Origin of the sequence: Zavarzinia sp. (assembly GCF_041650655.1) — a bacterium.
Taxonomy (GTDB): Bacteria; Pseudomonadota; Alphaproteobacteria; order Zavarziniales; family Zavarziniaceae; genus Zavarzinia.
The window spans coordinates 1-43,992 of record NZ_JBAZKR010000032.1 but is presented as its reverse complement, the minus strand read 5'-3'; the positions used below and the strand labels follow the sequence as shown (position 1 = coordinate 43,992).

General features: G+C 66.7%; 29 protein-coding genes. 12 read left to right on the top strand and 17 right to left on the bottom strand.

The annotated features are described in order from the left end of the window. The 4 genes from WC493_RS09505 to WC493_RS09490 form a co-directional block, all read right to left on the bottom strand. Nucleotides 1-231, bottom strand: a 231-nt coding sequence (locus WC493_RS09505; RefSeq protein ID WP_373064921.1) for a transposase family protein, incomplete at its 3' end; no start/stop codon positions are given. 118 nt (nt 232-349) lie between these two features. After that, nucleotides 350-2,089 (bottom strand): HAD-IIIC family phosphatase, encoded by a 1,740-nt coding sequence (locus tag WC493_RS09500; RefSeq protein WP_373064919.1) that lies wholly within the window; start codon nt 2,087-2,089, stop codon nt 350-352. A gap of 463 nt (nt 2,090-2,552) precedes the next feature. After that, nucleotides 2,553-3,764 (bottom strand): DUF1501 domain-containing protein, encoded by a 1,212-nt coding sequence (locus WC493_RS09495; RefSeq protein WP_373064917.1) that lies wholly within the window; start codon nt 3,762-3,764, stop codon nt 2,553-2,555. A gap of 115 nt (nt 3,765-3,879) precedes the next feature. After that, on the bottom strand, nt 3,880-5,151 hold the full coding sequence (locus WC493_RS09490; RefSeq protein WP_373064925.1) for a DUF1800 family protein: 1,272 nt from the start codon (nt 5,149-5,151) through the stop codon (nt 3,880-3,882). Here WC493_RS09490 and WC493_RS09485 point away from each other — a divergent pair. Together WC493_RS09485 and WC493_RS09480 are read left to right on the top strand one after the other, a co-directional pair. Then, a complete protein-coding gene (locus WC493_RS09485; protein ID WP_373064927.1) occupies nt 5,048-5,353 on the top strand; it encodes a hypothetical protein in 306 nt (101 codons plus the stop codon). The genes WC493_RS09490 and WC493_RS09485 overlap by 104 nt on opposite strands. An 80-nt stretch (nt 5,354-5,433) precedes the next feature. Beyond that, entirely contained in the window at nt 5,434-7,092 is a 1,659-nt protein-coding gene (locus tag WC493_RS09480; RefSeq protein ID WP_373064915.1) for a tetratricopeptide repeat protein, read from the top strand. A 201-nt stretch (nt 7,093-7,293) separates the two neighbouring features. Here the strand turns inward: WC493_RS09480 and WC493_RS09475 are convergent, their stop codons facing one another. The 4 genes from WC493_RS09475 to WC493_RS09460 all read right to left on the bottom strand — a co-directional run bounded on the left by WC493_RS09475 (nt 7,294) and on the right by WC493_RS09460 (nt 12,470). Then, a complete protein-coding gene (locus WC493_RS09475; protein ID WP_373064913.1) occupies nt 7,294-7,896 on the bottom strand; it encodes a hypothetical protein in 603 nt (200 codons plus the stop codon). Between the two features lie 94 nt (nt 7,897-7,990). Beyond that, nucleotides 7,991-9,775: a hypothetical protein gene (locus WC493_RS09470; RefSeq protein WP_373064911.1), complete on the bottom strand. Its 1,785-nt coding sequence runs from the start codon at nt 9,773-9,775 to the stop codon at nt 7,991-7,993. 31 nt (nt 9,776-9,806) lie between these two features. Further along, nucleotides 9,807-10,646, bottom strand: coding sequence for a 3-deoxy-8-phosphooctulonate synthase (gene kdsA, locus WC493_RS09465; RefSeq protein WP_373064909.1), 840 nt, complete (start codon nt 10,644-10,646; stop codon nt 9,807-9,809). A gap of 114 nt (nt 10,647-10,760) precedes the next feature. Continuing rightward, complete coding sequence (locus tag WC493_RS09460) at nt 10,761-12,470, bottom strand: polysaccharide biosynthesis/export family protein (RefSeq protein ID WP_373064907.1); 1,710 nt, start codon at nt 12,468-12,470, stop codon at nt 10,761-10,763. 220 nt (nt 12,471-12,690) lie between these two features. Between WC493_RS09460 and WC493_RS09455 the strand changes: the two genes are divergently transcribed. Then, entirely contained in the window at nt 12,691-13,026 is a 336-nt protein-coding gene (locus tag WC493_RS09455; protein WP_373064905.1) for a hypothetical protein, read from the top strand. A 76-nt stretch (nt 13,027-13,102) separates the two neighbouring features. On the opposite strand, the gene WC493_RS09450 is transcribed toward WC493_RS09455, so the two are convergent. The 4 genes from WC493_RS09450 to WC493_RS09435 form a co-directional block, all read right to left on the bottom strand. Continuing rightward, complete coding sequence (locus tag WC493_RS09450) at nt 13,103-14,275, bottom strand: hypothetical protein (RefSeq protein WP_373064903.1); 1,173 nt, start codon at nt 14,273-14,275, stop codon at nt 13,103-13,105. A gap of 3 nt (nt 14,276-14,278) precedes the next feature. Continuing rightward, nucleotides 14,279-14,971, bottom strand: coding sequence for an ATP-binding cassette domain-containing protein (locus WC493_RS09445; RefSeq protein WP_373064901.1), 693 nt, complete (start codon nt 14,969-14,971; stop codon nt 14,279-14,281). Further along, nucleotides 14,968-15,750 (bottom strand): ABC transporter permease, encoded by a 783-nt coding sequence (locus WC493_RS09440; RefSeq protein ID WP_373064899.1) that lies wholly within the window; start codon nt 15,748-15,750, stop codon nt 14,968-14,970. Before WC493_RS09440 ends, WC493_RS09445 begins: the two co-directional genes overlap by 4 nt. A 293-nt stretch (nt 15,751-16,043) precedes the next feature. Further along, the gene (locus tag WC493_RS09435; protein ID WP_373064897.1) at nt 16,044-19,502 is read right to left on the bottom strand and encodes a hypothetical protein; all 3,459 of its coding nucleotides are present in this window, start codon (nt 19,500-19,502) and stop codon (nt 16,044-16,046) included. A gap of 361 nt (nt 19,503-19,863) precedes the next feature. On the opposite strand from WC493_RS09435, the gene WC493_RS09430 reads away from it, so the two are divergent. The 3 genes from WC493_RS09430 to WC493_RS09420 all read left to right on the top strand — a co-directional run bounded on the left by WC493_RS09430 (nt 19,864) and on the right by WC493_RS09420 (nt 23,367). Further along, nucleotides 19,864-20,535, top strand: coding sequence for a CatB-related O-acetyltransferase (locus WC493_RS09430; protein ID WP_373064895.1), 672 nt, complete (start codon nt 19,864-19,866; stop codon nt 20,533-20,535). 773 nt (nt 20,536-21,308) lie between these two features. Continuing rightward, nucleotides 21,309-22,364: an SIS domain-containing protein gene (locus WC493_RS09425; protein WP_373064893.1), complete on the top strand. Its 1,056-nt coding sequence runs from the start codon at nt 21,309-21,311 to the stop codon at nt 22,362-22,364. A 199-nt stretch (nt 22,365-22,563) separates the two neighbouring features. Then, a complete protein-coding gene (locus WC493_RS09420) occupies nt 22,564-23,367 on the top strand; it encodes a 3-deoxy-manno-octulosonate cytidylyltransferase (RefSeq protein ID WP_373064891.1) in 804 nt (267 codons plus the stop codon). A gap of 37 nt (nt 23,368-23,404) precedes the next feature. Here the strand turns inward: WC493_RS09420 and WC493_RS09415 are convergent, their stop codons facing one another. Both WC493_RS09415 and WC493_RS09410 read right to left on the bottom strand, forming a co-directional pair. Beyond that, nucleotides 23,405-24,739 (bottom strand): aminotransferase class I/II-fold pyridoxal phosphate-dependent enzyme, encoded by a 1,335-nt coding sequence (locus WC493_RS09415; RefSeq protein ID WP_373064889.1) that lies wholly within the window; start codon nt 24,737-24,739, stop codon nt 23,405-23,407. Beyond that, entirely contained in the window at nt 24,739-32,298 is a 7,560-nt protein-coding gene (locus WC493_RS09410) for an SDR family NAD(P)-dependent oxidoreductase (RefSeq protein WP_373064923.1), read from the bottom strand. The genes WC493_RS09415 and WC493_RS09410 overlap by 1 nt, the downstream gene beginning before the upstream one ends. Before the next feature lie 558 nt (nt 32,299-32,856). Between WC493_RS09410 and WC493_RS09405 the strand changes: the two genes are divergently transcribed. The 5 genes from WC493_RS09405 to msrA all read left to right on the top strand — a co-directional run bounded on the left by WC493_RS09405 (nt 32,857) and on the right by msrA (nt 38,720). Then, nucleotides 32,857-34,503 (top strand): hypothetical protein, encoded by a 1,647-nt coding sequence (locus WC493_RS09405; protein WP_373064887.1) that lies wholly within the window; start codon nt 32,857-32,859, stop codon nt 34,501-34,503. Next, nucleotides 34,503-35,744, top strand: a complete 1,242-nt coding sequence (locus WC493_RS09400) for a capsule biosynthesis protein (RefSeq protein ID WP_373064885.1) — start codon at nt 34,503-34,505, stop codon at nt 35,742-35,744. The genes WC493_RS09405 and WC493_RS09400 overlap by 1 nt, the downstream gene beginning before the upstream one ends. Beyond that, a complete protein-coding gene (locus tag WC493_RS09395) occupies nt 35,741-36,931 on the top strand; it encodes a GNAT family N-acetyltransferase (RefSeq protein WP_373064883.1) in 1,191 nt (396 codons plus the stop codon). Before WC493_RS09400 ends, WC493_RS09395 begins: the two co-directional genes overlap by 4 nt. Before the next feature lie 10 nt (nt 36,932-36,941). Continuing rightward, a complete protein-coding gene (locus tag WC493_RS09390) occupies nt 36,942-37,943 on the top strand; it encodes an NAD-dependent epimerase/dehydratase family protein (RefSeq protein ID WP_373064881.1) in 1,002 nt (333 codons plus the stop codon). A 150-nt stretch (nt 37,944-38,093) separates the two neighbouring features. Then, the gene (msrA, locus tag WC493_RS09385) at nt 38,094-38,720 is read left to right on the top strand and encodes a peptide-methionine (S)-S-oxide reductase MsrA (protein WP_373064879.1); all 627 of its coding nucleotides are present in this window, start codon (nt 38,094-38,096) and stop codon (nt 38,718-38,720) included. Between the two features lie 3 nt (nt 38,721-38,723). Here msrA and WC493_RS09380 read toward each other — a convergent pair whose 3' ends face one another. The 3 genes from WC493_RS09380 to WC493_RS09370 form a co-directional block, all read right to left on the bottom strand. Then, nucleotides 38,724-39,290: a hypothetical protein gene (locus tag WC493_RS09380; protein WP_373064877.1), complete on the bottom strand. Its 567-nt coding sequence runs from the start codon at nt 39,288-39,290 to the stop codon at nt 38,724-38,726. Between the two features lie 238 nt (nt 39,291-39,528). Beyond that, the gene (locus tag WC493_RS09375) at nt 39,529-40,785 is read right to left on the bottom strand and encodes a hypothetical protein (protein WP_373064875.1); all 1,257 of its coding nucleotides are present in this window, start codon (nt 40,783-40,785) and stop codon (nt 39,529-39,531) included. Nucleotides 40,786-40,943: 158 nt separating this feature from the next. Then, nucleotides 40,944-42,581, bottom strand: a complete 1,638-nt coding sequence (locus WC493_RS09370; RefSeq protein ID WP_373064873.1) for a trypsin-like peptidase domain-containing protein — start codon at nt 42,579-42,581, stop codon at nt 40,944-40,946. A 251-nt stretch (nt 42,582-42,832) separates the two neighbouring features. On the opposite strand from WC493_RS09370, the gene WC493_RS09365 reads away from it, so the two are divergent. Next, nucleotides 42,833-43,992: hypothetical protein (locus tag WC493_RS09365; RefSeq protein WP_373064871.1), on the top strand; the 1,160-nt coding region annotated here is incomplete at its 3' end.

Below are 43,992 nucleotides of genomic sequence, written 5' to 3'. Positions count from 1 at the left end.
AAAGCGTCTCGCGATGATCTCAAGGCGCATTGGTCTGCCGGCAATCGGGAGATCTGCCAAGTGCCGCCGATACCGGCTGTGTACCCGCGCCGCGACCGTGCCGCAGCTCGGGCAGGTAGAGGAATTGCTCGCGTGACGAATGGTGATCACTGCACCCTTATCGTCGCAGACCGCACCATCGACCACGAAACCACGCGGGACCAGCGACAAGGTCCGGAGCGTAGCCTGCATGGCTTTGATTCTCCTCGAAGAATTCCCAGCCAGTCAGCACCCGGATTTCATCAAAAGTGAGTCAGAGCCAATTTTGCAGGCCAGTTGACACCCCTGCAACAGGACGCTCCCCCCAATCCTACTCCGCCGCCATCTGGGTCATGCGTGCCCGCAGGCGGCCAATGATCGCTTCGGCGAGGCGGAAATGGACAGGACGTGCGAAATGGGTCGGCGTCGGGACCTCTTTTTCGTTCTCGACGTAGTCGCGAATGTCGAACACCAGCACATCCGGAAAATCCACCAAGGCTTCCCTGACCCACTGATTGTATTCGGCGGCGTTCGGTATCTCCTTGCGCACGCCATCTTCGCCGACCGTGTAGGTATTCGCGAGCACCATGGCGATCGACGTGTTGGACGGAATGCGCGAGAGGACGACTCGAACGTTGTCCTTGAACTGCTCCTCGGAGATATAGCCCGCACGCGTGAATTCTGCCTGCACCGTGCGCGCGGCTTCGAGCGCCTTGGGGTCGGCCTTCTCCGGGTCCAAATTGCCCGGATGAAGCGGTGCATAGGGCACCAGCAGGCCCGACTCCTTGTGCTTCAGCATACCCATCCGCGCATCGGTCCAGAAGCTGATGACCGCCAGATTGGGGCCGTCGGCCTCCACGAACAGCTCGCTGCGCAGATCTTCCGGTGTGAAGCCGAGGCGGTAGAGCAACTGCGCCGATTCCTCCGAAAGACCGTCGGCGGCATGGCGGAGATACATGGAGTGCTCGAGCCGGAAGGCAATGTCGTAGCGCGGAAAATTGTGCTCGCCGAACAGGCTCTCGCCATATTTCGTGAAATAGTGAGCGAGGGCACGTTGCTCGCAGCCGCCACGAAAGACGATGCGGTTGAACATCTTCTTGCTGCGCACGGCGCCGGAGTCAGTCGTGACCTTCGGCGCCGCCTTGCCCTCGGCGATCCAGTCGATCGTCCGATCGTCGCCGACGACATCAGTGAGCACTTCGCCCACCACCTTCATGGACGGGCTGCCCAGCTTGCGATAGAGCCACGTCTCGACGCCCATGTTCAGGATGCGGCAGGAGAAGCAGAACTGCTGCAGCTTCGGCTTCTTCTTGTTGCCGAGTTTCACGGCGTAGAAGCCGACATGGCCATAATCGCCGTAGCGGTCGGAGACGCTCACGATACCCATGTTGATCGTCGGATCGGCGATCATCGCGCGCATCGCATTGCGCGCCGCCTCCAGGTCTTCGGGCAGCCGGATCTTAGTGAAATTCAACTGATTGGTGCGGTTCACCAATTCGATGGCGCGGTCGAGATTGGCCGCGATGTCGGTGTCGATCACCACCCTGATGTCACTTGCCCGGAGGAAGGAGGTGTTGTCGGCGCCGGCCTTCTTCTCTTCCGCCTTGCGGACTTCCAGCAGCTTGTACTGCTTCAGCCGGCTGAGCTTGGTGTCGTCCTTGCCGCGGAACAGCTGATCCTCCAGGATCGACGGAATATATTTCTCGTCCGCCAGCTGGAGGTCGGGCAGGAAATGGCGAGCCTCGTTCAGATTCATCGGGTTGTCGTCGATGAACAGGACCGAGGCCGGGCGCAATTGGACGTCATCGATCAGGCCGGCAATACGCTGGCCTTTGGGCTCCCAGTTGATGCTGGGGAAAATGAAATAATCCCAAATCCCGGCGTCGACGAGAACGGCCTTCACCGCCTCATGATCGTTCTTGGAGCAAATCGAGCTCATGATCCCGCGTTTTGCGAGCGTAATAACCATCTCGACATTGCGGGGATCGAGTTCGACACCGCCTTCGCTCAGAGTGCCCCGCCAAAAGGTTTCGTCCAAATCCCAAATAACAAGTCGAACGGGCTCAGCCATCGCATTCTCCCTTGCGGCGAAGCCGCTCTGGGCAGCAGCCTCGCCAGATCCTCAAATTATCACTCGGATGTGCCTCAACAAACTTTTTCATGGCCTCCCACACCAATGTGTGGCCGGCGAAGCGGAGATGGAGCGGCCGCAGCGGCCCCGTTAATCACTGTCCGGAATCCGCACTCGCCCAGGGGCGCGACATCCGAGATCAGGCGCAGACTCTGCTGGTGGGACAGTACCCCGACCTCCTGCCGCAATCTCTCTGCGTTGCAGCATAGCCAACACCGGCCACGCCGATCCAGCAAGAATTCGCCGCCCGACGAGCACCGCAGCCCTTGGCCCGACACCGCCGGAGTCTCGCCCTGCCGTTTCGCGGCACCGGGGCATTTCTCCCCAAGCGTGCACTTGCAGTGGCCCGACGTCGCTGGCGCGCAGTTTTTCGGGCGTCAGCCGGCAATGCGCCGGAGCGTCGTCAAGCCGCGATGAATCCGTCCAGCGGCCGCAGGTCGCCCGCCTGCGGAAAGACTTTAGAGGCCAGGATATCGCCGCCGATCCCGAAATGGGCAGCCGCGACGGTGGCGAAGACTCTGCGCCAATCGCCGGTCGGGGCGAGATCCCGCCCGTCCAGCAGCTTGTTGTCCGTCAGTCCCGGCCAATTCGCGTGAACCTTGGCGCCGGCGAGCGCGCCGCCAAGGGCGAAGCCGGCGCTGCCGGTGCCATGGTCGGTGCCGCTTGTGCCGTTGATTTGCGCCGTGCGGCCGAACTCGCTGGCGGCGAGCACCACCGTCGACGACCAGTGGGAGCCCAGTCCCGCCTTCAACGCGATCAGACCTGCCGCGAGTTCGGCCAAGCGGCCGGCGATTCTGCCGGTGGCGGCGCCCTGGTTGCTGTGGGTATCCCAGCCGAGCACGTCGATGGTGGCGAGGCGTGGGCCGTCGTCTTCCTTCATCAGGGCGCCGAGGCCGGCGAACGCCTGGACGAGTGTGTCGGTCTTGGCGCCGGTCGGCGCCGGGGCCTGCATCGTCGCCCCATCGTTCTCGTCGTCGAGCAGTCGGCTCGTGTCGCCGGCGATGGCCAGGGCCGAGTGCAGGGCGGCATCGTTCTGATACAGAATTTCGAGCTTCTCGAACAGACCGGGGGCCTCCGGCAGGTTGGGTCCGGGGTACCAAGTGGCGACCCTGGCCGAACCGCTGAGGACCAGGGGCACGGAGAAGCCGACGGCCATCGATGTGCCGGCATTCCCCATCGCCTGTGCCAGCCGGTTGAGCCAGCCCGACGCGCTGTCCGACGGGGCGATGCCGCCCGACTCGAGCACCTTCTGAGCGTCGAAATGCGAACGGCCACGGTAAGGCGAGGCGAAGGCATGGAAGGCCTGCAATTCGCCCGCCTGCCACAGCGGTTGGAACGGGCTCAGCGCCGGGTGCAGGCCGAAAGTCGAATCGAGCGGCAGCGCCGCCTCTGCCGTACCGTCGGCGCCGATGGCGAAGCGTCCACGCAGAATGGCGTACCTCGGGTCGCCGATGGGCGGCAAGGCGGTCAAGCCGTCCATGCCACCGCGCAAGACGACGAAGACGCAACGCTTCTCAGTGGCGGCGCGGGCGAGCGATACCCGAGGAATGCCTGCGGCCGCGAAAGCCGCGAGGATTCCGGTCAGGGCGTCGCGACGATTGACAAAGATCGGCATGATGGCCTCCCTGGACTGGGTCGTCGTCAGCTCAAGCTGAATTCGGTTCGCCGCCCGACCACACGTGACACGGCGTGATCAGGCCACCACATGACGCCGTTCGCCCGTCTATCGGCTAGCGACGCTGAAATTCCGGACTGGCGAGCAGCAGGGTAACGGCTTCCTCGCTACTGCCAGCCCCCAGAACGATGTCCCTCGACGACGACGAAGCAACGACGCCGATGGTATTCTCAAAGAGAGCTGCCACGTCGGTTCTCGCCGCCATCAGTTGGGCCGCCCGTTCCGCCAAGGCGATCCGCAACAAGAGGGCACTGGGCCCCAGCCATGCCTCCGTCCGATCCGGCCAGCCGGCCGGGGAGGGGGCGTCGAAGGATTGTTGGCCCATCTGGCGGAGGACGCCTTCCAGATGGCGTGAACTCCTGAAGACGTCGGTCGTATCGAAGGCGCGGCAGGTCGAGATGGCGAGGTCCCAGGGAGTCTTGAATTTGGCCAGCGGATCGCGCCACGAGGCATCGAGCCCGAGCAAGGCGCCATAGACTTTCATCAGGTCGCCCTGGCTGTCGACGAAGGTGGCGGCGATCGTCTCGACCGCGGCCGGCGGCGGGTCGTCGGCCACGAAATGGCGCACCAGCTTGGTCGCAATGAAACGGGCGGTGGCGGGCCGCCCGACGATCAGCTTCAGCGCCGCTTCCGTCTCGTCTTCGCCACCGTCGGCAATCGTCGTACCCAACAGGGTCTTGGCGCCCGGCTGATGGCTGGGCAGGTCGAAACCATAATCGGCGACGCCTTGATTTTGATCGCGCCGGCCGTAATTGACGCGCCAGCCGGTCAGAATGGCGGCCAGGGCCTTGATGTCGTCCTGTGTATAGCCGCCGTCGACACCGAGGGTATGCAGTTCCAGGATCTCACGGGCGAGATTCTCGTTCAGACCGCGCTTGCGCTGCCCCCCGCGCTCCGACTGGGGACCGACGGCGCTCGCCAGATCGAGGTAAATCAGCATCGCCGGATGCAGGATCGCCGCCCTTGCCAAGTCGATGAATTTGCCGGTGACATGGGGCAGGATCGCTTCACGTTCCATGGCGAAGGCGAGCGGCCCGACGCCGCCCTTGCGGGCGGTAACGGAGAAGTGATTGGACCAGAACAGAGCCAGGCGTTCACGGAAAGGCGCCGTGCTGGTCACCTGTCGCGCAAGGCGATCGTTCTGGAACGCCAGACGCGCATCATCCAGCCGCTTTTTCGCCTCGCTACCGGTGCCATCCTTGCGGCCGGTCGCGAGATCGCGCATGGCATCGATCACCGCACTTGAAAGCGGCACGGCGCCGGACGCCACCGGGCTGCTCAATTGCTCGAACAGGGCGGTGTGCGGATCGCCCGACAGGGCCAGCAACTCGCCCGGCCGGGGACCTAAACCAAAGCGATTGGCGGCAATGAATGCATTTTGGGATATCATCACACCAGATCCGCCCGATGCCGCATTGCCGCTATTCTTCGGCCGGCTCTTTGGCAAGATTGTGGCCGCGCCGCCACGACCAAAGTGTATCGCAACACGATTGTATCGCGCGTTGCCGCAGCGTAAAAACTGGCGCTGATCACTGCTGGTTCAGCCCTTTCCTTGCAGACCCCCGCGGGAAACCATGGGATTCCGCCAACGATAGCTGGAAAGGGAGAAATGGGAGATGAGTATTCGATGATAATTTATGATGGGAAGGCTATTACTGTTAGAGCGCAATTGGATCTTCCTGGAGATATTCTTGTCGCCACTTTCTCGCCGCGGAACGTTCACCGCGACATGTCAGACGTGGCGCCGGAGGATATGAACGCCGCGGGGGAGGAATTCCTCGAGAAGTGCGGACTGCCCGGGATATTTTTCATCTCCCGCGAAAACCACTGGTGGCAGACCTTCGAGATGGAAGAGGCGATCGCCGAAATCCGCAGGACGGGCCTGCTCGAGCGCTATCGCGAGGTCGTCACCTATGGCATGAGCATGGGGGGCTATGGGGCCCTGATGTTCTCGAAGGCGCTGGGCGCAAAGCGCGTCATTTCGGTTGCGCCTCAATATTCCATCGACAGTTCCGTCGTTCCTTTTGAAACGCGCTGGCCCGAAGACAGGCGGCGTCTGAAATTCATCCGCGACGATATGTTCGAGGGCCTGTCGAAGGAGAGCGACGTCTATCTGCTCTATGACCCCCGCTTTCGCGTCGATCATCTACACGCCAAGCTGGTCGAGGCTTGCCGGCCGGTCGACTCCATCTTGGTCACCCATTCCGGTCATCGGGTCGCGCAGGCGCTGCTCGACATGGGCCTGCTCAGCCGCGGCATCGAAGGACTGCTGCGCGGCACGTTGGACGCTCACGCCCTGCGGCGCCAAATCCGCCAGAATCGGCGTCTCTCGGCCTACTACCTGTCGACCATGTCACAGGATGTGGCCAAGCGCTTTCCGAAGGCGGCCGGCCGGCTCGCCGAAATGGCGCTGGCAATCGTCTCGGAGCAGCGACTGAAGGCGCCCCGCCCGGACTTTCTGGTGGGCGTGTTCGGTGCCCAGGTCACGAAGATCGTTCTTCAGGTCTGCAAGGTATTCCTGTCAGAGCATCGCTACGACGAAGTCTGTGTCCTGGCCGAAACCTGGAAAGGTGCGCTGCCGAGGGCGAAAGACGACCTGGACCTGCTGGTCGTGCAGGCACTGGTGGCCGCCGGAAAACGCGACGAGGCGGCGACCCTGCTCTGGCGCATCGTCGAGCAGCCTTCGCCATTGTCGACCAGGCAGCCGCAGGGGCTGATGCGGGTGGCATTGCAGGTCTTCGGCGCGATGCCGGGCGCGGAGGCTCTGCTGCGTTTCGTCGAAGCCAAGCGCAAGGAGATCCTGGCCGACGAAATGACCTCCGTTCGCTTGGCCGAACTGCTTCACGAGCGGCGGCGACCGCGCGATGCCTCGGTATTGTTCCGCGACGCCGCCCTGGGCTTGGAGGGCGCCCGCCGGTTCGACTTGGTGCTCCGGCGGGTCCACGGGCTGGTAGCGACAGGCAGCAGGCCGGAAGAGGCTCTGGCCGAGGGACGGCGCATGGCTTCGACCCCCCGCAGTGAGATCGACCGTCAGATCCTGCTCGCCGCGGTCTTCGAGGGGGTCGGCGATCTCCGTTCCGCCAAGGCGCTGTGGACCGAATTGCTGGCCAAAAGCCCGGGCCACGCGGTTGTCCAGTTGAACCTGGCGCGCATCCATTTGAAGACCGGCGACGAAAAAGGAGCTCGGCATCTCGCCGAACAATTGACCACGGCCGACCCCGGCAACCGCAAGGCGCAGGCGTTCCTTCGTCAGGTTCGGGGTGCTTGAAGGCCACCCGCAATCGGCGATCCGCCCCGTCGTTCATACGGTCGGGGGCGCAGACCCGGGCTGGGATCGGGCGCCGCGCAGACGAAGCATTGAGGGATATGCCCCTCAATGCTCATGCGGGCCCTCAGCATAAGCGGCGGGGGTCGTAACTAAACGGCGCGAAAGGTCCTCCGTCCGCCGCCGACAGGCACTGACCGGCGCTCAATCGAATTCCGTCGGAACCCGCTCGACTTTCCAGGTCACACCGGCGCGGACCCTTTTGGCCGGTGTGCCGAGGGCAACGGAGTTGGGCGGAATGCTCCTCGTGACGGTCGACCGGGCGCCGACCACACTGTCCGCGCCGACGACGACCCCCTTGTAGACATAGACGTCCTCAGCCAGCCAGACATGGTCTTCGATCACAATATTCCGGGCGGGATTGATGCGTCGCCCGCTCTCGAGATCAATCACTGAATGGGAATCCGAGGTTCGGAATCGAACATTGGCGAACAGGCAGTCGCGACCGATCTTGATCGAGCAACCTTCGTCCGCGAAAATTCGGCAGGGCTTGTTGAAGCGGGTGCCCTCGCCGATCGAGATTTTACAATCGCCACCGACAATCAGCTGCCCGACAATCTGAGTATTGGCACCAACCTCGATGACGCCATTTTTACCCCGGAAAACTGCGCGAAAATTCTTGAGCGTGGCACCCTGACCGATGATAAACTTGTTGCCCTCACCAAAGAAATCGACAGCACAAACACCGACTTCGCGCTTTGACTCACCAACAACTTCGTTGTTACTGTACTTATTGTCGATAATCATCGTGGAGCTCTTTCGTCGCCCAATACAACATTGCAGATTCCAGGAACAAGCGGTGAGTCACATCGGCATTCGGGGCCGTTCTCGCCCGGGGGCGTCACCCCGTGCGTGAGAAGATCAGATCGAGCCGCTTGAACAGCGCCCGCACGATGCCGCTGGACGGCCCCAGCTTCTCCGCCTCCCGGGCAGCCTCGGCGGCACCCTCCATGTCCGACAGGCTGATCAGGACCCGCGCCTTGAGAACCCAGAGGCCGGCCTTGTCGCGCTGGTGCGGCAGCACCTGGTCGAGCGCAGCCAGTGCCTCGCCGCAATTGCCGGCGGCATAGGCATCGCGCGCCTTGCGCTCCAGCTCGGCATCGGCTCGGCGGTCGACCAGGGGGCGCACGACACTGCGCGGGCGCGTCGCGACACGGCCTTCGCCGACGTCCCCACTTTCCTTCGACAGGGCCGCACGGATTTCCTCGCGGTCCTTGCAGAAGCGCTCACCCGGCAGCAGCCGGTCGAGCAGGGCGGTGGCGCCCGGCAGATCGCCGGCACGGGCCAAGCCGAGCACGCGGCGCTTCACAAAGGCGGCACGGCGCGGCGAGTTCCGACCGTCGGCGCAATCGGCGAAAAAACGCCGGGCGGCGGCCTCGTCCTTGTTGCGCAGCAAGAGAAGCCCGAAGCGCGTCGCCGCATTCTCATCCTGCAGGATGCGCTCGGCATAGGCCGATCCAAAGCGTTTGATCGCCCCGACATCATTGCTCTTTTCCAGGAATTGGATGCCGAGGAGCAGGGCGTTCACGAGATCGCTGCCGCGCGCCGTGGCGATCACACCCTCGATCGTCGCCAGCGCGCCGGCTTCGTCGCCAAGCGCGTGCATGGCGCGGGCGACCAGGGGATCGAAGGTCGGGCCGGTATCGGACAGGCGCGGCCGCCAGCGGTCCATGACCTCGATCGCCTCCGCCGGCTCGCCGCTGTCGATCAGATTTCGGGCGAGCTGGCCGGCGATGCGCGTGGCATCGGCCCCCGTATCGTCTTGACGGTAATATTCCGGCAGTCGCACGAAGCGCGCCTCCATCGCGTCGACAGCAGCCCGCGCCAGACGGGTGGCCTGACCGAGATCGCGCCGACGTATCTTGTGCGCGAAATTGGCCAGAATAAGAGGCGATTTCCGCCGGTTTTCCCGTATCCGGCGCTGCAGTTCCCGACTGTTCAGTTCGCCGCGCAGCAATTCCGCCATCGACTTCGACAGGATGCCCATGTCGTTGATCGCACGCGCGACGGTGTGAGTGGCGAAGGAGACCGGCAGCTCGGTCAGCCGACGATGGCGGCGCAGCAGGCTGATATGAGCGCTATCATGTGGGAAGAACGGGTCGAACATCACAATCACTTCGCCCGACTTGATCAGCCCCTTGTCCATGTCGTCATAGATGAAACGCAGGCGCGCCCGGTCCTCGGGCCAGCGCGTCTCGAAGGCCACGACGTTGCTGTCGAGGGAATACTGCGGCGCCACGGCGATCGCCCGGTCCGCACCGAGCGCCGCGGAATACATCAGCGCGCCATAGCCGCCCATGCTCATGCCATAGGTCGAGACATGGGAGAATCCGCTCAGCAGGCCGCGCGACCGGATCACCTCGATCGCCTCGAACATTTCGGGCGACTGCCACCAATGGTTCCAACGGGCGGTGAAGAACAGGGCCGGAATGCCCGCCTTGGTCATGAATTCTTCGCCTGGGCCCCGCAGATCGCGGGCTGGCGTGGTGTTGACCCGGCCGTGCCCATTGCGGGCGGAAAAGACGACCACGGCGAAAGCCACGCCGGGAGTCAGCTTGGCTCTGACGGCGATATCCTTGCCGTCATAGACGACGGCCTCGTCGCCGATCGTCGTTTCCTCCGACATGCCGCCCTCGTCGCCCGACACCTGCACCTCGCTACCCAGCGTGTGGGCGCTTGCGCAGGTCGTCGATCTCCTTGATCTCGGTCAGCACGGCTTCGAATTTGTTCAGCGGCACCATGTTGGGGCCGTCGGAAGGCGCATTGTCCGGGTCCTGATGGGTTTCCATGAAAACCGCGGCCATGCCGACCGCGGCAGCGGCCCGCGCCAGGGGTGGCACGAAGCGCCGGTCGCCGCCGGACGAGGCACCCTGGCCGCCCGGCTGCTGCACGGAATGGGTGGCGTCGAACACGACCGGGAAGCCGGTCTCGGCCATGATCGGCAGCGAGCGGAAATCGGTGACCAGCGTGTTGTAGCCGAAGGAGGCCCCGCGCTCGCACAGCATGATCCGCTCGTTGCCGGCGGCGACCAGTTTTTCCGCCACGTTCTTCATGTCCCAGGGGGCCAGGAACTGGCCCTTCTTGACATTGACCACCCGCCCGGTGACGGCGGCGGCGACCAGAAGATCGGTCTGGCGGCAGAGATAGGCCGGGATCTGCAGAACATCGACCACTTCGGCCACCGGCGCGCACTGTTGTGCGTCATGGACGTCGGTGATCACCGGCACACCGACCGTTTCCTTGACCTCGGCGAAGATCGGCAGGGCGGCACTCAGGCCGACGCCGCGGTTCGACTTGATCGAGGTCCGATTGGCCTTGTCGAAGGAGGACTTGAAGATCAGCCCCACGCCGACCCGATCACAGATTTCCTTGAGCGCAGAAGCCATCTCCAGGGCGTGCTCGCGGCCTTCCATGGCGCAAGGACCGGCAATGACCGCGAAAGGCAGGTCGTTGCCGATGGTCAGCGACCCGACCGAGACGTGGCGTGCTTGCGTCATCTGCGAACTATCTCCCTAAAATATCCATCAACATATAAGCGTAACAGTGCTGTGGCGCACCAAAATTACGGCCGAGCCCCCTCCGACCAAATGAGTGGCCGAAGCGCCCCCGGTCTACTCGAAGATTTTCACGACGCCGGCCGCCTGGAAAACGACCTGCATCACATCCTTGAAGAACTGGAACCCTTTGAATGTCACGGCCGGCGGCACGATTACTTCGTCGCCCGGGCCGACGCTCGGATTGGCACCGAAATCGACCACGCCATTCTGATGACGCACAATGATGTTTTCCAGATCCGCACGCTCGGACGGGCCACCCGCCACCTTGATGTAGTCCTGGGCGCCGAAGCTGCTTTCCCACACGACGGTCTGCGGGATGAGCACCTCGCCCGAGATGTTGACCACGGTCGAGCGCTCGGGGATGAACACCGTATCCCCGTCCTCGAGACGGAGGTCGCGGACATTGCCCTGCGCATCGGCGACGACGACCAGCCCGTCCGGCTTGATCGTGCGGGCACGGGCGATGAACTGCAGGACCATGTTCGCTTCGGTCGAGCGCAACGCGGCCTCGCCGTCGGTCTGCACCACGGCGGTGAGCAGGCTCCGCTGAAGCCGGTCGAGCGAGTCGGTCAACGCGCGCGACTGGAGGTCGGCCACGCTCGTCCGCTTCAGGTAGATCGCCTTCGGATTGGCGAATTTGCCGTTGATGGCGACATAGTCGAGCAGGCCGAGCAGGCTCGTCCCCTTGTCGACGACATAGGTCGAGGGCCCCTCGAAGGTCCCTTCCAGCTTCACGGTGACGGTCTGGACGGTGGCGTCCTGGTCGAAGGTGACCGTGTCCTGGTCCTGCAAGATGTAAGACGAGAAACGGCCGATCGGGACATATTCGGAGAAGGGCGTGCCGCCGCGAACACCGGCGACCAGGGCATGGGTGACGCCGGGCAGCGGACGCGACAGGTCCATCAGTTCACGGCCCGTCATGGTCTTGCCTTCGAATTCGAAGATGGCGCGGGTGCGCACCATGCCGTCGGCCTTGGCGGCGCCATTCTGTGCGCCGACCACGATGGTGTCGCCTTCCTGGAGGATGAGGGGCGGCAGGTAGCCCTTGACCAGGAATTCATAGAGGTCAACCTGGAGCAGCGGCCGTTGGTCTCGGATCACGGTGATTTCGCGGAACGAGCCGCTGCTCTTCACGATGCCGCCGGCGCGAGCCAGGAAGTCGATCACCGAATCTTCGGGCGCGCCGGGATAGCGGCCCGGCCGGACGACGAAGCCGGTGACGAAGACGCCCATGCTGCGGGCATTGACGATGGTGGCATAGACCTGCACCTCGCCGCTGTAAGAGCGACCGATCTGGCTTTGCAGCGTCTGGGTCAGGTCGCTCGCCCGTGTGCCCTTCACCTTCACCGCGCCGATGTCGGGCAGGAAGATGTTGCCCTGCGGGTCGACGCTCTGAACGATGTCCTGCTGCACTGCGCCGAACATGCGGACCGAGACGGTGTCGCCGACCGCCACGATCGAATTGGCGCTGGCGCCCTGCTGGCCGGTCGGAAAGCCGCCATAGGCGAAAGTGGTGGCGCCGAAGAGATCGAATTCTCTCGTCGACCGATCCTGGGACACGGCGGGCGGCAGCGGCGGCGGCGCGGTGATCTCGGCCGAGACCCCGCCGGGGGACAGGGTCTGCGCCTGGGCGGCCGTCAGGTGACCGGCGCAACCGGCCGCCAGGGCCAGAATCGTCAAGATCAGGACGAAGACACCGGGAAAGGGCCGGCTTCGGTAATCTCCGACCTTGGTGGCGATCCCATGAATCATCGTCACTGCCATCACCGCTCACATCCTCTGCCCTGCCGGGCATAAGGCCCCCGGCATGGGGGCCGAAACATAACATGGTCGGAGCGTAGCCGAAACCACGTTCGGCCGGCCTGGCCGACTTGCGGCGGGTCGACGAAGCCGCTAACGTGCGGCGAAGCGAAGCGAAGCGCGAAAGGCCGGGTGGATCATGGCGGAATTCCGAGCCCTTGGGGGTTTCCGGCCGCGGCTTCTCATGCTGGGCACGGGCGTCGCCGTGCTGCTGGGCGGCTGTGTCGTGCAGGCACCCGAGGCCCAGGTGACCGGCCCGGCGGCCGAACCGGCCCATTCCATCGTTGATCGCACCGGCAAGACTTGGCTGGTGCGCACCTCCGAGACATATCTCTCGGCCTCGAACCGTGATTGCCTGCGCGTCGTCCTGACCCGGAGCGAAGGCAGCACCAGCACCACCCGCGCCGCCTGCGGCACGCCGGGCGCCTGGAAAATCAGCCCCAGCCTGAACCGCGACTCGGCGGGCGGCGATCTCGACGACGTCGTGATCCCCTACGAAGGCGCCACGAGCGCGTCGTAACGTCCCGACGCGGCGCCCAAGGCGCGCGCCCAGTTCCCGAAAATGCCGCGCCGCGCGGCGGCATTTTGCCGCCGCATCAGACGATGTGGTCGCGCAGCCCGCCGTAGAGCAGCCGGATCACGACCCAGCAGACCAGGGCCCCCAGGAACACGTAGAACGTATCCATCAGTCGGCGTGGATAGAGCGGCTCCTCGGGTGCCCGGGGGGGCACGACACTGACGATGTAGCCCTTTTGCCGCCGCGCTTCGGCGAAGGCCGACTCATAGGCCTTCAGTGCGACCGCATAGGTGTCCTGTGCGATCGTCTGTTTCAGCTTCAGGAGGGAATATTGCTCCAGCACGGTGGCGAGAGCATTGTTCTCGCCGGTCAGACGCTGTTGCTCCGCCTCGATCTGTGCGTTGAGCGCCTTGAGCTGATTTTCGAGATCGACCAGATTGGGCGTGTCCCGCTGCGAGACTTGGCGGGCACTGCGGATCTCCGCCTGCACCTTCGCGGCCTCGGTCTGCAGGCCGGAAATGATGTTGCTGATCATCTTCAGGGAATCTTCAGGGTCGATCAGGTTGTTCTTCACCCGGAACTCGCGCAGCCGCTCCTCGACGTCCTTGATCTGAAGTTCCTTTTCGGTCACCTCGCGGCGAGCCGTCGCCAGATAATCATCTTCCAGGCGCTTGTTGTATTCGTTGATCAGATCCTCGCTCATCGATGATATGGACGATGCGAGCGTATAGGCCATCTCTGGCGTAAATGCCTTGGCGTTCAGAATGATATACCCGGTAAATTCATCGTAGTAGATTTGAACATTATTTTCGAAATAGGCATATTTCTGTTCAAAATCGGCCGATTTTGGCAGGCGTGCATAGAAATCGATCGCTGGGTCAGAGTAGTGCTCGGCGAACCCTATCTTCGGTTCCAAAATGCGCAGCGCCTCTCTGGAGCGGACAAAGCGCACGATCGCATAGGATTCCTCACGCCCGACGAGCAGCCCCGTGTTCGAGGTCAGGACGCTCATGAGGCTCGAGGTCTTGGGCGATTCGTCAACGCTGCGGACAGCGATGACGGCTTCCGTCTCCCAGATGTCGGAGGCGAAAAAGAACATGTAGACAGCCGTCACCAACGTCGGCGTCAGGACAAACAATAGACCAAAGATCAATGCATACCTTCGCTCCCGGCGGACGGCCGTCCTTGACTGCAGCGGTGGCGCGCGGCGAATGTCTGCCTGTTCTTCCCCTAAAAAGACCATTTCAGACATCACCTATTCCTCGTCGGAGTCCGCTTGGCGCAGTTGCTGCGCGTTCCCGAGCCCGGCCGCATTGAATGCAGCCACGGCCTGGTTAACATCGTCATATCGTGTCAGGCGTCCGCCACCAACCGTATAGGCCACATCGCACATGGATGCCATCAGGCGTGGGTTCTTGGTCGCGAAAACGATGGCGGCCCGCTTCTGCAGCGTCGCGATTCTGTCCTGGATCCGGCTTTTGAACTCCGCGTCGCCGCCGGCGACCATCTCGTCGATGACATAGCATTCGAAATTCATCGACAACGGAATGGCGAAGGCGAGTCGAGCGCGAGAGATATTGTCCAACGTGCTGATGCGAGCATCGAGCGACTTACCCAGTTCTGCGAATTTGTTGACCGCCCGGATGAGATCAGGGGGATGAGCGCCATAGAGCAGCGCCGCGATCCTGATGTTGTCGCGTACCGTGAGGTTGGCCTGGAAGCGGCCGGAATTAATCGGCCAGGAGACGGTCATGTCATGGACGACCTGACCGTAGGTCGGGCGGTCGTCACGGCAGATCAGATTGATCACGGTCGATTTGCCCGACTTGGGGGAACCGAGGATCCCGGTGGTTACCCCCGGCTCGAAGACCGCGTCGACGCCGTCGAGGATGACCGTTTCCCGCTTCCGGTTGGTTTCGATCTTCGTCACGTCATGGAAAGAGATCATTTCTCGGCCACTTTCTCACGGGAGGCGCGCTCGCAGACCAACCCCGCCATCAGAAGCACCGCGCCGAACTTCAATACATAGGCCGGCTCCGATTGGGCGGAGTCGTAGATGGTGAAATAAGCGGCACGCCCCATATCGGTCAAATGCAGGAGCGGGTTGTAGAGCGCATAGGGCGCAACAAACGCCGGCATTTCCGGGATGACAAAGAATGTACCGCTGACGAAGAAGAGCGCACGCAACAGAAGAGTGATCGGCCGTCTCAAATAGGGCGCATAGAGAAAGAGAAGGCCAACAACCAGGCCTAGCGAAAAACCGTAAATCCCCATTGCGATCATGATGATCAGTAATTCAATTGGATTACTGATCGGATCCGAGAAGCCAAACCAGATATAGAATAAAAAGAAAAGTCCCGCAATGGCACAGAAAAGAAAAATATTTACTATCGCGGTCGCAATCGCCACATCCAATTGGGTGACATTGGGAAATCGCATCAAGCCGGACTTTTCGCCGATGGCCTCTGACGACAGTAAGAATGTTGTTCTAAAGACAAAGAACGAAAAAACACCGATCGAAAGAAAAGGAATCGCCTGCATTCCGCGATGGGCCGGGGCATCGGTGATATATCGCAATATCGAAAACAGAATCACCATCCAACTCATGGACAGGATCTGGTTGAAAATGCCGAGGGCACCACGAGAAAAACGCGCCCGCAGGTCGGCGTAGATGAGTGCACTCAGGACGCTCTGCTGTACGCTGAAAGCATGGGCTATGCGTTGCATGGCTCTATCGCTTCTTCCATTGCCTAATCAAAGGCAAGCACTTGCGCCCCTTACGGCATCCAAGTCGGTTTCGCGACCATACCGTCAAACGGGCTGCGGTGTTAGTGGCTGGGTCGAGGATGTAAGGGGTCACCACGTCTTCGACAATGGCGACAGCGGTACATTGCACTCACCCCGGCAGACAACCATGCCCCCTTCATCAATGTGCACCGGCCGTCCGTGGGCGGCCGAAACGATCGGCTCGACCATTCAAAAATCCATTTCGGAGTTATTCGGCATCCGGGCGCATCGCCTCACCAGCCACGCGCGGCGATGACTTCCTCCGCGGCCTCCTCGACGCTGCAGGCCTGCCCCGTCTGCGACGAGACGTAACGCCCGTGCCTGACGAACATCAGATAGACCAACTCCTCGATCGTCGCCGTCTCTTCCGGCAGCGGAATCGCCGGGCAGCGGTCGACGGTCAGGCCGAGGCCGGCGTAGAACGGCTTACCGTAGCAGTGCACCCGCTTGCCCGCCATGAGCGCCTCGAGCCCCAGGACCGAATCGCCGACATAGACGGTGTCGACGATCTCGAACAGGGAATAGGGGCTGATGTCCGCGTCGTAAAAATCGACCGGTGCCACATAGCGTTGGAACTGGCGGTAGGCCTGGGCGAAGCAGCCGTTCGCCCCGGCCTTCTCGCCGATCCCGGCGGGATCGCTGTAGACGATGACTTCGGCGTCGCCTTCTTCGCGCAGCACGTCGTGCACCATGCGCTCGAAATCCTCGGGGCTCGCGGCCGCGGGATCGAGGGCCGGATTCGAGGGCAACTGGTCGATCACCATCACCTTGCGCCGCCCCGGCTCGCCCAGGCGCGGCGTCAGGACCGGCAGCTCGTGATAGGACGACAGGCGCTTCGCCACCAGGAGGTCGATCAGCGCACGGGCACGGGCGACGCGCTCTTCCGCACCGTCGGTGCTGCGCAGCTTGACCAGGCGTTTGACCCGGATCGGATCATAGGCCATGGCCAGGTCGTCGATCATCAGCGAGACGAGCTGGCGTTCCTCGAGCGGACGCCGCGACCGCCCGACCAAGCCTTCGGTCACGGTCACTTTCGGCCGGTTCAGCTCGCGCGCCAGTTTCACCAGGTTCTGGCGCGCCCGGTGATCGGCAGCCGGCCAGTCGACGAAGGCTTCGGAGGCCGAGACGTTGCGTTTCAGGTTCACCTGGTTCACCGGCACGTCGACCATGGTGCGGGCGCGCAGCATGGCGCGCATGGCCTCGGCCTGGACCGGGGTCAGCTTGCTGGCGCCGGCCAGGGCGACGACATCGAGCTGCCCGGTCTGGCCATGGACGAGGCGGTGAACGGTGCTCTGGCGGTGCGGCACCTGCCGTTCGCCCTTGGCGATCTGGCGGAGCTGGGAGGCGATGCGCCGCGAGGCTCGCCCGTCGAATTCGCCGTTCGAGAAGAGCTGTGCCGCGCGGGCCAGCTTCTCCGGATCCGGCGCCCAGGCCGGCTCGCCGAGCAGCGTGGGCAGAATGGCGAACAATTCATCGCGCGTGCGGACGAAGGGAATGCCAGCCTCTTCCCAGATCTGCTGGAACTCGACGTATTTGAGCGACAGCGCCGGCCGGCCGAGCAACACGCCTTCGAACAGCATGGTGCTGTTGATCGAGGTAACCAGATCGGCGTGATAGAGCGCCTCTTCCGGTGGCGCCAGATAGCACACGGCATCGTCGACCGCGCCCTGGGGCGAGATCTCGATCTGGTTGCGCAGGGCCGGGATCAGAATGTCGTCCTTGGACGGCGGCAGGCGCACGATCAACTGCATGTCATGCGCCAGCGCATAGTCGAACAGGTCCTTGATCGCCTCGCATTGGGCCGAGCGCGCCGCCTTGGTGTCGAGCTGGCTGTCGAGCGGCTGGGTCGCGAAGATGATCGTCTTGCGGCCCGGATTGAGGCCGAAGATGCCATGGTACTGCGCCCGGGTCAGGGACGGTTTGTAAGCGTGATAGGGGTCGAACTTGGGTGCGCCGGTGATGACCAGGCTGCGGGCCGGATAGCCGCGCTCGAGGAAAATCTCCTTCTGCAGGTCACCCCAGGCGAAGACGATGTCCGCGATCGGTACCGAGGCGCGCGCCAGCGGATCGACATAATACATGTCGCGGCTGACGAAGACCGACTCGTGCGGGATCAGGATGCGCGGGATTTCGAGCTCGCCGCACACCGTCGCGATCTGACGCATGATCGGCGCCCAGTCGAAGGTGAAGATGACGCCGGCGATCCGGCTGCGCAGCGGCACCAGCGCGCGGATCAGCAGGCGGCGATAGAGATCGGGCATCTCGCGCGCGAAACGGAAGATGTCGCGGCGCAGCGTATTGTCGTCGATGCCGCGGAAGATCTCGAGCGGGGCGATCGTATAGTCGTCCGGCGAGGCGATCCGGCCGATCACCTTGTCGCCGTGTTCCTTGATCCAGGGCACATAGACGAAGACCGGCTTGTCCGACGCCAGCGCCGCCTTCAGCTCGTAGCCGATACCGTCCTGGAACCAGTAGGGAACGGAGAAGGCTTCCGTGGGCGACCGCGCCGGGCCGCGCTCGGGGACCTGTTGCGGTGCGGCGCCCTTCTTGACCGCCACGACCTTCTTCTTGGCCGCGCCCTCCCTTCTCGCCGGTGCGGGTGTCGCGGGCGGGGCGCCGCCCTCGAGGAACACTACAGGCGCCCGCTCTCCACGTGTTTCCATGGCCATCGCATCGATTGTCTGACGAAGGTTGATCGGCTCGCCCGTGCCGGGATCGAAATATTTGGGATACAGGATGTAGCTCGCGGCGAAGAGCTGATCCGCGGTCAGCGCCCTGCCGCGCCGCGAGACCTTCTCGCGGTCGTCGGTCAGGCCCCAGCCGGCGTAGAAGGGCGACCCCATCACGGTCACGTCGTAACCGCGCAGCAGCGCCTCTAAACCGCCGAGGGAGGTGATCGTGTAGACGCGGTCCACGCCGGTCAGGGCATCGTCGAGCGAGGTCGGCTCCTCGAGGATGGTGACGCGCCCGGCGAAGTCCCGCACCTGCGCCGCACTGCGGCGATTGGCCAGCACGTCGGGATGCGGCTTGTAGATGATCTGGGCGTCCGGATTCTCGCTGATCGCGACCGCCAGCAACTCGCGGGCCGAGCGCACCGTCTGACTGCCGAAGAGGATCGAGGCATCGTCGTCGTTCTGGCCGAGGACGAGGATGCGCTTCTTCCGCTTGGGGCCGTAGACCTTGCCGGCGACGCCGCTCGAAGGCTCGTTGTATTTGGTCAGACGCTGCGACAGCAGCAGGGTGAGGCAGTCCCGCGCCTCCTTCATCAACGCCTTGTCGGCGTTGAAATCATAGGTATTGAGCAGGTTTTCCAGCCCCGAAGGCCGGGTCGCATCGAAATAGATGCCGACCTCGTCGAGGCAAAGGGAATAGGGGACGATGTGATTGGCGCCGAGCCCGACGGAGCGGAGAAATCCGTCCTCCATCCACCAGATCGGGACGTTATTCTTCTTCGAGAATTCGATCAGATCGCTAGGATATTTCATACCCCAGACGATGAAGACCGGATTCTTCGTGCGGAGAACCCTTTCGCCACTCTTCTCGATGCTGTCCTTGAAGCTGATGTAGCGGAGGTTGAGTTCGGGGAAACAATGTTGGAGGTGGGCCCGCTTCCAGGGAGCGAAATTGATGCACCAGGCGGTGCGGTCGTATTTCTTCCCCCCCAACAGGCCCTGGCGCAGTCGCTGGACCAACCGGCCGAATCCGCCGCCGGTATTGGCGGGAGCAACCTCCGGCCGGGCCCGCAGCCCAAAACCGACATCCGTCATTCAATCGACCCCACTATCCCGGCTTCCCCACTGCAATGTCGGTATCGACATCGAAACAGCATACTGTCATCTTGCCGCTGTGTTTCTGCGGACTCTATTTAGCGCATTGCGGCACAGAACGTCACGTCATGTTTTCGGCACCGCAGCGAGGCACGGGTTGGCTTTGTTGCAGCACTGCGATCGGCCTGATCGAGAATTGCGGTAATATATCGGGGGGTCGCACTTGCGTCGTGAATTATTGCTTGAATTGAAATCGCTGGGAATTCTGGTTGCGGCCGGCGGTAGCATGAGCGCCATCACCACTCTGACCTGCGAACCGCCCGTATTGATCAACGCTGACATCAATGGCCGCTTTCGTGTCGGGGCCTTCACTTATATTCGCGGCAGTTCCCGCATTTCCCGCGGCCTCAAGGAAGTCGGCCGCTACTGCTCGATCGCCCCGGGCTTCAGCGCAGGTGACGGCAATCACCCGACCGACTGGCTCTCCACCCACCCGTTCCAGAGCGGCGACCCCCTGGTGTTCCGCCAGTGGACCAAGACGCGGGCGAACGACCCTCGCTTCATCAAGCCGATCACCAAGTCGATGGCGACCGTGATCGGCAACGACGTCTGGATCGGTGCCAACGTCACCCTGCTGCCCGGTGTCACCGTGGGGCATGGCGCCGTCGTCGCCGCGGGTGCCGTGGTGACCAAGGACGTTCCGCCCTATGCGATCGTCGCCGGGGTGCCCGCCAGACTGCTCCGCTACCGGGTTCCGGAACGGCTGATTCCCGAGCTTCTGGCGCTCCAGTGGTGGCGCTTCGAAGCGGATTCGCTGCTCGGCGTGCCGTTCGACAATGTCGAAGCCGCGATCGGCAAGGTGCGGGAGATGGAAGCCCGCGGCAAGCTCGTGACGATCGATCGGGAAGTCACCTTCGGCCCCAACGGGATCGTCGAACGCAGGGGAACCGCGGCCTGACGGCTGGCGGCAGCCCGGATCGCCCCGCCACCCGACCTGCACATAGTTCGCGACCGTCGCGTTGCAGCATTTCAGCCTGCCCATGGCGCGGATCGGCGACCCGAGCTTCCCGGGTTCGGACGGCCCCGGCCTGCCGAACGGCACGCTCGCCCGCCCCCCACAGCAGGGTGTTCCGCCCCGCCACGCCTCCAGGATCCCTATACCACTCCCCCGGCCCCCTGCGGCGTGGTGCCGCGCCACCGCATCCAAAGCCCGAGTCCCGCATTTCGAGACTGGGACCTCGACCGAGGTCGTGTTGCGAAGCAGTATGGGCACCAATAAGAATTGGTATATATTCGTCGGTGCTGCGCTGCGGGGGAGGTCGGGGAACGGCAGCGGCGTGACAATCCGGCGGGGGGTTGTCGATGTTCGACGGTGGTCTTCGGGGCGGCCGAATTGTCGAGGAAGTCGGTGCGCCGTGGGGAACCGATAGTTGTATCTGATTGCTCTTTGTTCGGGTCGTCTGTCCGGCTTGGCGCGCCATCTGTCCGGGGGGCCTTTCCCCTTTAGGGCCCGTGCGTCCGGTCTGCCGGTGTTTCCGGTCCGGAGAGGTCGAGGTTCGGCTCTGCCGAGATGCTTCAACCACACCCGGACCAGGGGGTTTCGTGCCGGCCGCGCGATTGTTAGCGTTCCAGGCCCGGCTTGGCCGGGTAGCGGAGGATCGTGGCGGAAGGCGGGTCATTGTCGTGATGACGAGGCACGACGTTATTGATACTTGAATTGAGGAGATTGCAATGGAACCGATCGAGGCGGAGGGGCGTAGGCGGAGCAATGTGGTGGAGGCGCTTCCCACGAGCTTGCTGAACAGGCGCCCGCGGCCACCGCTGAGCTCGGCGGCCAGGGAAGGAATTCTCGCATCGGCGGCGAACGCCTTCGATCTCGCCGTTGCCGGCATCAACGAGATGAAGCTCGGCCTGGGCGACGATTTCGTCGAGGCAGTCGTCACGCTGGAGCGGGTGCGCGGTCGCATCATCCTGACCGGCATGGGCAAGAGCGGCCATGTCGCCCGCAAGATCGCCGCCACCCTGTCGTCGACCGGTTCGCCAGCCTTCTTCGTCCATCCCGGCGAAGCCAGCCACGGCGACCTCGGCATGATCGGCCGGGACGACGCTGTGGTGGCGCTGTCCAATTCGGGCGAGACCGCCGAACTGATGAATGTCATCGAATATACCCGGCGCTTCGGCATCCCGCTGATCGCGATCACCAAATCGCGGGAGAGCACGCTGGGCGAGAAGGCGGACATCACCCTGGTGCTGCCGTCGACCCCGGAAGCCTGCCCCAACGGCCAGGCCCCGACCACCTCGACCACCATGACCCTGGCACTGGGCGATGCCATCGCCATGGCACTGCTCAATCGCCGTTCCTTCTCGGCCGAAGACTTCAAGGTCTTCCATCCGGGCGGCGCTCTCGGCAAGCGGGTGCGCATCGTGCGCGACATCATGCGACGGGGCGAGAACCTGCTGCTCTTCAACACGGACGTCCTGATGGAAACCGCCATCATCAAGATGACCGAAATGCGTGCCGGCTGCGTCGGCATCGTGAACGAGAAAGGCGATCTGATCGGCGCCATCACCGACGGCGACATCCGCCGCAGCATGTCGGCCGACCTCCTGTCGCTCAAGGTCAGCGAGGTCATGACGCCCGATCCGGTGACCATCCGGCACGACGCGCTGGCTGCCGAAGCGCTCTTCGTCATGAAGGAACGCGGCATTTCGGCGGTCTTCGTCCGCCAGGGCGAGCGTCTGGTCGGCTTGGCCGACATCCACGACCTTCTGGCCGCCGGCCTCTGATCGGGTTTCCGGGCGCGCGGCGGCACCGCCGAAGTGCCCGGAGCCGTGCCGGCGGACCCCGCCGGCGCCCTGCCCCCCTCGAGTCGTGCCCCTCTTGAATAGACCCCCGAAAGAACCGAGGATGCCGCCCGCCCAACGGTACGGGCGCCGGCGGCGGACTCACGGCCGCCCGCTTCCGCTGATCTAGGAGCCCAGCACCATGTCTCGCGCCACCATCATCATTCCCGCGCGCTATGCGTCCACCCGCTTTCCCGGCAAGCCGCTGGCCAAGCTGAAGGGCGCCTCGGGCCAGGCGCGGACACTGCTGGAGCGCACGGTGCTGGCGGCCCGCAAGGTCGACGGCATCGACGCCATCTATGTCGCGACCGACGACGCGCGCATCGCGGCCGAGGCGGAACGCCTGGGCGCCGCCGTGGTGATGACCTCCGAGAGCTGCCGCAACGGCACCGAGCGGGTGGCCGAGGCGGCGACCAAACTGAACCTCGATTCGGAAGTCCTGATCAATCTCCAGGGCGATGCACCGCTGACCCCGCCGTGGTTCGTCTCCGAGCTGCTGGCCGCCATGCTGGCCGACCCGTCCTGCCAGGTGGCGACCCCGATCCTGCGCTGCGACGTCGAGGCAATCGGCAATTTCCTGGCCGACCGCAAGGCGGGCCGGGTCGGCGCCACCACGGTCGTGGTCAACGCCAAGGGCAATGCGATGTATTTCTCGAAGGAGGTCATCCCCTTCACCGACGGCCGCACCACGGTCGACGGCATCGTGCCGGTGTTCCACCACGTCGGCCTCTACGCCTACCGGCGCTCCGCCCTCGAAGCCTACCGGGGCTTCCCGGTGATGCCGCTCGAGAAGCTCGAAGGGCTCGAACAGCTCCGCTTCCTCGAGATGGGCTGGCCCATCCGCGCGGTCGAGGTCGAGGCACGCGGCCATTCCTTCTGGGAACTGAACAATCCCCAGGACATCCCGCTGATCGAGAACTACCTGGCGAAGATGGGCATCGACTGACGCCCCCCGTCAGGACGGTGCGTCAGGGCTGGCCGCGTCAGGACAGGCGGGCGATCGCTTCGATCACCCGGTCGAAGCTCGCCGTCTCGTGTTCCGAACTCAGGAAGAAGCGGAGCCGGGCGGCGCTTTCGCCCACCGCCGGATAGATGATCGGCTGCACGTTGATGCCCTCGGCGAAGAGGGCATTCGACAGGTTCACCGCCTTCATCGAGCTGCCGACGATGGCCGGCACCACGGCGAAGCCCTGCGACAGGCCGGTGTCGATCCCGGCGGCGCGCGCCGTCTCCAGGAAGTAGCGGCCGCGCGCCTGTAGCCGAGTCACCCGTTCCGGCTCCTCGCGCAGGATCGCCAGCGCCTCCAGCGAGGCCGCGGCCATCGGCGGCGGCATCCCGACGCTGTAGACGAAGCCCGAGGCATAGTAGCGAAGCTGCTCGACCAGCGCCTGCGAGCCGGCGATGAAGCCGCCGCAGCCGGCCAGCGTCTTGCTGAGCGTGCCCATATGGATGTCGACCGCTTCCGGCAGTACGCCGTACTGCTCGCAGGCGCCGTGGCCGGTGGTGCCGAGTACGCCGAGGCCATGGGCTTCGTCGACCATGAGGAAGGCGCGGTGGCGCGTCTTCAGCTCGACGAAACGCACCAAATCCGGGCAGTCGCCATCCATGCTGTAGAGGCTCTCGATCACCACCAGCACGCGTTCGAACTGGCCGCGCAACTGGCCGAGCAGGGCTTCCGCCGCGGCATGGTCGTTGTGCGGAAAGGAGCGCCGGGTGGCGCCCGAGAGCTTGATGCCGTCGAGCACGCTGGCGTGGATCAGGCTGTCGTGCAGGATCAGGTCCTTCGGGCCGAACAGGCTGCCGATGGTGCTGACATTGGTGGCATGGCCGCTGACGAAGACGATGCAGTCCTCGACCCCGATCCACTCCGCCAGGGCCTGTTCCAGGTCGCGCTGCACCGGGCGTTCCCCGGCCACCAGCCGGCTCGCCGAGGCCGAAGTGCCATAGCGGTCGATCGCGGCCTTGGCGGCGGCATCGACCCGCGGGTGATGCGACAGGCCCAGGTAGTTGTAGCTGGAGAAATTGTCGTATTGCCGCGCGCCGATCACGGTCTTGGCGCCCGCCGCCCCCTCGTGGACGCGGAAGAAGGGATTGTCGATGGCGAATTGCTGCGCAGCACTCTTCTGCAACGCCATCAGCTCGTAATTGGGGAAACGGTCGAAACGGTAGAAGGCTTCGGGCAGGGATTGGTAGCGGCGCGCCGCGGATTCCGCATTGCCATAGGCTTCCACGGCCGGCGTCTTGGCGCCGCGCGAGCGGAAACGCCTGATCAATTCGTCCTTGGCGCCGTCGCCGAGGCCGATCTCGTCCTTGCTCATTACGCCCCTTCCGGTTCGACTGCCTGCTGGCGGCGGGTCTCGACGACGATACCGCCCTCGACCGTCTCCAGCGACAGTTCCTCACCGTGGCTTTCGGCCAGCGCCTGCGCGACCGCCAGCAGATCGTTGCCCGGAGCCGGCCCTTCGCCGGCCGGCTGCAACAGCCGCTCGACGATGAAATCGGCCACCTTGCCGACGGTCGCCCGCGCATTGGCCATCATCGCCGGGACACGGACGCCGAAGCGCCGCTCGAGGCCGAGGCCCAGTTCGACCGCCATCAGGGAATCGAGCCCCATCTCGCTGAACGGCTTCTCCGCTTCGATCGTCTCGGCGTCGACGCCGAGGATTTCCGCGAGCTCGCGTGCCGCCAGCCCGATCACGATGGCGCGCGCCTCGTCCGGCGTGCGGCCGGCGAGCAGCGAGGCGATGTCCTCGCCCGCCTCGTCGCGGAACCCTGCGGCATCGCGCAGAGCGGCGAAGCGCGGCGTGGTCGCCGACGGCAGCACCTTGGCGAGCGTCGCATAATCGAAATCGGCGAAGGCCAGCGTGCCGCCATCCTCGGCCAGGGCGCGGTCGAGCAGGTCGAGTGCTGCGCGCGCCGCCAGCGGCGGGGCGCCCAGGCGGGCCGCCAGACTGTCGCGCACCGCCTCGTTGCGGGCGAGATAGCCGGCGTCGCCGATCGGCCCCCAGGCGACGCAGACCGCCGGCAGGCCATGGGCGCGGCGCCAAGCCGCCAGCCGTTCGAGCGCCGCATTGGCGGCGACGTAATTGGCCTGGCCCGGATTACCGATGAAGGTGGTGATCGAGGAATAGAGCACGAAGTGGCGAAGTGCCAGGTCGCGCGTCGCATGGTGCAGGTTGAGCGCACCCTGGATCTTGGGCGCCAGCACGCTGTGCCAACGCGCGGCGTCGAGCGAGGCCATCAAGCCGTCGTCCAGCACCATGGCGGCATGAAGGATGCCGGTGAGCGGCGGGCAGGTGGCGCCGAGATCGGCGATCAATGCCGCGACCGCGGCCCGGTCCGCGACATCGCAGCGCCGCAGCTCGACCCTGACCCCGGCGGCTTCGAGGCGGGCCGCGGCACCCGCGGCACCCGGCGTCTCCGTCCCGCGGCGGCCGGCCAGGACGACGCAGCCGACACCCCGTTGGGCGAGCCAGGCCGCCGATTCGAGGCCGAAGCCGGCGAGCCCGCCGGTGACCAGCCAGGTTTCGTCGCGGGCGAAGCGGCGGGGCTCGATCCGGCGGGGCGGCGCCTGCAGGCGAACCTTGGCATCGGCCATCGAGACCACGATCTTGCCGATCTGGCGGGCCTGTTGCAGGGTCCGGAAGGCTTCGACGACATGGTCGGCGCCGAACAGGCGATGCGGCAGGGGCACCAGCACGCCCGCGCGGAACAGGGCCATGACCTCGCCGAACAGGCGCGCCGCCAGGGCCGGCCGGGCGGTCAGCAGCTGGTCGGCATCGATGCCGAAATAGCTGATGTTGTCCTTGAACGGGCGCAGGCCGATCGGCGTGTTTTCGTAGAAGTCGCGCTTGCCCAGTTCGAGGAAGCGGCCGAACGGGCGCAGGATCCGGAGGTTGCGCCGGATCGCCTCGCCCGCCAGGGAATTCAGGACGACGTCGACCCCCTCGCCGCCCGTAATCGCCAGGATCTCGTCGGCGAAATCGAGGCTGCGCGAATCGAAGACGTGATCGGCCCCGAGCCATTCGACGAAGGCGCGTTTCTCGGCGCTGCCCACGGTGACGAAGATCTCGGCCCCGAGATGGCGGGCGAGCTGCATCGCGGCAATGCCGACGCCGCCGGCACCGCCGTGGATCAGGACCCTCTCGCCCGGCTGTACGTCGGCCAGGTGGACCAGGGCGTAATAGACCGTGAAGAAGGTGGTCGGCACCGTGGCGGCGGCCGCGAAGGACCATTCCGCCGGCTTGTGGGTGAGGGCGTCCGCCCGGGTCACCACGTGGCTGGCATAGCAGGAGGCACCGAAGCCCATCACCGCGTCGCCCGGAGCGAAGCCGGTCACGCCCTCGCCCACCCGGGTGACCACGCCGGCCATCTCGAGCCCCAGGCTGGCCCCGGCAAAGCCCTTTTCGACGGCCTCGTCGGGCAGCAGGCCCATCAGATACATGACGTCGCGGAAATTCATCCCCGTCGCGGCGACTGCCACTTCGACCATGCCGGGCGCCAGCGGCGCCGCTTCGGGCAGAGGCTCCCAGAGGAGGTTGCGGAGCTGGCCGGGGGTGTGGAAATTCAGCCGGAAGCGCGCCGCCGCCGCCGGCGGTGCCACGGTCGTGGCCGCGGCCCGGTCCATGCGCAGGGCGAAACGCCCTTCCGCCTCCAGCACGATCTCGCGCTCGCCGTCGGGCCAGAGCAGGTCGCGCGACAGCAGCGCAGCCCCTTCCGCCGCATCGACGCCCGGCGCCAGGTCGACCAGGGTACAGTCGAGGGTGTGGCTCTCGTTCATCACCACGCGCCCGAGGCCCCACAGGGCGCCTTGCAGCGGATCCGCGGCGAGACCGTCCCCGGCACCCTCCAGGGCACCGCCCCGCGTCACGACCCAGAGCCGCGGCGGCGTCGCCGCTTCGGCAGCGGCATTGGCGAGGTGGAAAAGGCCGATCAGCGGCTGCTCGTCGAACGCCTGCGCGAGTTCGGCACCCGCTGCCGCCGGCAGCCAGACGAGATGGCCTGGCGCCCCGAGTCCGGCCAGCGCCGCCTGCGCGGTGGCCGGAGAAGCGACAAAGCCGGTGTCCGGAACCAGGGTCACGGTCTGCCCCGCAGCAAGGAGCGCGCTCTGCAGGCCGGCAGCGAGATCCGCGGTCGCCGGCGCGTACACCAGTGCCCAGGCCGCGGCCGGCGGCGGCACCGGCCGCGCGATGGCGCCGTCGTCCGGCCGCCGGGCCAGGACGAGATAGGCACCGCCTTCTTCGGACTCCGCCTCGTGCCAGGCGTGCACCTCGGCAAATCCGGTGCGCGCCACCAGTTCGATCCAGGATTGGGCGGGACGCAGGCGCGACACCACTTCGCCGGCCGGCCCGAGATGCCACCAGTCGGATGTCAGCACCTGGGCCAGGTTGGCCGGCAGGTCCGGGCTCCGCTCGGCCAGCAGCAGCAGGCCGTCCGCCGCCACCATGGTCTGCAACCGGGAGAGTACCGCGGTCGGCGCCTCCAGCCGGTGCGCGCCCTGGCCGAAGACGATCACGTCGTAATGTGCCGGCAGGGCATCGTCCGCGCCGAGCGCCCCCGTCTCGACGTCGAGACGGGCGAGCGTGACCGGGGAACCCGCGGCCTGTTCGGCGGCGATCCGGGCCATGCCTTCGTCGTCGAGCCCGGCGACGACGTGGCAGACCCGGTCTTCCGGTAAGGCCGCCAGCGCGCCCGCGGCCAGCGCCCGCCCGCCCAGGGGCAGGATTTCGAGCACACGCAGGCGGCGGCCGCGCGGCCAGGCCGCCACGAGCCGGCCGATCAGCGCCTGTATCGCGGCGCGCACGCCGGCATAGGCGGGCGCTTCCTCGACCAGGATCTCGTCCTGATAGCCTGGAACCGGCAGCGTTGCGGAACCGTCGCCCGCGAGCAGGTCGGGCAGAGCACGGGCCAGGCGGCTGATCGTCATGACCTCGGGCAGATCGACCGGGTGGTGGCGGACCAGGGTCTGCCAGATCTCGGTGGCAGGCGGCAATTCGCCCAGGGCGACGCGGGGGGTTTCAGCGCCGTCGCGGCGCAGCATGGCTTCTTCCGCCAGGACCGAAGTCAGCCAGCACGCGGCCAGGCGGGTTTCGGCCGGCAGTTCCGCCGGCCGTTCCAGCGCCGCGGCGAGCCAGCCGGGCCGGCGCCGCTCGATCGCGTCCGCCGCCTCGGCGATCAGGGCGACGGCGAGGGCGTCGATCAACGGCCTGGCCTCGCCGTGATAGGCCTCGCGCTGCGGCGCGGCAGCGGTGGCCCAGGCGGCAAGCTCGGCCATGAGCGCCGCGGTATCGGGTAGCGGCGCGTCCATCTCCGCCGCGGGCAGGGGCGCCAGGCGGCGGCCGATCCGCCAGCTCGCGGTCGGGGCGACCGTGCCGGCATGTTCGATCGGTGCTGCACGGAAGCGGCAATCCGCCATGGTCGCGACCAGGGCGCCGCCGGCATCCAGCAGCTCGAAATCCGCCCGGGCCGAACGCCGGCTCTCGCCGGTGAAGAGGCGGGCGCGGAAGGCCGCCACCGGCGCCACCGCGTATTGCCGGAAACTGCCGATGCGGACCGGCAGGAAGGCGGTACGCTCGCCCTCGGCGATGCGCCCGGCGAAGAAGCAGACCAAGGCCTGGAAGCAGAGATCGGTGGCGGCCGGATGGAACAGATAGCCCTGCTCCGCCGCGCCGGCCTGGAAGCCCGGCACGATCGTCGCCTCGAGCCGGCTGCCGTCGGTGGCGACCCGCTCCAGCCCCCGGAAGGCCGGGCCGTAGTCGAGCCCGACCGCCTGGGTCAGGGCATGATGCTCGGCGCCCGAAAGCACGGTGGCAGCGGGGCCGGGCGCCTCGATCGCAGACCGCGGGGCCGGTGTCGCCGCCGACTTGGCCAAGCGCCCGGCGGCATGGACGGTCCAGGGGTCGTCGGTCAGGCGGCGGCGGCCCAGGATCTGGAAGGCGCCGTCGCGCGGGCCGATCACCAGCCGGGTCGAATAGCCCCGCTCGCCCTCGAAGACGATCGGATAGACGATATCGAGCCCCTCGATCTCCGCCGGCGCCCCCTCGAAGAATTCCCGCCCGGCGGCCAGCGCCATTTCGGCGAAGGCGGCCCCCGGCAGCACCGTGGCCTGGCCGACCTTGTGATCCGCGAGCCAAGGCAGTTTCGCGGGGTCGAGCACATTCTCCCAGCCGATGGCGATTTCCTTCAGGCGCCAGCCCAGCAGGGGATGCACCGGCTCGCGCCGCATCAGGCCGTAGCCCTCGCTGGTGGCCGGCATCCAGTGGCGTTCGCGCTGCCAGGGATAGGTCGGCAGGGCGACCGACGGCACGGCGGCGAGCTGCACGGCCGGGGGCGAGACGAGAAGGCGGAGGGCTGCCGCCGTCTTCTCGACCCGCTCCAGGCCGTCGTCGCCGCGCCGGAGCAGGGGGAACACGCGCCCACCGCCATGACCTTCGAGGCTCGTCGTAACGTAGCGCTGCAGGATCGCATGGGGCCCGATCTCGACGAACAGGCGGCAGCCCTGGTCCGCCATGGCCGCGACCGCCTGGCCGAAGCGCACCGGCAGGCGCACATTGTCCCACCAATAGGCGGGGCCGAGCCGGCTGCCGTCCAGCCCATCGCCGGTGACGGTCGAGAAATAGAGCGCGTCGCTCGCCGGCCCGGGGGCGAGACCGGCCAGATCCGCCACGAGATCGGCCTCGACCGGGTCCATGGCGGCACTGTGGAAGGCATAGTCGAGGTCGAGCACGCGGAAGAAGGTGCCCTGCGCCGAGACCGTGCGGCCGAGCGCTTCGAGCTGATCGAGCGGACCGGACAGGGTGACGTCGCGCGGGCTGTTGATGCCGGCGATCTCGACCCGGTCGTGGCCGCCCTTGGCGATCAGTTCCGCCGCAGCCTCGGCCGAGAGGGCGGCCGCCGCCATGCGGCCCTGGCCGCGGGTGCGCGCCTGGGCGGCGCTGCGCAGATGGATGACGCGGATCGCCTGGTCGAGGTCGAGGGCGCCCGAAGCCCAGGCCGCCGCCACTTCGCCCACACTATGGCCGGCGACGGCATGAACCTCGACCCCGGCTTCGCGCAGCATCCGGGTCAGCACGACCTGGAGCGCGAAGAGGGCGGGCTGTGCCACCGCGGTATCGTCGAAGCGCTGCGGGTCCGGATCGGCCAGCACCGCGCGCACCGAAAAGCCGACGACCGGCGCCATGCGCCGGTCGAGCTCGTCCAGGAGGGCGGTGAAACGCGGCGCCTCCTCGAGCAGGCGGAGCCCCATGCCGGGCCATTGCGAACCGTTGCCGGTATAGAGGAAGGCGATGCGGACCGGGTCTTCCGCCTTGACTGCCGTCTCGGTCACCACGCCGGCCGGCGTCTCACCGGCTGCGAAGGCTTCGAGGCCGGCGATCACCGTGCCGACATCGCCGACCGGAAAGGCCGCGAGCTGGTCCAATCGGTCGCGCCGGTAGAGCGCGGCGGCCGCCATCGCCGGCAATGCCTCGGGTTCCGCCTTGAGCTGTTCGGCATAGAGCCCGGCGAGGCTGCGCAGGGCCTGGGCCGAACGGGCCGACAGGACCAGGGCCGGCACGGCCGGCGGCTCGGGCGGCCGGCGCGCTGTGCTGCGGTATTCCTGCAGCAGGACATGGGCGTTGGCACCACCGAAGCCGAAGGAATTGACCCCCGCCACCAGGGCACTGCCGTCGTCCCGCGCAAGGCCGCGCGTCCGCGTCACGGCATCGAGCTGGAGGCCGGCGAAATCGATGTTGGGATTGGGCTTTTCGAGATGCAGGGTGGGCGGCACCTGGTGCTGGCGCAGCACCACGAGCGCCTTCATGAAGCCCGCCATGCCCGAGGCCGCCTCGAGATGGCCGAGGTTCGACTTGACCGAGCCGATCGGCAGCGGCCGGCCCTGGCGCCGCGCCTTGCCGTAGACGTCGCCGATAGCCTTGGCCTCGATCGGATCGCCCACCGGCGTCCCCGTGCCATGGGCTTCGACATAGTCGACATCGCCCGCATCGAGGCCGGAGCGGCGCAGCACGGAACGCATCAGCTCGGCCTGACCTTCCCAGCTCGGGATGGTGATGCCGGTCTTGCGGCTGCCGTCGGCATTGATGCCGCTGGCCAGGATGACACCATAAATGTTACAGCCCTCGGCCAGCGCGGCGTCGAGCGGCTTGAGCAGCAGGACGGCGCCACCCTCGGCCCGGACATAACCGTCGCCCTCGGCATCGAAGGGCCGGCACAGGCCGCTCGCCGAGAGCATCGAGGCTTTGGTGAAGCCCACGAAGGGATAGGGATGCAGCAGCATGTTGACGCCGCCGACCAGGGCGGTCGAGGCGGTGCCGGTGCGCAGCGTTTCACAAGCGTGGTGCAGGGCGACCAGCGACGACGAGCAGGCGGTATCGACCGCGACCGAGGGGCCGCGCAGGTCGTAGAAATAGGACAGGCGGTTGGCCGCGATGCTCAGCGTGCTGCCGGTCATCGAATGAGGGCCGATGGCCGAAAGGTCGTCCATCACCTGGACGCCATAGTCGAGCCCGGAAATGCCGACATAGACGGCGCAGTCGCTGCCCCGCAGGCGCGACGGCGGCAGCCCGGCATTCTCCATCGCTTCCCACGACAGTTCGAGCAGAAGCCGCTGCTGCGGATCCATCAGGGCTGCTTCGCGCGGCGAAATTCCGAAGAACCCGGCGTCGAAGCCACTCACATCGCCCAATGTTCCAGCCGCGAAGGTGATGCTGCGGCCCGGCTCGGAACGCCGCGGATGAACCAGAACGTCGGTCGCCCAGCGGTCGCGTCCCACCTCACCGACGACGCAACGACCAGAACGAAGAACCTCCCAGAATGCAACCTCGTCTTCAATTCTGCCAGGAAATCGAAGAGCAATACCTACGACCGCAATATCCGGCACTAATTTTTGCTTCACATACACCTCGGCTCAACTTCAAGAAACTGGGCTAAGCTTACTCTCGGAACAAACAATCTTATATTTGCGGCAAGATATCGTATCCGCCAGCCGGCAGGCAATCGCTTTTGGGAACTTCGCCGGCCCTCGCGAAATCATGGTAACACGGCGCCGCAGGCCCGCCGGGTGCGCTTCCCTTGCCAAATCAAGGCTCCCGGTCTATCAAGGTTTCGCCGTGGCGGGGCAGGCGGGGCGCCCAGGTCAGAAGGGCGAGAGCACAGGTGTGAGAACGCCTCGCAGACCGGCATACCGCGGATCGGACCCGCCGACTCACGCTGGCCTCGTCGGGAATCGGCCACGCGGCCCATGTCCGCGCGTGGGATGTCGTCAGTTGGGGGAGGTGGGGATCGGCCGATGCGTGGGACCCTGTTGAGCCTCCCGCCATGGCTGGACTTCCGCCGCGCCCTCCCGATCTCCCCCTCGCCTCTCCCGAATTCCGTCGATCTTCTGGGCGACGTCACTTGGTCGGCCGGCGAAGCGCTGCTCGCGCGTGCCGAGGCCGGCATGTCGCGGCTCGCGGCCGAGGGGCTGGCCGGCTGCTGGTGGGGTGCCGCGGCACCGGACGGGAATTTCGAGGCCCTGATGGTGATCGGGGCCGACGACGACCCCACCGAGGTGGCGGAGATGGTCGAGTCGGTGATCGACCACCAGCCCACGACCGCCCTGCTGCTCGTGCTGGTGGCGGCGCCCGCCAAGGCCGCGACGGAGCACCGTGGCGCTCTCGAATTGCTGCGCGCCCGGGGTGCCGTCGTCCTGCTGGGTGACCATGCCCCGCAAGGCCTGCTGGCGGCGGCGGCGCGCGTCCATGTCGTGGCCGACATGCTCGGCTTCATGGCGCTCATGGCCGGCCGGCAGGTAACCTGCCATGGTGGCCCTTTCTATGCCGGCTGGGGTCTGACGGACGACCGCATCCCCCGCCGCGGCAACCGCTCCCTGGCCGAAGTCTTCGCCGCCGAAGTGCTGCTGGCGACCGCCTATGCCGACCCCTACGACGGCACGCCGACCGGCTTCGAGGCATTCCTCGAGGTCGCCGCCCTGGCCCGCCGTCTCGACCGGGACAATCGCAAGGTGGCGGCCTTCATGGGCATGGCCTTCTGGAAGCGCGCCCGCATCGCGGAATTCTTCTGCTGCGGCGGACCGCCGGCGCCCTTTCTGGGCTCGACCGGGCGGGCCGTCTCGGTCGCAGCGGCGCGGGGCGGCGGCATCGCCGTCTGGGCATCGCGCGAGCCGGCGGATCTGGCACGCAAGGCGCGAGCGCAGGGCGTGCCGGTGATCCGGGTCGAGGACGGCTTCATCCGCTCCGCCGGGCTCGGGGCCGATTTCATCCCGCCCGCCTCGATCACCCTGGACAGCGACGGCCTCTATTTCGATCCCACACGGCCGAGCGGGCTCGAGCACATCCTCGACACGATCGAGCTCGACCCGGCCGAGCTGGCGCGCAGCCGGCATCTGATCGCCCTCCTGGTCGAGCGCAGCGTGACCAAATACGGCGCCGGGGGCCCGCCCTTCTGCGATCTGCCGGAAGGACGGCGCACCATCCTGGTTCCGGGCCAGGTCGAGGACGACCGCTCGGTTGTGCTCGGTGGCGCCGGCATCTATAGCAACATCGACCTGCTGCGCCGGGTCCGGGCCGACAATCCCGACGCCTTCATCGTCTACAAGCCGCATCCCGACGTCGACGCCGGACACCGGCCGGGCGCCGTCAGCGATGCCGAGGCGCTCCGCCTGGCCGACCGGCTGGTGCGCGGCGGCGCCATGGCGCAGCAGATCTCGGCCGTCGCCGAACTGCACTGCCTGACCTCCCTCGCAGGCTTCGAAGCCTTATTGCGCAACAAGAAGGTGACCACCTACGGCCACCCCTTCTATGCCGGCTGGGGCCTGACAGACGACCGCAACCCGCCGCCGCGCCGTGGCCGCCGCCTGAGCCTGGAACAACTGGTGGCGGGAACCCTGCTCCGTTATGCGCGTTATATCGATCCGTTGACCGGTCTGCCCTGCGGGCCCGAGACAGTAATCGCCCGGCTGGCCGACCCGGCGGCGAACCGACTCTCCGCCCTGGTGTGGTTCCGGCGCTGGCAGGGGCGGCTGACCCGTCCGTTCCGGCGCCTGTTCCGGCCTCGCCCCGAGCCCACCATCCCGTCGGACCTTTGATGACCGCCAAGCACTTCGTCTTCCTGCAGGGTATGCCGTCGCCGTTCTTCACGCGGATCGGCAACGACTTGGCGGCCCGCGGCCACCGGGTGACCGGGGTCAATCTCTGCTTCGGCGACTGGTATTTCTGGAAGGGTCCGGCGGCGATCAACTACCGCGGCACGCGGCGGGGCTGGCCCGCCTTCATCGGCCGCCTGTTCGAACGCGAAGGGGTGACCGACCTCGTCCTGCTGGGTGAGCAGCGGGCCTATCACAAGGTGGCGATCGCCGAAGCCAAGAAACGCGGCGTTCGAGTCACTGTGACCGACTTCGGCTATCTGCGGCCCGACTGGGTCACCCTCGAGGCCGACGGCATGGGGGGCAACTCCCTCTTCCCGCGCGACCTCGCGACCATCCGCCGTCTGGCGGAAGGCGCGCCGGTACCGAGGCCCGGCAGCCGCTTCGCCGACAGTTTCCGCACCATGGCGATCGGCGACCTGATCTACAGCTTCGGCAACATCCTGTTCGCCTGGGCCTTCCCCTTCTATCGCCGCTCGGACAAGCGGGCCAATCCCTTCGTCTATTTCCCCTTCATGGCGCGCCGCCTGATGACCACCAAGGCACGCCAGCGCGAGGCGGCCGAGCTGATGGCGCGCATGATCGCGGAAAAGCGGCGTTTCTTCTTCTTCCCGCTCCAGCTCGAGCATGATTTCCAGGTCGTCGCCTATTCACCCTTCGCCGACCTGCGCGAGCCGCTGCGCCGGGTGATCGCCTCCTTCGCCCGCCATGCGGCCGCCGACGATTGGCTGATGATCAAACCCCATCCCTGGGATCCCGGCCTGCGCAACTGGCGCAAGCTGACCCGGCGCTTCGCGGCCGAGCACGGCGTCGCCGACCGGGTCGCCTTCATCGACGGCGGCGTGCTGGGGGAGACCACCCGGGCCTCGGTCGGCATGGTCACGGTGAACAGCACCTCGGGCGTCACCGCGCTCGAAGTCGGGCGGCCGCTCAAGGTGCTCGGCCAGGCCGTCTACGACATTCCCGGCCTCGCCTTCCAAGGCAGCCTGGACGCCTTCTGGCAGAAGGCGACGCCGCCCGCGGCGGCCGACGTCCAGGCGTTTCTCGCGGCGATGGCGGCGACCATCCAGATCCGCGGTACCTTCTTCAGCGAACCGGGCCTCGGGGCCGCCACCAGGATCGCCGCCGAGCGGCTCGACGCCGGCCTCGTCGCCCAGCGGCTGATCGCCAAGGAAAGACCATGAACGTCGATCTCTACGACAGTATCGAGGCCATTCCGGCGGACCTGTGGGACGGCATTTCGCCGACCGCCTGGCGCACCCAGAGCCATGCCCTCTGGCGCGTGGTCGAACAGTCCGGACTGAACGATTTCGCCTATCGCTATGCGGTCCTGCGCGACGATGCGGGCACGGCGGTGGCCGCCGTCGCCTTCTACACGATCACCACCGACCTTGCGATCTTCGCGCCCGACTGGCTGCGCCGGCTGCTCGGCTGGATCCGCCGAGTGATGCCCGGCTTCCTCATGGTGCGGATGCTCGAATGCGGCACGCCGGTCACCCTGACCAGCCCGCCCTTCGTCATCGGCGACCGCCTGCCGGCGGAGCGGACGGTCACCGAGGTCGCCCGCTTCCTGCTGACGCTCGCCCGCAAGGAGCGCCATTTCCTGCTCGTGGTGCGCGATTTCGAGAGCAACGCCGATGGCCTGCGGCCCTATCTGAAGGCGCTCGGCTTCCATTTCGTGCGCAGCCTGCCGAACACCTATCTCGACATCGTCTGGCCGAGCTATGACGCCTATCTCGCCGCGATGAAGAGCTATTTCCGCAGCAAGGTGACAAAGCACATGCGCCGCAACGAGGAAGCGGGCGTACGCCATGTCCTGGTCGACGATTTCGACGACTTGGCGGAAACCCTGTGCCGGCAATGGATGGTGGTGCACACCCAGGCCAGCGAATTCCAGCGCGAAGTGCTGACCGAGACCTTCTACCGCCGCTTCTCGCGCGAACTCGGCGCCGATACCAAGGTGCTGCTGTTCTACCGCCGCGACGAACTGGTCGGCCACGCCCTGCTGCTGCGCGACCACGAATTGCTGCGCTGGATGTATTTCGGCCGCGAAGAGGCGGTCAACGACAGTCTCTACATCTACGTTGGCCAGACGGTGATCCGGACCGCGATCGAGATGGGCGCCAACAGCATCGAAATGGGCCTGACCACCTATCCGGTGAAACTGGACATGGGCGCCAGGGTCGAGCGCCTGGACCTCGGCCTTCGCGCGCCGTCCTGGATCATCAATCCCTTCGTCGGCATCGGCTACAGCGTGATGAACACCGTGCCCGAAATCGTGGCGCGCGACGTGTTCAAGAGCGGCGAGGCCGAGGCGAAGCGCAGCCGCCGCACCGAGGCCACCGTGCCCGCCGAAAAGGCACCCTCGTGAGGGCCGCGATATGAGTTTGGCGGCGGGCGGCGCCAGGGCCCTGGTCACCGGCGGCACCGGCTTCGTCGGCGGCCACCTGCTGAACCGCCTGACGGCGGAGGGCTGGTCGGTCCGGGCATTGGTACGCGATCCCGCCCGGCTCGGCCCGGCAGCGGCCGGAATCGAGGTGGTGACCGGCGACCTCGGAGACCTCGAAGCGCTGAAGCGGGCCGTCACCGGCTGCGAGGTGATCTTCCACTGTGCCGCCAATGTCGCGACCTGGGGCCGCTTGGCCGACTATATGGCGGTCAACCGGCAGGGCGTCGCCAATCTGGTCGATGCCGTCGCGGCCGCCGGGCCGCCGCTGCACCGGCTGGTGCACCTTTCGACCGTCGACGTCTACGGCTACCCGGTCGCCCCTTGCGACGAGACGGCCCCTCTCGACGGCGCCGGCTTTCCCTATGGCGAGAGCAAGCTCGCGGGCGAAATCCTGCTGCGCACGCGGGCGGCGACCCTGGGTCTGCCGGTCACCGTGCTGCGCCCGGCCAACATCATGGGGCCGCAGTCGCAATTCGTCGCCCGCATCGGCGCCGAATTGCGGAACGGCCTGATGCTCATGATCGACGGCGGGCGGGCCAATAGCGGCTTCACCGATGTCGACAACCTGCTGGACCTCATGCTCTGGGCCGCCGAGGCGGAGGCGGCGCGGGGCGAGTGTTTCAACGTCCGCGACCAGTGCGACGTCGATTGGGCCACCCTGCTGACCCGGCTGCGCAGCCTGATCGGCGGCCGCGGGCGGATCCTCGACCTGCCCTTCGCGGTGGCCGAGGCTTCGGCCCGCGCGCTCGAACTCGCCTATCGCCTGCGGCCCGGGCGGGAGCCCCTGCTGCACCGCCTGCTGGTCCGCATGTTCGGGCGCACCTGCGGCCATTCGGCGGAGAAGATCCGCCGCGCCAGCGGGCTGCGCGACCGGATCGATTTCGACGCGGCGATGGCACGCTCGGCCGCCTGGTTCAACGGGACGACACACTGACCCGGCTGGCCGGGCTCTTGTCCGTGGCCCTCGGCACGCCTACCTCCCCTTGACCGTCCGGCTCGTGGACGCGCACCGTAATTTTTCGGGTCGCTGCGGCGAACTTGTCTATGCACGCCGGGCCGGACCGGCGCGGTATGGAGAGATGCCATGAACGTTTGTACGATTCCCCAGGGCCGCGGGCTGAAGCCGGCGGAATTTCCCGATCCCGCCTTGGACATCGCGGCAGGTGCCGCCGAAGTGCAGGAAGCGGTACTGGCGGGCGGCTGCTTCTGGTGCACCGAGGCGGTCTATCGCGCGGTCGACGGCGTTCTCGAGGTCGCCCCGGGCTATGCCGGCGGCACGGCGGAGACGGCCGACTACCGCACCGTCTGCACCGGCTCGACCGACCACGCCGAGGTGATCCGCGTGCGCTTCGACCCGCGCCGCACCTCCTATGGCCGGCTGCTCAAGCTGTTCTTCTCGGTCGCGCACGACCCGACGCAGCTGAACCGCCAGGGCAACGACGTCGGCCGCCAGTACCGATCGGCCGTCTTCTATGCCGACGAGGCGCAGCGCCGGGCCGCGGCCGCCTATATCGAGCAGCTGACCCGGGCCGGCGCCTTCACGGCCCCCGTCGTGACCACGCTGGAGCCACTGAACGGCTTCTTCGAGGCCGAGGCCTATCACCACGACTATGCGGCGCGGAACCCGTACCAGCCCTATATCGCCCATGTGGCGCTGCCCAAGGTCGAAAAGCTGAAGGCTTACTTCCCTGGGCAGCTCAAGCAGGGCTGAGACTTACTGGACGCCGGCGGCGGCCTGGCCGCCGGCCCCCACCGCAACCGGCGGCAGCACGCCGGGCGACGCCTTGACGCCGGCATTGGCACCGGCGGCAACACCGGCACCACCCTGGGTCAGGCCCGAGGCGACAGTGCCGGCGGCGGCCTTCGCCGTGCCGACCCCGGCCCGGGCGGCATCCGTGGCCGCGCCGGTGGTACGATCGACGGCCGCGCCGGTTGCCGCCGTGGGATCCACCACGATGTCGGCATCAGCGGTACCGCTGCTGCCGGCAGCGCCGCCATTGGCGCCCAGGGCGGCAGTGCCGCCACTGGTCGAGGCACCGGCGCCGACCTGGGCCGAGGTCCCCGCGGGACCCTGGAGCTTGGCCTTGGCATCGAGTTCCTGCTGGCGGCGCAGGGCTTCGGCGGGATCAGCCGAAAGGCCGCCGCCGAGGCCGGCCCCGACGCCGAGCGGGCCACCGACCTGGCCGCTGCCCGACAGGCCGAGCGGCCCGGCATGGGCAGCGCCCGCCAAGACGAGGACCGGTACGCTGGCACTGAGAAGACCGATGAGGCTGTAGCGCAAGATGCACTCCCTGTGGAAGAGAGACCACGTGGGTCTCGAGCATGAAATGCGTCAGAGATGCTCAGTGTTCCCTGACGATCGCGCCCCCGGCTCCACTAACGGCGACAGTCGATCGCTCCGATGATTTGCGGCTGTGGACGGATTTACGCCACCGCCCGAAGCTGCACGAAGGTAAATACATGAAACGTGGGCGGAAGGATTGCCCTTCCGCCCTTATTCGAGCGGGCGAGGCCCCGGCTCAGGAACCGCCGAGCGCGGCGAGATCGCCGATCGGGGCCGGCGCGGCCGGCAGCGCATCGGTCAATCCGGTCGGATCGGCGAGCGCGGTCAGCCCATCGAGCGGCGAGGCGCCGGCACCGCCGGTGATCTGGCCGACCACATCCTGAACGGCACTGGCCGGATCGCCGGCAGGCAGGCCGGTCAGCGCCGGCAATCCACCCGGCGCGGGCAGGTCGCCACCCGCCGAACCAGCACCCAACAAGGTCTCTTCGAGCAGGGCGACGACACGGGTGACCGTCTCCAGCGTAGCGCCGGGCAGCATCACGACGCCGGCCAGCACAGCCGAAAGACCGCCCGGCAGCGGCGGCGCACCGGGCAGTGCGCCTGCCCCCGGCAGCGCCGAGGTGAGATCGGTCAGCGCCGAAGCATCCGGCAGGGACCCGCCACCCGGCAGCGCCGAGGCCAGATCGGTCAGCACCGAAGCATCCGGCAGGGACCCGCCACCCGGCAGCACCGAGGTCAGATCGGCCAGGGCCGAAGCATCCGGCAAGCTCCCGGCATCCGGCAAGCTCCCGGCACCCGGCAGGCTTCCAGCCCCCGGCAGCGACGGCAGCCCGCCCGAGGGCGACGGCAGGGCCGAGGTCAGGGCGTCCAGCCCGGGCAGACTATCGGCGCCCGGCAGCGAGAGCGAGCCCGTGACCGGCACCGGCAGGCTGCCCGTCCCTGGCAGCGACGGCATCCCACCCCCTGCCGACGGGAGGCCCGAGGCCAGCGAGCCGGGATCCGGCAGGCCGCTGCCGCCCGGCAGCGAAGGCGCCCCACTGCGGGCGCTGCTGATCGCGTCGCCGATCGCCTGGGCCGTAGCCCCCGCCTGGTCGGCGCCGAGACCGCCGGAGCCGAGGCCCGGCAATTCGTTGGCGAAGCTGCGGAACGGCAGATCGACGCCACCGCCGTTGGCCGGACCGCCGATATCGAGGCTGAAGGAGGCATCGCCGCTGGCCGAGGCGCCACTGCCCGCCGGGCCACTGGCCGACCCGCTCACCGAACCTTTGCCCGTGAGCGTGCCGAGGGTCTGGGCCAAGCCCATGACATCGCCCCCCAGGTGCACGCCGGCCCCGGCACTGCCGCCGCCGGCCGAACCGGCACTGCCGGACCCGCTGCCGCTGCCGCCGAGCGAGAGGCCGAGGGGCCCCGCCTGGGCGACCCCGGCGAGTGCGAGCAACGACGCGCCCGCCAGGAGAAGTCGAGCCGACTTCTTATAGATCTTGTTGTTCATTGAAGGCTCCCGATCGATAAGTGCCCTCCCCGGCACTTCACGATCAGAAAAGCCCGTTCTAGCTGACCAAAGGCTGACGGTCGGGCGGCGCAGCCCGACCATTTGCCCCGAATCCCGTCCTACGTGTCAGTCTGCGCCCTGAATGGCGGGATTTCGCCCTATTGCGCCCCCGCAGAAGCCCCGGGGCGGAGGAATTCTTCCGCTGCGATGGCAAAATTCAAGTTCTGCGTGTCGCGCAACATGAAAGTGGTGATGCCGATCAGGTTGCCGCGGGCGTCGAACAGGCCGCCACCGGAGGAGCCGGGCGAGATCGGCGCACTGGTCTGGACATATTGCTGGCCCTCGTGCCGGCGCTTGCCCGAGACCAGGCCCTCGCCCAGCGTCAAGTCGAGACCGGAAGGTGCGCCGATCGTATAGGCGCGCTCGCCCACGGCGACATCTGAATGGCTGCGGATCGAGACGAAGGTCGGCAGGTCCGGCTTGTCGACGCGGAGAATGCAGCGGTCGCCGTCGACGTCGCGGAGCTTCACCGTGACCGGGCGCAGGTCCGACATGTCGTCGCTCCGGAAGATGCCGAAGAATTCCTGGCCCTCCAGCACATGGCAATTGGTGAACAGGTGCTGGGCCGTGACCGCCACGGCCGAGCCCTGGCTGTAGCCATCCTCGAGATAGGGCTGGCCGTTCCGCATGGGGGCGGCGACCACCACCCAGACCGCGTCCTTCACCTTCTGGAAGACCCCGGCGGGATCGAGCGTCTGGGTCGCCACCGGCATGGGCAGGGTCGGCAGCGAGACCTGGTCGATGCCGCCGTCCGCCTGCGGCGGGCGCTGGGGCTGGGGGCGTTGATCGGGGCGCGACGGCGGCGCCCGCGGCTCGTCCGGGGTCGCTTCGGCGCTGTCGGAGCCGCCTTCGGTGCTGCCGACCTGGGCCTCGTTCTTGGCGTAGACGCCCATCTCGGCATCGGCGGGCGGCGCTTCGGGCGGGCCGAGGGGGTCCGGCACGTCGAATTCGCTCATGATCGCGGCGACCAGGCCCGCATTGCTGGCCGCGTCGGCGGTCGGATAGAAATAGGTGACGCCGACGATGCCGTTGACACGCCGCTCCACCCGGCCGGAATAGCGGGTGGCGCCGTCGGCCCCTTCGTAGGTGAAGCCGGTTGCGGTCTGTTGCGCCTGGGTCACCCGCTTCTGGCCGTCCTGCAGGCCGCGCACGGTATCGTAGAGGGTCTTGAACTGGGCATCGTTCATCGGATCGAGGATCTCGATCTCGAGCCGCCGGCTGCCATCGGCGCTGGACAGGATGCGGCCGCCGTTGTCGCCCGGTTTCGTCTTGGTCAGCAGCACGGCCGGGTAATCGACCCGGAAGCCCTTGTCCTGGTTGGTATAGGCGGTCCAGCCCACCTTGGCGCGGGCCGCCGCGGCACCGCGCAGGAGCTGCACGAACTGGTCGTCGGTGAGCTGGCCGGTGACGCGCGCGCCGATCGATTTCTGGAACGCCTTCACCGCGCTTGCGGTGGCACTGTCCATCTGGCCGCTGGCGATTCCGGTATAGAAGCCGGCCCAGATCAGGCTGAGCTGCAGAAGGCGGGGGTCGCGGCCCTGTGCGATATCGGTGAAACCGTTGCTGTCGTCGCCCTCGATCGAGCCGCCGGAGGCGGGCGGCGTCGCCGGCGCCTCGGGCCGCGGCCGCGAGGGCCTGAGCGAGCCCTTGGAATCGTCGGCCGAGACCGGCACGGCCCCGAAAGCCACGATGAACGCCGCCAGCGCGGCCGTCGCACGACGCAGATGAATTGCCATGAAAAGCGCCCGCTCCCATTCCCCCACGGCCGCCAGCCTAAGCGAAGCCCAGGCCGCGGCCAATCCCCGAGGGCGCCATTATCGCGCGATTCCGGACGCCCGGGTGTGATCCGCACCATTGTCTCGCATCCGCCAAGATGTTCGGCTAGTTTGCCGATCCGAAGGGTCCCCGCATTGGGGCGGTGCCGCCGCCCGGCGGTACCGGCGGGCGGCCCCAATCCGATCTCTATGCAGGACCCACGAGAGGGGAAATGATGAACAAGATTGTCCTTGGCGCCGTGACGGCCGTTGTGGTCGGCGTGGGGGCTGCCGCCGGCTGGTATTTCCTGGGCAAGGAGAGCGGTCCGGGTGTCATGACCACCGGCACCGCGCCTGCGCTCGATTGCAGCACGATAAAGGCCGATGTCGACGCCACCCTCGCCGCCCTGCCGCCCGAGCTGAAGGCGACCTATTCCGGCCTCGAGTGCAGCGCGCAGAAGTTGCTCTTCGCCGAGCTGCGTTTCGGTGTCCTGGGTGCCGGCGGCACCGAGGAAGGCGCCGTCAAGCTGAGCGCCGTGGTGCTCGACAATCCCTTCGCCGCCAATGCGAAGAAGATCTTCAACGCCGCCTCCTATCCCGCGGGCCAGGCGCCCTCGGCCGAGCGCCTGGCGCTCGCCGGCCATCTGACCGCGGCCAAAGTGACGATCGGGCCGGAAGCCGGCGGCGGCGTCTCCTTCGAGAATCTCGATATCGCCGATCTCGGCGCGCGCCAGTTCGCCAAGGCGCCACCGGCCACGCTGGCGGCGCTGGGCACCCTCGCCCCGGCCGATCTCGCAGACCTGCTGCAGGCCTTCTCCTTCTCGTCCTTCGGCTTCAAGAACGTGGCCGGCGGCCCGCAGGGCTCCGAACCCGTGCTGCACATCGCCTCGATCGTGCTCTCGGCCTTCGACGGTGCCAAGCTGGGCGGCCTCGACGTCACTTCGGTCTCGGCCAAGCCGGAAGCGGGTGCTGCGGGCGGCGTCACCATCGGCAGCCTGTCGCTGAAGGGGATCGGCGTCGCCGATCTCGCCACCCTGCTCTCCTCGGCCGGCGGCATGGCTTCGACCGATGCCGAGAGCGTCAAGCTGCTGCTGGCGATCAGCGCCGACCAGGCGACCTTGAAGGACTTCCAGGCCTCGGGCTTCGCCGGGCCGGACGATCAGGTGAAGCTCGCCACGGTCGACATCCAGGCGCTGAAGTCGCTCGCCTTCCAGAGCGTGACGGTGCAGGGCCTCGAAGGCTTCTCCAGCGAGGCGGACGTCGCCTTCAAGCTGGGCAAGTTCACGATCACCGGCGTCGACGTCGGCTCCGCCCTGCAGACCATGGCGGCCGGCGGCGACCCCGATTACTCGAAGCTGCGCATCGACGGCTACGAGATCTCGGATCTGTCGAT

Coding starts and splice junctions, on each gene's coding strand:
- WC493_RS09445 (WP_373064901.1), bottom strand. CDS start 14,971: ATGATCTCTTTCCATGACGTGACGAAGATCGAAACCAACCGGAAGCGG.
- WC493_RS09460 (WP_373064907.1), bottom strand. CDS start 12,470: ATGGCAGTGACGATGATTCATGGGATCGCCACCAAGGTCGGAGATTAC.
- WC493_RS09450 (WP_373064903.1), bottom strand. CDS start 14,275: ATGTCTGAAATGGTCTTTTTAGGGGAAGAACAGGCAGACATTCGCCGC.
- WC493_RS09475 (WP_373064913.1), bottom strand. CDS start 7,896: ATGATTATCGACAATAAGTACAGTAACAACGAAGTTGTTGGTGAGTCA.
- WC493_RS09480 (WP_373064915.1), top strand. CDS start 5,434: ATGGGAGATGAGTATTCGATGATAATTTATGATGGGAAGGCTATTACT.
- WC493_RS09485 (WP_373064927.1), top strand. CDS start 5,048: ATGGCATCGATCACCGCACTTGAAAGCGGCACGGCGCCGGACGCCACC.
- WC493_RS09405 (WP_373064887.1), top strand. CDS start 32,857: ATGTCGCGGCTCGCGGCCGAGGGGCTGGCCGGCTGCTGGTGGGGTGCC.
- kdsA (WP_373064909.1), bottom strand. CDS start 10,646: ATGACGCAAGCACGCCACGTCTCGGTCGGGTCGCTGACCATCGGCAAC.
- WC493_RS09395 (WP_373064883.1), top strand. CDS start 35,741: ATGAACGTCGATCTCTACGACAGTATCGAGGCCATTCCGGCGGACCTG.
- WC493_RS09500 (WP_373064919.1), bottom strand. CDS start 2,089: ATGGCTGAGCCCGTTCGACTTGTTATTTGGGATTTGGACGAAACCTTT.
- WC493_RS09470 (WP_373064911.1), bottom strand. CDS start 9,775: ATGTCGGAGGAAACGACGATCGGCGACGAGGCCGTCGTCTATGACGGC.
- WC493_RS09390 (WP_373064881.1), top strand. CDS start 36,942: ATGAGTTTGGCGGCGGGCGGCGCCAGGGCCCTGGTCACCGGCGGCACC.
- WC493_RS09420 (WP_373064891.1), top strand. CDS start 22,564: ATGTCTCGCGCCACCATCATCATTCCCGCGCGCTATGCGTCCACCCGC.
- WC493_RS09425 (WP_373064893.1), top strand. CDS start 21,309: ATGGAACCGATCGAGGCGGAGGGGCGTAGGCGGAGCAATGTGGTGGAG.
- msrA (WP_373064879.1), top strand. CDS start 38,094: ATGAACGTTTGTACGATTCCCCAGGGCCGCGGGCTGAAGCCGGCGGAA.
- WC493_RS09375 (WP_373064875.1), bottom strand. CDS start 40,785: ATGAACAACAAGATCTATAAGAAGTCGGCTCGACTTCTCCTGGCGGGC.
- WC493_RS09400 (WP_373064885.1), top strand. CDS start 34,503: ATGACCGCCAAGCACTTCGTCTTCCTGCAGGGTATGCCGTCGCCGTTC.
- WC493_RS09440 (WP_373064899.1), bottom strand. CDS start 15,750: ATGCAACGCATAGCCCATGCTTTCAGCGTACAGCAGAGCGTCCTGAGT.
- WC493_RS09370 (WP_373064873.1), bottom strand. CDS start 42,581: ATGGCAATTCATCTGCGTCGTGCGACGGCCGCGCTGGCGGCGTTCATC.
- WC493_RS09455 (WP_373064905.1), top strand. CDS start 12,691: ATGCTGGGCACGGGCGTCGCCGTGCTGCTGGGCGGCTGTGTCGTGCAG.
- WC493_RS09430 (WP_373064895.1), top strand. CDS start 19,864: ATGAGCGCCATCACCACTCTGACCTGCGAACCGCCCGTATTGATCAAC.
- WC493_RS09415 (WP_373064889.1), bottom strand. CDS start 24,739: ATGAGCAAGGACGAGATCGGCCTCGGCGACGGCGCCAAGGACGAATTG.
- WC493_RS09495 (WP_373064917.1), bottom strand. CDS start 3,764: ATGCCGATCTTTGTCAATCGTCGCGACGCCCTGACCGGAATCCTCGCG.